Origin of the sequence: Paenibacillus eucommiae (assembly GCF_017874215.1) — a bacterium.
Taxonomy (GTDB): domain Bacteria; phylum Bacillota; class Bacilli; order Paenibacillales; family NBRC-103111; genus Paenibacillus_AI; species Paenibacillus_AI eucommiae.
On record NZ_JAGGLB010000042.1, the window covers coordinates 1 to 57671 of the forward strand.

General features: G+C 45.5%; 40 protein-coding genes (1 of these 40 running past the window's edge). 32 read left to right on the forward strand and 8 right to left on the reverse strand.

What is annotated here, in order from left to right; all coding sequences use genetic code 11:
- The coding region (locus J2Z66_RS36680; RefSeq protein WP_209978000.1) for a hypothetical protein at window positions 1–564 on the forward strand (564 nt) is incomplete at its 5' end.
- A 523-nt stretch (window positions 565–1087) separates the two neighbouring features.
- On the opposite strand, the gene J2Z66_RS36685 is transcribed toward J2Z66_RS36680, so the two are convergent.
- A complete protein-coding gene (locus J2Z66_RS36685) occupies window positions 1088–1318 on the reverse strand; it encodes a hypothetical protein (RefSeq protein ID WP_209978002.1) in 231 nt (76 codons plus the stop codon).
- Between the two features lie 216 nt (window positions 1319–1534).
- Here J2Z66_RS36685 and J2Z66_RS36690 point away from each other — a divergent pair, with 216 nt between their 5' ends.
- From J2Z66_RS36690 to desA, 10 genes are all read left to right on the forward strand, one after another.
- Window positions 1535–2581, forward strand: coding sequence for a LacI family DNA-binding transcriptional regulator (locus tag J2Z66_RS36690; RefSeq protein WP_209978005.1), 1047 nt, complete (start codon window positions 1535–1537; stop codon window positions 2579–2581).
- 54 nt (window positions 2582–2635) lie between these two features.
- Window positions 2636–3334 (forward strand): SDR family oxidoreductase, encoded by a 699-nt coding sequence (locus J2Z66_RS36695; protein WP_209978007.1) that lies wholly within the window; start codon window positions 2636–2638, stop codon window positions 3332–3334.
- A gap of 147 nt (window positions 3335–3481) precedes the next feature.
- Window positions 3482–4741: an ABC transporter substrate-binding protein gene (locus tag J2Z66_RS36700; protein WP_209978009.1), complete on the forward strand. Its 1260-nt coding sequence runs from the start codon at window positions 3482–3484 to the stop codon at window positions 4739–4741.
- Between the two features lie 69 nt (window positions 4742–4810).
- Window positions 4811–5701 (forward strand): carbohydrate ABC transporter permease, encoded by an 891-nt coding sequence (locus J2Z66_RS36705; protein ID WP_209978010.1) that lies wholly within the window; start codon window positions 4811–4813, stop codon window positions 5699–5701.
- Complete coding sequence (locus J2Z66_RS36710) at window positions 5698–6540, forward strand: carbohydrate ABC transporter permease (RefSeq protein WP_209978012.1); 843 nt, start codon at window positions 5698–5700, stop codon at window positions 6538–6540. The genes J2Z66_RS36705 and J2Z66_RS36710 overlap by 4 nt, the downstream gene beginning before the upstream one ends.
- Window positions 6541–6658: 118 nt before the next feature.
- Window positions 6659–7165, forward strand: a complete 507-nt coding sequence (locus J2Z66_RS36715) for a VOC family protein (protein WP_209978013.1) — start codon at window positions 6659–6661, stop codon at window positions 7163–7165.
- On the forward strand, window positions 7158–7568 hold the full coding sequence (locus tag J2Z66_RS36720; protein ID WP_209978014.1) for a VOC family protein: 411 nt from the start codon (window positions 7158–7160) through the stop codon (window positions 7566–7568). The genes J2Z66_RS36715 and J2Z66_RS36720 overlap by 8 nt, the downstream gene beginning before the upstream one ends.
- Before the next feature lie 35 nt (window positions 7569–7603).
- Window positions 7604–8686: a Gfo/Idh/MocA family protein gene (locus J2Z66_RS36725; protein WP_209978015.1), complete on the forward strand. Its 1083-nt coding sequence runs from the start codon at window positions 7604–7606 to the stop codon at window positions 8684–8686.
- 104 nt (window positions 8687–8790) lie between these two features.
- Window positions 8791–9918 carry a mandelate racemase/muconate lactonizing enzyme family protein gene (locus tag J2Z66_RS36730; RefSeq protein WP_209978016.1) on the forward strand — a complete coding sequence of 376 codons (1128 nt, stop codon included), beginning with the start codon at window positions 8791–8793 and terminating at the stop codon, window positions 9916–9918.
- A gap of 213 nt (window positions 9919–10131) precedes the next feature.
- Entirely contained in the window at window positions 10132–11151 is a 1020-nt protein-coding gene (gene desA / locus J2Z66_RS36735; protein WP_209978017.1) for a Delta(5) desaturase DesA, read from the forward strand.
- A 20-nt stretch (window positions 11152–11171) separates the two neighbouring features.
- Here the strand turns inward: desA and J2Z66_RS36740 are convergent, their stop codons facing one another.
- Both J2Z66_RS36740 and J2Z66_RS36745 read right to left on the reverse strand, forming a co-directional pair.
- Window positions 11172–11771, reverse strand: a complete 600-nt coding sequence (locus tag J2Z66_RS36740; RefSeq protein ID WP_209978018.1) for a response regulator transcription factor — start codon at window positions 11769–11771, stop codon at window positions 11172–11174.
- 2 nt (window positions 11772–11773) lie between these two features.
- Window positions 11774–12910, reverse strand: coding sequence for a sensor histidine kinase (locus J2Z66_RS36745; protein WP_209978019.1), 1137 nt, complete (start codon window positions 12908–12910; stop codon window positions 11774–11776).
- 325 nt (window positions 12911–13235) lie between these two features.
- On the opposite strand from J2Z66_RS36745, the gene J2Z66_RS36750 reads away from it, so the two are divergent.
- From J2Z66_RS36750 to J2Z66_RS36810, 13 genes are all read left to right on the forward strand, one after another.
- Window positions 13236–13988, forward strand: a complete 753-nt coding sequence (locus J2Z66_RS36750) for a hypothetical protein (protein ID WP_209978020.1) — start codon at window positions 13236–13238, stop codon at window positions 13986–13988.
- Window positions 13989–14629: 641 nt separating this feature from the next.
- Window positions 14630–16399 (forward strand): sensor histidine kinase, encoded by a 1770-nt coding sequence (locus J2Z66_RS36755; RefSeq protein WP_209978021.1) that lies wholly within the window; start codon window positions 14630–14632, stop codon window positions 16397–16399.
- The gene (locus J2Z66_RS36760; protein WP_209978023.1) at window positions 16380–17795 is read left to right on the forward strand and encodes a response regulator; all 1416 of its coding nucleotides are present in this window, start codon (window positions 16380–16382) and stop codon (window positions 17793–17795) included. The genes J2Z66_RS36755 and J2Z66_RS36760 overlap by 20 nt, the downstream gene beginning before the upstream one ends.
- Before the next feature lie 186 nt (window positions 17796–17981).
- Complete coding sequence (locus tag J2Z66_RS36765; RefSeq protein WP_245376121.1) at window positions 17982–19676, forward strand: extracellular solute-binding protein; 1695 nt, start codon at window positions 17982–17984, stop codon at window positions 19674–19676.
- A 92-nt stretch (window positions 19677–19768) separates the two neighbouring features.
- A complete protein-coding gene (locus tag J2Z66_RS36770; protein WP_209978027.1) occupies window positions 19769–20659 on the forward strand; it encodes an ABC transporter permease in 891 nt (296 codons plus the stop codon).
- A gap of 22 nt (window positions 20660–20681) precedes the next feature.
- Window positions 20682–21566: a carbohydrate ABC transporter permease gene (locus J2Z66_RS36775; protein ID WP_209978029.1), complete on the forward strand. Its 885-nt coding sequence runs from the start codon at window positions 20682–20684 to the stop codon at window positions 21564–21566.
- 113 nt (window positions 21567–21679) lie between these two features.
- Window positions 21680–26323, forward strand: coding sequence for a DUF4838 domain-containing protein (locus J2Z66_RS36780; protein ID WP_209978031.1), 4644 nt, complete (start codon window positions 21680–21682; stop codon window positions 26321–26323).
- A gap of 170 nt (window positions 26324–26493) precedes the next feature.
- Window positions 26494–29256 carry a cohesin domain-containing protein gene (locus tag J2Z66_RS36785; RefSeq protein WP_209978033.1) on the forward strand — a complete coding sequence of 921 codons (2763 nt, stop codon included), beginning with the start codon at window positions 26494–26496 and terminating at the stop codon, window positions 29254–29256.
- 965 nt (window positions 29257–30221) lie between these two features.
- A complete protein-coding gene (locus J2Z66_RS36790; RefSeq protein ID WP_209978035.1) occupies window positions 30222–31721 on the forward strand; it encodes an IMP dehydrogenase in 1500 nt (499 codons plus the stop codon).
- Window positions 31722–31842: 121 nt separating this feature from the next.
- A complete protein-coding gene (locus tag J2Z66_RS36795) occupies window positions 31843–32409 on the forward strand; it encodes a DUF6155 family protein (protein WP_209978037.1) in 567 nt (188 codons plus the stop codon).
- A gap of 121 nt (window positions 32410–32530) precedes the next feature.
- Window positions 32531–32707 (forward strand): Uma2 family endonuclease, encoded by a 177-nt coding sequence (locus J2Z66_RS36800; RefSeq protein WP_209978039.1) that lies wholly within the window; start codon window positions 32531–32533, stop codon window positions 32705–32707.
- 98 nt (window positions 32708–32805) lie between these two features.
- Window positions 32806–33057 carry a hypothetical protein gene (locus J2Z66_RS36805; RefSeq protein WP_209978041.1) on the forward strand — a complete coding sequence of 84 codons (252 nt, stop codon included), beginning with the start codon at window positions 32806–32808 and terminating at the stop codon, window positions 33055–33057.
- Window positions 33058–33212: 155 nt separating this feature from the next.
- Complete coding sequence (locus J2Z66_RS36810; RefSeq protein ID WP_209978043.1) at window positions 33213–34043, forward strand: aldo/keto reductase; 831 nt, start codon at window positions 33213–33215, stop codon at window positions 34041–34043.
- A 647-nt stretch (window positions 34044–34690) separates the two neighbouring features.
- Here J2Z66_RS36810 and J2Z66_RS36815 read toward each other — a convergent pair.
- Window positions 34691–35068 (reverse strand): response regulator, encoded by a 378-nt coding sequence (locus tag J2Z66_RS36815; protein ID WP_312894966.1) that lies wholly within the window; start codon window positions 35066–35068, stop codon window positions 34691–34693.
- A 516-nt stretch (window positions 35069–35584) separates the two neighbouring features.
- Here J2Z66_RS36815 and J2Z66_RS36820 point away from each other — a divergent pair.
- Window positions 35585–37333, forward strand: coding sequence for an ABC transporter ATP-binding protein (locus J2Z66_RS36820; protein WP_209978046.1), 1749 nt, complete (start codon window positions 35585–35587; stop codon window positions 37331–37333).
- Between the two features lie 118 nt (window positions 37334–37451).
- Window positions 37452–39473 carry an ABC transporter ATP-binding protein gene (locus tag J2Z66_RS36825; RefSeq protein WP_209978083.1) on the forward strand — a complete coding sequence of 674 codons (2022 nt, stop codon included), beginning with the start codon at window positions 37452–37454 and terminating at the stop codon, window positions 39471–39473.
- Window positions 39474–39644: 171 nt separating this feature from the next.
- On the opposite strand, the gene J2Z66_RS36830 is transcribed toward J2Z66_RS36825, so the two are convergent.
- Window positions 39645–40382, reverse strand: a complete 738-nt coding sequence (locus tag J2Z66_RS36830; protein WP_209978048.1) for an NAD(P)-dependent oxidoreductase — start codon at window positions 40380–40382, stop codon at window positions 39645–39647.
- Window positions 40383–41016: 634 nt separating this feature from the next.
- Here J2Z66_RS36830 and rluF point away from each other — a divergent pair.
- From rluF to J2Z66_RS36860, 6 genes are all read left to right on the forward strand, one after another.
- On the forward strand, window positions 41017–41724 hold the full coding sequence (rluF, locus tag J2Z66_RS36835; RefSeq protein WP_209978050.1) for a 23S rRNA pseudouridine(2604) synthase RluF: 708 nt from the start codon (window positions 41017–41019) through the stop codon (window positions 41722–41724).
- A 394-nt stretch (window positions 41725–42118) separates the two neighbouring features.
- Window positions 42119–42403, forward strand: coding sequence for a YjcN family protein (locus tag J2Z66_RS36840; RefSeq protein WP_209978051.1), 285 nt, complete (start codon window positions 42119–42121; stop codon window positions 42401–42403).
- Window positions 42404–42638: 235 nt separating this feature from the next.
- Window positions 42639–44234, forward strand: coding sequence for a copper amine oxidase N-terminal domain-containing protein (locus tag J2Z66_RS43935; protein WP_209978053.1), 1596 nt, complete (start codon window positions 42639–42641; stop codon window positions 44232–44234).
- A 262-nt stretch (window positions 44235–44496) separates the two neighbouring features.
- Window positions 44497–46866, forward strand: coding sequence for an S-layer homology domain-containing protein (locus J2Z66_RS36850; RefSeq protein ID WP_209978055.1), 2370 nt, complete (start codon window positions 44497–44499; stop codon window positions 46864–46866).
- 663 nt (window positions 46867–47529) lie between these two features.
- Complete coding sequence (ilvA, locus tag J2Z66_RS36855; RefSeq protein ID WP_209978057.1) at window positions 47530–48786, forward strand: threonine ammonia-lyase IlvA; 1257 nt, start codon at window positions 47530–47532, stop codon at window positions 48784–48786.
- Between the two features lie 463 nt (window positions 48787–49249).
- Window positions 49250–54859: a SpaA isopeptide-forming pilin-related protein gene (locus J2Z66_RS36860; RefSeq protein ID WP_209978059.1), complete on the forward strand. Its 5610-nt coding sequence runs from the start codon at window positions 49250–49252 to the stop codon at window positions 54857–54859.
- Window positions 54860–55223: 364 nt separating this feature from the next.
- On the opposite strand, the gene J2Z66_RS36865 is transcribed toward J2Z66_RS36860, so the two are convergent.
- The 3 genes from J2Z66_RS36865 to J2Z66_RS36875 form a co-directional block, all read right to left on the reverse strand.
- Entirely contained in the window at window positions 55224–55883 is a 660-nt protein-coding gene (locus tag J2Z66_RS36865; RefSeq protein WP_209978061.1) for a class D sortase, read from the reverse strand.
- Between the two features lie 10 nt (window positions 55884–55893).
- The gene (locus J2Z66_RS36870) at window positions 55894–56310 is read right to left on the reverse strand and encodes a response regulator (protein ID WP_209978063.1); all 417 of its coding nucleotides are present in this window, start codon (window positions 56308–56310) and stop codon (window positions 55894–55896) included.
- 594 nt (window positions 56311–56904) lie between these two features.
- Window positions 56905–57671, reverse strand: the 3' portion of a protein-coding gene (locus tag J2Z66_RS36875; protein ID WP_209978065.1) for a response regulator. It continues 376 nt past the right edge of the window; the window shows 767 of its 1143 coding nt (coding positions 377–1143); the start codon falls outside the window, past its right edge — the gene reads right to left on this strand; its stop codon occupies window positions 56905–56907.

A 57671-nucleotide genomic window follows, 5' to 3' on the forward strand; every position in this document is an offset into this window, starting at 1 on the left:
TGTGCAGTCTATAATCAGGGCATCCTGATCAGCGATAAATCTGGAGCCCAAGTGATTGCCGATTATTATCAGCCTTACTTTAACAGAGAATGGGACGGCTTTCATGGAACTTTCTACACACCACCAGATAAATATTCGGGACATCCGGCGGTATTGCGTTCAGGGGACATATTCCAAATTGGCTTTCAACTGTTCACCGGATATGGTGAATACGCGATGCCGGAGCATAAATACTTGCTGAAATACTGTATCGAACAATTGCTGGCAGATCCGGTTCTAACATTCGAGCGTATTCCTTCTACTGCACGCGTCTCTGTAACTGCCAAAGAGAACATGGAAATGATCCACATCAAAGTAACCTACCCAGAGCTGAGAGGCAAATACAATGTGATCGAGGAGCATTCCGTCCTGCACGGGGGTGTGGTAAGTATCAAGGGAGATAGTGCCAAGGCTGTTTACATAGCGCCTACGCAACAACCGCTTGCCTATGAGCTTATAGACGGATACATCCGCATCCCGCTGCCCGAAATAGAAGGCTACATGATGGTTGTTGTAGAGCATTAAATGGTAGTTTAATAGGACAGGTCCACGTTCCTTCAGGGAGTGTGGGCCTGGTTTATTTTATGAACTTATTAGAAAGTATAAGCTTTTTGGGTGATGCCTGGAGTGAAAAATTCCCGAATACACAGTGTAGCTTTACAGTGGGAAAGTGGACGGTGTGACTCTTCATCCTGCGAGGGAGTCAGAAAGGAAGCTCAGATTATCCTATCGCCACTATCCCTATCCCTCAGGAAAGTAACTTCTACTGAAAGTCCGTTATCCGTTTGATCGTAGCAGTAGCAGCCCAACCTCGCTGAAATGAGCGTGTACTCCACTTAACGATGTTTTTCATCGTTAAAGTAGCAAATCCTTCTCACCTGCGCGTTCTCTTCTTCCCCAGCGCCTGCGCCCGCTAGGAAATCTCTACTAACCAAAAGAAAAAGCCTTGCTGGCTGTCCGTTTGAGCTTGGTGTTCGTGTGATTCGTGCGATTGTAGCCATTCCCTCCGCAACGCACCCAAGTCACGAACATGCTCATCAAAGGACGCCTACATGAATTCCAGATTTTCATTGAAGTCACTATCCCTTTCGGTCAGGAAACAGAAGCGTTGCGGGCTCTTCATTCCCAGCACCTTGCCCGCTAGGAAATCTCCTCCAAGCAAGAGAAAAACCCTTGCTGCTGTCCGTTTGAGCTTGGCTTGTTTCGCACTCTGCAGCTGAGAGAGGAAAGGGATGTGGGTGGAAGAGCGATAGCGTCCGCCTTTAAAGATTTGTTCCAACCCCTTCATCCATTCCATTCAAGGGAACAAATCTTTAACAGCGGCTGGAGCCCACATCCCTTTCCTCCGTTACACCCCAAGTCGAACACGCATCTCAAAGCACACGCCACAAGGTGTCTTTCACATTCTAATTGACATCGCTTTCAACACCTGATATATTGAAATAAATAAACGCGTGTTTATAAGTTATTTTCGGCCGAAGCGAGGGACTGCAAGTTGAAACATATAGAAATCAATAGTGAAGAAATTGCAAAACTTGCTCACGTATCAAGAAGCACTGTCAGCAGAGTGATTAATAACTACCCGAATGTTCCTAAAAAAACGAGAGAAAAGGTAATGAAGGTAATCGAGGAATACAACTACGTGCCTAATCTTTCTGCGCAAATATTGGCTGGGAAGAAGACGAAGACCATCGGATTATTCTTTATTAATCGGGGACATGTTTCGGAAGAAACATCAGCAAATTCGCTGATCACAAGTGTTATTGAGAACGCTTCAGCGCTGGGGTACTACGTATTGACCAATATCATCGGCGATACGAATTATACGGAAAGCATCAAGGGTGTGAAGGAGGTATTCCTGCAGCGCCGGATTGATGGAGGGATATTTATCGGCTGCGCTAATCACGAGCCGATGGTAGAGGAATTGATTGCGGAAGGCTTTATTGTCGGAATCGTCGATCAAGTGCTGCCCGGCCGCAACGAGCCGAACAGAATTGTATACAACTTCAATAACGAGGAAGCTGCTGTTCAAGCGGTTGACTATTTTGTTGGCTTAAACCATAAGAAAATTGGCATCATTAATGGAGACATGAAGAAATCATCGGCGAATTTCAAATACAAGGGATTTCTGATTGGAATGGAGAAGCACGGCTTGCAAGTGAATGATAAATGGATCATGCCGGGCCATTATGAGAAAGGCGGCTATCAAGCCATTACGGATTTGCTGGCCAATTCGAGCGAGAGTGATTTGCCGACGGCCATATTCGCCTCCAATGACAATATAGCCTACGGTGCTCTCAGAGCATTGCAGGACAATAACATAAAAGTTCCGGATGAAATATCGATCATCGGTTTGAACGATCAGATGCTAAGCGCTCATTTAAGGCCGGCATTATCTACGTTCAGAGCCAATTTCGGACTAATGATGCAGCAGATAACCCAGAAGGTGATTGAAAAGATTGAAGAGGGCATCGGGACCGAGTTTATTAAAGTGAGTCTGGATCTCCATTTTATAGAGAGGGAATCATGCAGAAAAAGATAATCCAAATTTTTTTGTACTTTTGTGAACGCGCGTTTATTTCTAAGGAGGTTAAAAATGGACATACTGATTACTGGGGCAAACAGGGGATTAGGGTACTCGCTCACGCTTGAAGGATTGCGTCGTGGTCACATCATTCATGCTGCAGTTCGCAATGTTGATGAAGCAGGCCCGTTGAAGCAACTAGCGGAAACCTTCTCACATAATCTTTTGCTTACAGAAATGGATGTTTCGAAGGAGCAATCAGTCATCAAAGCGCTGCATCAGACTAAACAACGAACCGCATCATTGGATGGCATCATCAATAACGCGGCTGTCATGGAAGAGTCTACGAAATACTTGGAAGATTTGGATATGGACTTAGTTCGTTGGACCTTTGAAGTCAACACATTTGGACCGATGCAGGTAGTTAAGCACTTTTTGCCCTTAATTTATAAAGGAACCACCCCTTCGATAATCAACATTTCATCTGAGGCGGGTACGATTCTCAACGCGTTCAGCACCAATTATCCGTATAGCATGTCGAAAACTGCATTAAATATGTTCAGTGAACGGCTAAGAGCGTATGTCAAAGATAAGGATATTATCGTATACGCCGTTCACCCTGGATGGATGAAAACGGATATGGGCGGCGAAGAAGCCCCCTTAGACCCGAACGAGACGGCCAGTGGCATCTTCGATTTGCTTGAACGGAAAGTAACCGTTAACAGCAAGATCTCGTTTATTGATTTCCGGGGAAGACCGATGCCATTGTAGATCACACATAATTTCGCGTTAAGCAGCCGCTGTTCATCAAATAAATACATTGGAATGGAGGTTTCCCGTTAATACTCGTAACAGCAGGCTGAATAACATAAATTGCTTTCAATGCAAGGCTACAACTTAAGAAGAGGTGGTCAGGATATGAAAATTAAAAAACTAGGGATGCTGTTGGTGGTCACTCTGCTCGTGCTCTCCTTACTTGCAGGATGCGCTTCCAAAGACAATAAAGGGTCTGGTACCGGAACAGAAAACGTCGAATTAACCTATTGGGATGCTGCATGGAATGAGCCAGTTACGCCGGGAATTATTAAAGAATTCGAAGAGCAGAATCCTGGCATCAAAATCAAAACCGAGTTTTTCCCCGATAACGGCATGCAGGACAAATATCTGGTTACACTGAAAAATAATTCGGGACCCGATGTGATCAATATCGCTGCGGATTGGACGGCTCCTTTTGCCACTGCTGGCGGATTGCTTCCGTTGGATGATTTTATAGCTAAAGATAAGGTCGACCTTGAGGATTTTTGGCCAGGTGCATTGAAGACGATTCAGGTGAAGGGCAAGATATACGCTTTACCTTATCGCAGTGAGACGTTGGGTATCTTCTATAATAAATCACTTTTTGAAAAAGCTGGCATCGACACAACTAAAGCGCCTGAAACGTGGGAGCAAGTACTGGATGACGCCAAGAAACTGACAAAAGACGGAACGTTCGGATTTGGTCTGGTAGGTAAACAGCCTGGAAACTTATCGATGCAATTGATTACGATGATCCGGACTTTCGGAGGGGATGTCTTAAATGAAGACTATACGAAATCAAAGTTGAGCGAGCCTGAAGCCATCGCAGCAGCCCAGTTCTATGTTGATTTGTATAAGACTCATAAGGTAACACCGGACAGCACGATGGAAAATGACAACGCTGCCTCACGTAATCTGTTTTCCACCGAGAAAGTCGCTATGTTCATAAGTGGAAACTATGACATTGATCCAATTAACAAAGCGAACCCTAACATTAGGTTCGGCACGGGGATGGCTCCGTACAGCAAAGAGCGCAAAACAGTGCTTGGCGGCTGGAACGTTGCGATAACCGCATCAAGCAAAAAACAAGAAGCAGCTTGGAAATTCGTTAATTTTATTGCATCCCCTGAGATTTCTGTGAAATACAGCAATACGTTCTCTTCCCGCGTCTCGGCGGCGAGCAATGAGAAATACCAGGATCCACTTATCAAGCCCTTCCTGGAAGGATTGAAGTACGCGACACCAATGCCAGCAATACCACAAATGACACAGATCCGGAAAATCATCCATGATAACCTTCAAAAAGCGATGATTGAGAACGTATCGGTCGAAGAAATGATGAAAGCAACCTCGCAGGAGGTTGACAAGCTGCTTCAGAAATAGCTCTAGTCATGCTTAAAACGGCTTGCTTCCAATTGGAGGAAGCAAGCCGTTCATAAAGGAGTGTACCGTATGCTGCACAGATTCAAATTTGCTCGTAATCCGGGGTTAATATACGTAGCTCCTGCTGTAATCGTCATCGCTTTTGTCATGCTGTATCCATTGATTTACACATTCTATATGAGCTTTAACAAAAGTGATATTTTTTCGGATCAATTGAAATTCGTCGGGTTTTCTCAGTACGTGGAGCTATTTCAGGATAAGTTGTTTCTTAATTCGGTTAAGGCAACCTTGATTTGGACAGTAGGCAGTGTGTTTTTTCAATTTCTAATAGGATTTGTGGCAGCTGTTGTCATTAATCAGAGCTTTATTCGATTCAAAACAGGGCTCCGTATCCTTATCATGGTCCCTTGGGTGCTCCCTAGCATCATAGGTGTCAACATCTGGAAATGGTCGTATCATCCTGACTTTGGGATTATCAATTATATATTGAAGTCGCTCGGTATCATTTCAACCAACATCACTTGGGTGTCTGGAGCCGATACTGCACTTCTATCGGCTATTATCGTCAACGTCTGGAAGATGTATCCTTTCGTTATGCTAATGGTTGAGGCTTCTTTGCAGAGTGTTCCGCAGCAATTAAGGGATGCCGCCAAAGTGGATGGTGCGGGTCCGGTCAGAGCATTTCTTAATGTTACGATGCCTTATATTGCTTCTACCTGCTATACCGTCATTTTGCTGCTTACGATATGGACATTTAATGCCTTTACATTCATATATGCCTTGACAGAAGGCGGTCCGGCGCATAAATCGGAAATATTGTCGATGTATATTTATAAATTTGCTTTCCAGAACTTTGATTTCGGCATGGCTTCGACCGCAAGTGTTGTGTTGTTCGCGATAACAGCAGCTTTTGCAGTCGTGTATATCAAGTTTTTCTTGAAAGGGGATGAGAGAAAATGAAGAGAAGAAGGAGTAGTATTTTCGCTCAGTATAGCGGCAGCTATTTATTTCTACTTTTTTTGATTGTCTTTGCGTTCTTCCCCGCTGTATGGATGTTTGCCACTTCGATCAAGCCAATAACGGAAATATTCCAGGTTCCGCCCAGGTTTACGAGTGACCATCCTACACTCGAGAATTACCGGAGAGTTATTTTTGAGAGCAAAATACCACGCGCGTTCTTGAATAGCGTCATTATTACCTTCTGTACCACATTCATGACTCTTATCATTTCTATATTGGCGGGATATGGGTTTGCGCGATACAGATTTTCTGGCTCGCGTGCCTTATCGACAGGTTTGCTGTTCGGGCAAATGATGCCGGGCGTCATTATTATTATGCCACTTTACATGATTTTCAATAAAATTCATTTGATTGATACGTATGCCGCGGTCATTATCGCCAATATGGCCGTTACGATTCCGATGGGCGTTATTATGCTCCGCTCATTTTTCCAAACGGTTCCCAGAGAACTGGAGGAAGCAGCGAAAATCGACGGTGCGAGCAGCCTCGGAGCCTTGTTCCGAATCATCCTGCCCATTTCGATACCGGGGATAATAGCCGTTGGTGTGAATTCCTTTTTGAACTCATGGGAAGAGTTTTTGTTCGCATTGAATTTGACCCATTCCGAATCAGTCAAGACGCTCCCCATTGCGGTGAATGAGTTTAGTGGCGAATTCGTCGTGGATTGGGGCGGGATGATGAGCGCTTCTGTCGTCATCTCTGTACCTGTGCTGCTCATCTTCCTTTTATGTAACAAATATTTTGTGAAAGGTTTATCGGATGGTGCAGTTAAAGGTTAGGTAGGCCTTGGTAGGCCTTGGCAGCACTCGGACACCCCAATGCAATCTTACGGAATCTGATTATTCAGAAGACGTATTATTGAATAAATAAAATAGATAGAAAACTGGAGGGAAACACATGCAAGCCATATCAACAAACAAGATAGTGAAGGTTGGCATTATCGTAAACGATATCGAACAAGCCGTGAAAACTTATGCCGATTTGTTCGGCTTGAAGGAAGTTCCGGCGGTAAGGGTACCCAAAAGCGATCTGCCACCCTCAGATCCCAATGCACCTGCATATACGTTATATCGGGGTGAATACAGGAATACAGGATGTAAAACCGCGTTAATTCCGATGGAACCTATTTATATCGAATTGATTGAACCCCTGAAGCAGCCAAGCCCTTGGACTGAGTTTCAGGAGAAGCACGGTCAAGGGGTGCACTATTTGGCTTATAACATCGAAGGTTTTGACGAGCATATTGAGCTTTTGGAAAGCAAAGGAATGCCAGTGGTCCAAAGAACCGAAAAGGGGCATGAACGGTATGCTTACTTTGAAACGGAAAACGCTCTTGGCGTAACTATCGAATTTAAAGAAATCGGCGAAAAACAAACATCAGGAGGAGACAAAAACCATGATTAAAGGAATTGGACATACAGCGTACGTAGTGAAGGATATGGAGAAATCATTGCAATTTTACTGTGATATATTAGGATTTCGCAAATTATTTGAATTAAAGCACCCTTCCGACAATGCACCCTGGATTGTGTATGTAGAAGTACGCAAGGGGCAATTTATTGAGTTATTTTACGGCGGTACGCACAAAAATGATGTTGATAATCAGACGATAGGCTATGCACACTTATGCCTGGAGGTAAACGATATCCAAGAAATCGCCAATCATGTCAAAGGCAAAGGGCTAACGTTGGATGTGGAGCCCAAACAAGGCCTGGATAAAAATTATCAGTGCTGGGTTAAAGATCCGGACGGTAACCGGATTGAGTTTATGCAGATGAATCCGGAATCCCCGCAAATGAATTCGTAAAAAAGCGCGAAAGCTTCGCATGTGGAGGGCAAGGAATGTCCATTAACAAAATAAAAGTAGGTATCATTGGATGTGGCGGCATTGCAACGGGTAAGCATTTGCCTAGCTTAATCAAATTGCAGCATGTCGAGGTTGTTGGCTTCTACGATCATTCCCCCGAAAAATCCGGGAATGCGGCGAAGCAATTCGGGACGGGTGACGCTAAGGTATTTGCCAGCTATCAAGAACTGCTCGCCGATAAGACGATTGATGTTGTCCATGTATGCACGCCCAATCATACGCATGCAGAAATATCGATCGCCGCCTTGGAGGCGGATAAGCACGTTATGTGTGAGAAACCGATGGCCAGGACCTCAGCTGAGGCTCGAAGCATGCTGGAAACCGCCCGAAGAAAAGGGAAGAAGCTGACGATTGGTTATCAGAACCGATATCGGCCGGACAGCCAATATTTGAAGCAGGTGTGCGATCGGGGCGATTTAGGCGATATTTATTTTGCTAAGGCGCTAGCTGTCCGGAGACGGGCAGTGCCAACCTGGGGCGTATTTATGAATGAAGAGAAACAAGGCGGCGGTCCGCTTCTTGATATAGGTACACATGCGCTCGATCTGACATTATGGATGATGAACAATTATGAGCCGGAGCTAGTCGTGGGTTCGACTTATAAGAAAATGAGCAGCAGACCGCATTCTGCCAACGTATTTGGGCCTTGGGACCCCGCCAAGTTTACGGCGGAAGATTCTGCTTTCGGCTTCATTAAGATGAAAAATGGCGCGACGATTATGCTGGAGTCTAGCTGGGCGCTGAACTCGCTGCAGGTTGGTGAAGCACAAACGGTTCTATGCGGTACGGAAGGTGGAGCCGACATGCTGGACGGCTTGCGCATTCATGGCGATGACTTGAATCGGCTGTATATCCAACAAATCGACTTGTCTCCGGGCGGGGTCGCATTTTATAAAGGGCAATCTGAAACTGATGCCGATATGGAAATGAGGCTGTGGATCGAGAGCGTCGCCTACGACAAGGAATTGGTCGTTAAGCCAGAGGAAGCGCTCGTAGTGACGGAAATTCTTGAAGCAATCTATCAGTCGAGTGAAACCGGGCAACCTGTGTATTTATAATCCGGACGGAATTTTTATTCATTATAAACTGTATTGCACGTTGAGATTGTATTGTAGGTGCTGTCTCTAATTTGCCTCTATTTAATAAAGAAGGAGCTATTGTTATGAAAATAACTGCTATCGAGATGTTTCCGGTGGAGGTACCGGTTATTCCGGTTGCGGAGGGCGGGATCGCACCTTATTGGGGAAGTCAGGATAAAGTAGGGACTACGAGAGTGACCAGCTTGTTGTTCAAGGTGTCGACCGACGAAGGGATTACCGGATGGGGCGAGATGAATCCGATCATTTCGACGAAGGTGACCGCTGTGCTCCTCGACGATTATATCAAGCCGCTCGTGATAGGCAGAAATCCGTTTGATCTGAAGCCGATCATGAAGCAATTTAATCCGGGCTCCAATCCGCAAATCAATACGAAGAGCTTCCTAACTGGGGTTGAGATGGCTTGCTGGGATATTATGGGTAAATCGGTTAATAAACCAGTGTATGAGCTGCTTGGCGGCAAGTTCCGTGACAGCATCGAGATCGCTTATGCGCTTGGTATGCTCGATATCGCGGAAACAAAAGAGAAAATAGCCCAGATCAAAGCGGAAGGCTACCGTACGCTAAAAACAAAAGGCGGCAAGGACGTCCTAAGTGATATCAAGCGTGCGATAGCCATACGTGAAGCAGGTGGCGATGAGTTCCAGTTCCGCGTGGACATGAACATGGGCTATGACACGCCTACGGCGCTGCGGTATTTGCATGGCGTGGAAGATTGTTATCTTCAGTTTGTCGAGCAGCCGATCAAATACAATAAATTTGACGATTTGAAATCGCTGCGCGATCGATCCCTTACCCCGATTGGGATCAACGAAGATTGTTACATCCCGGGCAACCTGCTCGAAGCGGTCAAACGCGGCTGCATCGACGTGGCGATTGTCGACTTCGAGGCGCTTGGCGGGATCAGCGAATTAATACGTCTGGATGCAATCGCACACGAAGCGAATTTATCGCTTGCTCATCACTGCGGCTGGGACATGGGAGTCAAGCTGGCTGCTATTCTGCATGCGACATGTACGATGCCGGCCTTTACCTTTCCAATGGATAGCACATACATGGCACACGGTGACGATATATTGAAGGACAGGATCAAGATTTCAGATGGCAGCTATTTGGTACCTGAGGGACCTGGGCTTGGCGTAGAAATCGATGAAGAAAAACTTACATTTCTCTCAGTAAATGGGTGTAACTAAAAAAAAGAAAACTTCCTTCCCCGTTAGCGCTTGAGCTGGCGGGGTTATTCTGTTATTCTTTCTATATTCTTTCTTATTGCCAAAGTTCGTAAACATGACATTTGTCATACTTGCCACTTGACGTTTGTTACTACTAACATCTGCTCCTTTCCTTTATAATTAAATTACAGACTTCACAGTCAAAACTCAACGCTACAGGAATTGGGAGAACTGATGCTCAAAAAAGAACAGCTTAGCTTCAAAAAGGAAATTGCCCCTTATGAAAAGTCTAATTTAAAAGCGAGTATTTGGCAGCTTGTCAACACACTTATCCCCCTAGTTGCCCTCTGGTATTTGGCTTATCTTAGTTTATCCGTTTCTTATTTTCTTACTATTGCATTAGCAATTTGTGCTTCCGGCTTTGTAATTCGGACTTTTATAATTTTTCATGATTGTTGTCATGGATCGTTTTTTAAGAATCGGACAGCTAATGAAATTGTCGGAACGATAGCAGGCGTTTTAACTTTTGTTCCATACCTGCAATGGAAAGCTACTCATTCTATTCATCATGCCACAAGCAGCAATTTAGATAAAAGAGGGATTGGCGACGTATGGGTCATGACGATTGAGGAGTATATATCTGCTACTCCATGGCAGCGGCTTGTATACCGCGTATATCGGAATCCATTTGTTATGTTTGGTCTAGGTCCTATATTTATATTTCTTTTTTCCTACCGTTTAAACCGGAAAGAAGCCAAGCGCAGAGAGCGTATTAACACTTATATTACTAATACAGCAATAGTCGTTGCCTACGGTTTGATGTGCTGGGCAATAGGCTGGCAGGCATTCCTGATGATTCAAGGTACTATGTTTTATGTTTCAGGAGCACTTGGTATTTGGTTGTTTTATGTACAGCATCAATTTGAGGATTCTTATTTTGAGAATGAAGAGGATTGGGACTACGTCAAAGCGGCTATGGATGGAAGCTCTTACTATAAGCTACCGAAAATCCTGCAATGGTTGACTGGTAACATCGGCTTTCATCATGTGCATCATTTTAGCCCAAGAATACCAAATTATTATTTGGAAGAGCTGCATGATACGAAGGCTCCTTTACAGAATGTACAGACGATCACACTGGCTACAAGCTTGAAATCGCTTCGCTTCCGTCTTTGGGATGAACAAGGTAAGCGGTTTGTGAGCTTCAGGGATATAAGGCATTTGGTAATTAAACCAGCGATTGATTTAAAATAAAATAAAAGGAAAAAGGATGGTTATTTAAACCATCCTTTTTCTTTGAACCTGGTAATCGCTTCGATCCGGTTGCTTACCTGGAGTTTATCGAGGATTACCGAAATATAATTACGCACCGTTCCGGTCGTGATATAGAGCTGGCTGGCAATTTCCTTCGTATTTTTCCCGTTGGCGATCAGCTCCAACACCTCGCGCTCCCTTTCGGTGAGCGGATTTTCTTCTCCATATGCACCATCTACGAGCTCCGGCGCGTAAATACGCTTGCCTGCCATAACACTGCGAATAGAGCTTGCTAATTCCTCGCTTGAGCTATCTTTTAATAAATATCCGTTCACTCCAGCTTTCATAGCCCGCTCAAAATATCCAAAAATAGCAAATGTTGTTAAAATAATTACCTTGCAGTCCAAACACTTGAGCTCTTCAGCAGCGTCTAGTCCACTTTTTATCGGCATTTCAATATCCATAATACAAATATCAGGCTGCAGACTGCGCACAAGCGCCAGCGCTTCCTCACCATTGTTCGCTTTTCCAACGACCTCCATGTCGTCCTCCAAATCAAGTAGAGAACCCAGAGCTCCGAGCAGCATCCGCTGATCTTCCGCAATCACGATTCGAATCATGGCTATCTTCCCCTTCCCGTCTGCTTCACCAGATTAGGTACCTTAATCGTTACCGTTGTTCCTGCTTGTCCATCGGAATTGATGTCCAGGCTTCCATTAACAAACTCGACCCGTTCTTTAATACCAAGGAGCCCGTTTCCTTTGACCGTGTAGCCCTCTTTGGTAATGCCGACCCCGTTATCTTGAACGCTAATTTTGATATCGGTTTTGGACTGCTCGATGCTGATTTGACAGGAGGTAGCCTGACTGTGCTTGACGACATTCGTGATAACTTCCTTCATGCACATGCTGAGCACATTTTCTATAAATAAGGACACATTGGTCAGCCTAGCCAGGCCTACGAATTCAACCTCGATCTGGGCAGCTTTCAATATTTGCTTAATCCGGATAATTTCTTCCTCTACTCGGGTGCCGCGCATATGGGAGACCATTTCCCGGACTTCTTTTAAGGCCGTTCTGGCGGTCTGGTGAACATCTTTCATTTCACTTTGCGCTCTTTCCGGATTTTTATAAATCAGCTTCCCTGCCAGGTCACTTTTCAGACCGATAAGCGAAAGCTTTTGCCCAAGAGTATCATGAAGATCGCGGGCGATGCGCTGACGCTCTTCCTGCTTGATGAATTCGGAAATCCGTTTGTTGGCATCCTCCAGCTGCTCTTGCAGCTCGCCTCTTTTATTACGGTAATAAGCGTTGAAGGGGAGCAGAATAACTCCGATTAGACTTATCAGGATGAACGGAAACTGGGCAAGAAACCATTTGGTTTGCAGGGCAAGTCCGAAGTTAATGGTGATGAAGGTGCTAAGCAAATGAACCGAATATAAGGTGAAAAAGCCAATGCGATTCTGAATGTTGCCGATAAAAAAAGCGAGAAAAAAGGAGAAATAAACATAACCGAAGAGAGAGGTCATAATGATGGAAATGACAATCTGAATGCTGGTCCATACATACACAGGCCAGCCTTTGGCCGTGAACGACAGCCGATAGCAAATAAAAAATATAATGATTAATATAATTCCGAAAATAATTTCATTCGTAGAGGAGGAGCGGAAAATAAAGTAAAAAGGCAAAATGCAAAATACGACCCAGATATAAGGAGCAAGACCCGTGCTTTTAGGGAAAATGGAGTACAGCTTCTGCATCGTATAACCTCTTTTTCATAGCAATTTTAACCTTGATCCTATCATACCACAAAAGATAAGCGGAGTTTGAGCGCACTGATGAATCTTGTGTACATATGCATTAGAGTGCAGAAAATGGGATGAAATCATTCCATCTAGTCAGAAATTATTTATTCGAAAAGACACATTTCGACACACTATGACATGAAAATCAAGTATTATGTAGGTAGATTCAGGCATAAATTTTACGCGCCTTTCATACATATCGTACTTGTCATGCTTGCACACATAATTGAAATACCAATTCTAGATTGAAACATCAATTCGAGAAGGAGGTTTTTTTGAGATGGATTTGAATAAAAATAATGAAAAGCCGTGGGAAGACACAGCAGCCGGGGGGCAGTCCCCGGTGGATGTTCCTCCAGTAGCGGCGGGGGCGGCAGGAGCATCAGGAGCGCAGCGTTCTGTATTGGATGATCTGACCGCTTCGGTCAAGCAGGTGGACAGGAACGTAATATTACGCTTGCTAAAGAATCCGCTGGAAGGTATGAAACTTAGCTCCAGTACTGACTTTGGATATGGCGTAGTCGGTATTGCCGCGGCTGTTGTTGGGTTTCTTGTTTGGGTTTTATTTATGGGCAGTGCAATGAACAGCATGCTGTTCGGCATGTTTGGCTTTGGTGGCGGATTTGGCGGATTTGCCGATTTGATGGAAACCAAAAGGTCGGTGAGTGCTGCTATATTTGGCAGAATGTTTTTAATTTCTCTCATCTCCGCGGCTTCATTTCTTGCCGCTCTGTGGTTCATCGGCCTATGGAGAGGCGGGCGGCGTCTGTCAATCAAACAATTTATTACGCAAATTGGCGCGATGCAGTTTGTAGTTGGAGCAGGCTTTGTAGCCGCTGGCCTTATTGCGCTAATGAGCATTAAACTGTCTTTTCTTGTCGTAACAGTTACCCTGCTGTCGACACTTGTGCTATCTGTCATCGCAGCATCCGACATGTTTCAAATTGCCAAGGAGCGCCTGGCCTCGTTCGTCATTTTTTCTGTAGCAGCCTATCTGCTGCTTGTGTCTTTGCTTTCCAGTATCGTGATGTAGTTTGGTAGCTTACGTAGCTTGGCCTTGGCAGCTCGGTGAGTCTGCTGGCATTTCGTTTGAGCGTGCGCTTCACTTTAACGATGTTTTTCATCGTTAAAGTGAGTGTCTTCAGGCCAATCAGCACTTTAATGATGATTTTCATCGTTAAAAGAGGTCGGATGGCCTCTCAGAGGGTTGTTTAACAGGGATTAACGATGTTTTTCATCGTTAAAGTATGGTTGTGGAGAGAATCTGGTGCTTTTAACGATGAAAAACATCGTTAAAGTAGCAGATCCTCTCCATTTTTCATCCCCAGCGCCTGCGCCAGCTAGGACTTCTCCTCTAACCAAGAGAAAAACCCTTGCTGGCTGTCCGTTTGAGCATGGTGTTCGTGCGATTGTAGCTAAAGAGAGGTAAGGGGTGTGGGAGGAAGAGCGATAGCGTCTGCCTTTAAAGATTTGTTCCTCCCCCCTGATCCTTTCCGTTCAAGGGAACAAATCTTTAACAGCGGCTTGGAGCCCACAGCCATTCCCTCCGTCATGCTCCAACGTTATGAACACGCGCCTCACAGGACGCCGCAAGGCGTCTTTTCATCAGTAAGCGCTTTCGACTAAAATCTCTTTATGTTATGATGGTGGAAAAAAAACTGGGGACTGCCAAAGATGACTTTACCAGATCAATTTTCGGTCCAGGCTTACAAATGGTTTCACCTGCTGAAAATAAAGCTGATTGCCGTTCTGCTGCTCAGCTCGATGATTCCCCTGCTGCTGATCGGGTTTATTTCTTATTTCTCCTTTTATTCGCTGGTGGACAGTAAAATTCAGAATGGCATTTTGCACAATTTGAAGCAGGTGCGCTTTTCGCTGGAAAATATGTTCAGCAATTTAAATCATGTGTCGCAGCAGCTTGCTTTTGACGGGCGGGTGGGACGGACTATTTATGATTATTTAACGAATGATAATTTGTACGAGAAAAAGTCGAGAGCGCAGGAGATCGAGGATGAGCTTAATTTAATCGGATCGACCAATCCGAATATCGGGCTGTTGTTTTATTATTTTGCTGATACCAAGGAATTTATGTTTCAGAATTATCAGGTAAGACCTGGATTTGAGATGAGTAAGCTACCTGTTTTCTCCAATTTCTACGGCATTACTTATCACGGCCCCCACCAAACGATGAATAATCAGGATGATCATTATGTGCTGTCGATATCCCGGGAAATGAATGTGGCAGGCCTGGATCGTTTGTACATCTACATGGAGTCGAATAACAAATTTACCGGGGCGATATTTCATGACGCTCAGTATGGGATGAAGGCGGCGCATTTACTGATTGATAACAAGGGAAAAATCGCCTACAGTGAGATTCCGGACGATTTTCCCGTAGGCATGGATTATGTGAGCCAATTCGGGACAGGAGTTACAGCCAAATCGAAGGGATATTATCATTTCAATGATCAAGGGAATCAAGGCTGGAAAATCGCAGTTGTCATACCTGAAAACATTTACGACCGCGAAATGCGGAGCTTTTTTTTGAAATACATGCTTCTTGCATGCGGTGCACTTTTATTCAGCCTGCTGCTGTCCTGGATCATTTGGCGAACTGTATACAGGCCGCTTAAACGGATGAGGAAAGAGATTCAAATGATGGCCAACAGCCAGTTTCATTCTCCGTTAAAGCTGACGCGGGTGCTGGAATTTGATTTATTATTGAATCAGTTTCACGAAATGAGGCAGAAAACCTGGAATTTGATCACCAGCATCGAAGAGAAGGAGCAGGCCAAGGCCAGGCTGGAAGTGGAAAAAATGAGGATGCAGATCAACCCGCATTTTGTTCATAACACGCTTGATACCGTAAGGTGGCTGGCAAGAATGAACGGCCAGGATGAGATTGATCGGCTCATTTCTTCTTTAAATAAAGTGATCTATTACAATTTAGGTAAAGAGGAGATGGTGACGATCCGCGAGGAGCTGGAAGCTCTACAGGATTATGTCATGCTCCAGGGAATCCGCTATAATTTTCGATTCGATATTCATATTCGCGCAGCAGATCACGTTCTTGAGACTCGTATACCGCGGTTTATTTTGCAGCCATTGGTTGAAAATGCTTTGTACCATGGCATTGGCGACGATGGGATTATAGAGATTGAGGTTGTCCATGAAGAAAATGCCCGTGTGTCCATTCAAATATCTGATAACGGGGCAGGGATGACGGAAGCGGAAATCAGCAGGGTGTTTGATACCGAGAACCAGGAACGCAAAAGCATTGGCATGGGAATCGGTATTGCCTATGTGCTTCATATGCTGAAATACCGCTATGGCGACGATGCGCGGCTTCAGGTGATGAGCGAGGCTGGCAGCGGAACCAAGATCAACTTACAGCTGCCTATAGGGCATAAGGAGCTGAATAAGCATGAAAGTATTGATCGTTGAAGATGAGCATCTGGTGCGAAAAGGGTTAATATCGATGATGCCTTGGGCTGATTTTGGGCTGGAGGTAGCCGCGGAAGCAGCCAATGGAGTTGAGGCCATTCCGTTAATTAAAGAGCATGGCATTGAGCTGTTGATTACCGATTTGGCGATGCCCAAGATGTCGGGACTGGATTTGATGAGGCATGTGAGGGTGCATTTTCCTCATGTATGGATGGTTGTGCTGACCTTTCATCAGGATTTTGAACATATTCAAACGGCACTGCGTCTTGGGGCAATTGATTATATCGCCAAGGTTCAATTGGAAAAGGAACAGATGGATGAGGTGCTGCGCAGAATTACAGCGCGTATTCAACAGGTCAAAGCAGACAGCGCCTATAACTCAAGTGAACCTTCACCTCCGCAGACTGGACTGCAGCACGATAAAGCTTATGTATTCCTTGCTCTGACCAAGGGGCAGGGGAGTCCCGGAGAGTCCTGCCTGAAGGAGATGCAGGCTGCGTGGACGGAAGTGGAAACAAACCTGTGGTTTTGTCCTGTCGGGGATGAGTGCCAGGAGCGGAGCTTTCTGAACAAATGGGCTCAGGAAGCTGCCGATGGGCAAGGGGTTGTGCTGAACTTGTCCGGACTGCTGGGCTTGGAGAAGAGCTCTTTGCTTCCCTCGCTTCGTGAGTACGTTTCGCGCCGCTTTTTTTATGATTATGCAAAAGGCCAGTCGCTGTATGAGCTGTCTTATAGCGAGCTATCGAAGCTTATATCGACGAATCATGCGCTAAATTCGCTGCAGGGCGAAGTTGATATCACTTCCATACGGGAGCAATGGGCGTCCCTGTATTGGGTCAATGATGAGCAGCGATTTCATGAATATGTGGCTCAAATGGAACAATTGCTTCTGCCTGCGCCGAAGCTGGAAAGCCTGTTCTATACAGCGATGACCAGATGGGAGCGATTCACAGAAATACCTTCCGTGCTCAAAGAAGGAATGGATGGACTGCGCTTCTGGAGCGATTGGCTGGACTGGCTGCACGCTGTCCGTATGCATATTCGCACAAATACGATGAAAGCCCGTTATGCCAAGGACATCGTTGAGAGCATTATGAGAGCGACAGAGCGGATTCATGATGATCTCAGCTGTGACATCAAGCTGAAGGATGTTGCCAGAGCAGTAGGCATGAGCCCGAGCTATATGAGCGCCTGCTTTCATGATATTGTCGGCAAGCCTTTTCAGGACTATGTGCGTGATGCCAGAATTGTTTACGCCCAAACTTTGCTGCGGGAAACGAACAAACCGATATACTGGATAGCGGTCCAAACCGGGTATCCGAATGAAAAATATTTCAGCAAAATGTTTCGCGAGCAAACGGGAAAGCTGCCGAGTGAATACCGTCAAGGGCCATAGTATACATTTGAACGCAAAAAAGGGATCCATTGCATCCGCCCGGTTGAGGTTTGCGAAGCCTGACTAAATAATATAAGGCTGTTTGCAGCCTATTGTGAGGATCGATTAGCGACATGGAATCGATCCTTTTCCTTTATGATAAAAGACGTACGATATGGAGTTGACAGAAGGGAAGGGGAGCATCAATTGAAAACATTTACCCAATCATTCACGAAGGGACTTACTAAGAGATTTACTAAGAGGTCTACGATATTCAACAAGAATTTCACAAAAGGACTGGCATTAAGTCTCATCGCTTCACTTGTTTTTGTTACCGCTTGCAGTAAATCGGAGGACGGAGGAAACACCAAGGAGAGTGCCACTCCAGCTGTCGTCAAGCCGGCAGATCCGTTTGGCAGGTATGATGAGACGGTGACCTTGTCGCTTGCGAAAGCTATTCTGCCTGAAGACAAGAGCTTGCCCACCGGAGACACGTTGGAAAATAATCAATACACACGTTATGTGCTGGATAAAGCGAATATTAAATTTGATTATACGTTAACAGCAGCGACAGGTGATGCATTTAAGCAGAAGGTTGAAGTCGCGATTGCCAGCAATGACATTCCCGATGTGATGATCGTTACGGAAAAACAGCTGCGGCAAATGGTGGAAGCCGGGCAGCTGGAAGACTTGACAGAGGTTTATGAGAACTATGCTACGCCGCAGATGAAAGAGGTGTTCGCTACCTCGCAAGGAAAGTCGCTAGAGATGGCTACCTTTGACGGTAAGCTGATGGCCATTCCGAACCAGGCTCCGGAAGCGGATTTCGTACCGCTCTTGTGGATACGCCAGGATTGGCTGGATAAGGTGGGGTTGGAGCAGCCCAAAACTGTAGATGACCTGATCAAGGTGGCCAAAGCATTTATTGAGCAGGATCCGGACGATAATGGAAAAGCCGATACGATCGGCCTGCCAGGTCCTAACACGGCGCTGAATAGTACAGACAAAGGCTTCGGCTCCATATTCACCTCCTTTGGTGCTTATCCAAAAACATGGCTGAGGGATAGCAGCGGGAATGTGATCTATGGATCGATTATGCCGGAAATGAAGGATGCGCTTCTTAAATTGAGGGAGATGTATGCCGCCGGCCTAATCGATAAGGAGTTTGCGCTGCGTAAGGATGCAGCCGAGCTTATCGCCGGAGGCAAGGCCGGGATGTTCTTCAGTCCTTGGTGGGCTCCATTTGGCGGGGCGCTGCTGGATGCAGTGAAAAATAATCCGAAAGCAGATTGGCAGCCCGTTACCGGACCCGTTGATGCGAATGGCCAATTCAACTCCGTGATGGGACCCGTCAGCAATCAATTTCTTGTAGTGAAAAAAGGAATCAAGCATCCTGAGGCTGCCCTCATCGCCTTAAACACTTTCTCGCTTCCTGATGCCGATAAGCTCGATAAAAATGTGCTGCCAGAGTACGTGCCGGTTCGTCTTGTGGCAACGCGGACAGATATTATTGCCGACATGTATCAATCGATTTCAAAAACATTAGCTGGAGAAATAAAGGAAGAGGAGCTTCCGGACAATTACAAGAGTGTGCTTGAATTAGTTAAGACGGAGCAAGCCAGTCCTAAGGCCGATTTGGGACTTTGGGGAAGCGTCCATTCATATATGGTCGGAGGCGGAGCGCTCGCCAAGCCTTACAATAAAGTGTACAGCCTGATCTACTCGGAGACCAAAACCATGGAGACGAAATGGGCAACACTCAACAAGCTGGAAGACGAAACCCTCCTGAAAATTATTATGGGCAGGGAGCCTATCGAAGCTTTTGATACTTTTGTTGAGAAATGGAAATCATTAGGCGGTTCGGACATTCTGAAAGAAATTGACGCTGCCAGCAATAACTGAAGCTTGCCGCAGCAGGCTGTCAAACAAACTGACAGCCTGCTGGCAGCAATCTGACAACAAGCTATTAGTGCAAGTAAAGGTCGGTGGAATTGATGAATAAACGGGCGAACTCCGTTCACTATTATTTGATGCTTTTTCCGGGTTTGGCGTGTTTGATTCTTTTCAGCCTTGTGCCTATGTTCGGAATTGTGATGGCGTTTCAGAATTTCAAGCCGGGCTTGGGCATTTGGCGTTCACCGTGGGTTGGGCTCGACCATTTCCAATTTTTGTTCCAGCTGCCGGACAGCCGCGTTATTTTGCGCAACACGATTTACATTGCTGTCATGAAGATTATAGGGAATCTTGTCGTACCGCTGACGTTTGCCTTGCTGCTGCATGAGGTTCGCAACCAATTGTTCAAACGCTGGGCGCAAACGATCGTCTACTTACCGCATTTCCTATCCTGGGTTATTCTCGCCGGAGTTATTGTTGAAATCTTTTCATTCGAAGGTGTGGTTAATCAGATATTCGGCTTGTTCGGCGTAGAACCGATCCTTTTCATGGCAAGCAACAGCTGGTTCCCGTTTATTGTCGTTGGGAGTGATATCTGGAAGGAATTTGGCTTCGGAACGATTATCTACTTGGCGGCGCTGACGGGGATTAATCCTGCCTTATACGAAGCAGCCGTTATGGATGGGGCCTCCCGGCTCCAGCAGCTGCGCCATATTTCTCTTCCTGGCATCCAAACGACCGTCATATTGCTCGCTACGCTCAGTCTGGGCAATGTATTGAATGCAGGCTTCGAACAAATTTTCAATTTGTACAATCCACTTGTTTACGAGTCGGGAGACATTATTGATACCTATGTGTATCGGGCCGGCTTGGTGAACGTTCAGTTCAGCTTTGCCACGGCGGTTGGTTTATTAAAATCGGTCATCAGCTTCGTGCTCATTATTATCTCGTATGCCATGGCTTCGAGATTCGCCAATTACCGAATATTCTAAACAGACAAGTTGGTGTGAAAGTATGGTCATTAATAAAACATGGCAGTCACGTGCGGCGGATTGGATGATTATCCTGATCATCTCTATGCTCTCCCTGTTGTGTATTGCGCCGCTCTGGCTTACTGTGGCCGTATCCTTCAGCGACAAAGCGGCAGTCGCAGCAGGTATGGTCACGTGGCGGCCTGTTGGCTTCAATCTGCTTGCTTACCAAAAGCTGCTGGAAGACAGTCATTTTTTTCGGGCGTTCGGCATCTCCCTTCAGCGGATTGCATTAGGATGCACGATCAATTTTGTGCTGACTGCTTTGATGGCTTATCCGTTGTCCAGAAGTGTCAAACAGTTCAAGCACCGCAATGTGATTATGTGGTTTATCGTATTTACGATGATGTTTAGTGGCGGGTTCATTCCCTGGTTTATGACGATTAAGTCCTATCATTTGCTGGATACGATCTGGGCTTTAGTGCTGCCAGGGGCAGTGCCGGTATTTAGTGTTATTTTATTGATGAATTTTTTCCGCAGCATACCGAAGGAGTTGGAGGAAGCTGGCGAGATGGATGGGGCGGGACCTTGGTATATGCTGTTAAGAATTTATTTGCCGCTTTCCGTTCCTGCTTTGGCCACGATTACGCTGTTCAGTATTGTAGGACATTGGAATTCATTCTTTGACGGACTTATTCTAATGAATAAACCGGCCAATTACCCTCTGCAAACCTATATTCAGCAGCTGGTTGTGCAGATCAACATGGATGAAGTATCGCCGGAAAACCTGCGGCTGCTTGCCAAGCTGTCCAATAAAACGTTAAATGCCGCGAAAATTATTATTTCGATGATTCCTATTTTGCTCGTGTATCCATTTCTTCAGCGTTATTTTATCCATGGTATTATGCTGGGCTCTGTGAAGGAGTGAGTAAGCTTAAAGGTACGGAAAATATGAATATATTTGGAGCGCTTGAATTTTGAGATAGAAGAGATGAATGAGATAGAAGAAATGAATGAAATGAAAGATGATGGAGGGAAGGTGTGAATTTATTTATGCGCAAAATAGTATCGCTATTGTTGATCATTTGTCTTGGGCTTTCTTCATTCATGACGGCTGCGCCTAGTGCAGCCGCAGAAATCGGAGACAAGGGCACGGTTCGGGAAGCTGTGGGGGCCAACCCTTCTGCAGATCCCTCAGATATAAAGGGGCATTGGGCGGAAGCTGTACTGCTGGAATGGCTGCAAGAACAGTTAATCTTCGGCTATTCGGATGGGACATTCAAGCCTGATGGTGCAATTACAAGAGGCGAGTTTATGGCCCTTGTCAACCGTGCTTTCAACTACAATGAGGAGGCACTTATCAACTTTTCCGACATATCTCCTACTCATTGGGGATATAAAGAAGCTGCCAAGGCAGTTAAAGCAGGTTATATTGTAGGTCAATCTAACGGGAAACTCGGTTTCAACGATCCGATCCGTAGACAAGAGGCTGCACTAATCGTAAATCGAATACTGGATTTAAAAGTATCATCTGATTCACTAGGCTCATTTATTGACAAGGAACGTATTGCTGAATGGAGCGTTAATGCAGTAAAAGCCGTAGTTGCCAACAAAATCATGGAAGGATTTGTTGATCACAGCTTTCGACCGGATGCTATGATGACACGTGCAGAAGCTGTTGTAACATTGAATCGTGCTAGAGATAGCCAAGGAACTGTGGTATATACTGAGGCTGGTGTTTATGGTCCGGCAACGGGTGTTAGCAGGGTTACCGACGTAACGATTTCAGCTCCCGGCATTACGCTAAGAAATACGGAAATAAGCGGGAATCTGGTTCTCGATGAGGGGATCGGTGAAGGCGATGTGACACTAGAGAACGTGACGATTAAAGGAACAACGACAGTGAAGGGGGGAGGCATCAACAGCATTCATATAGTCAATAGTGTTCTGGGTACTGTTATTGTGGCTAAGAAGAACGGCACTGTTCGGATTGTAGCGGTAGGAACTACCACTGTTGGATCCGTTGAAGTGAATTCATCCGTTATTATTGAAGAATCAGATTTAACAGGAAGCGGGTTTGAAGATATTCAGCTAACCCATGCACTCCCTGCCAATTCAATAGTAAAGCTAATTGGTAATTATAATATCGTTGATATAGATTCCCGGAATGCAGCGCTTGAAGTTTTAAAGGGGATCGTCAGCAAGCTGATCGTTAACGACAAATCAGAGAATATGAAGTTAACTGTCCAAGGCGATGCTGGTGTTCTGGTATTGATTCTGAATGCCGTGGCTGAGATACATGGGGAAGGCACAATTGAAGTAGCGACGATCAGTGTCAAGGCAAGGGCTTCAACCTTTCAAAAGTCTCCCGGCAAGCTGGATGGGCCTGGCGCACCTCAAACGCCGGCACAAATACCGGCTCAGGTGCCAACGCCGACGCAGACACCTACACAGACGCCAACTCCAACGTCTACGCCAACTCCATCTCCAACTCCAACGCCAACAGAGGAAGATGAGTTAGTCATCGTAGACAATGAGGGCATACATGCCGTGGTGCTGGTTTCACCAAATGCAGATGAACAAATCAGTAATGCAGCGGCTTCCCTTATTGATTATTTATATAAAGCCACCGGGAAAACAGTAGAGGTCCTGACTACGGATGACCCTGCTATACCTGATGAGCTTGTCCGTATTTACGTCGGTACTACCGATACCGCTAATCAGGCTATAGTGGACGGATTCCTGCAGGGATTAGATGGTGATGGCTTTATTATTCAGCCTCATGGAAACAACATTACCATTATAGGGCCAACCGATTATGGAACCGAATTTGGTGTATATGATTTTCTTGAGCGTTACGTTGGTGTGCGGTGGTTGTTGCCGGGACCCGATGGCGAGGATGTGCCTGAACAGGATACAATCAAGGTTTCTTCTGCATTAATTCGTGATGAACCTGCTGCAATATCTCGTCATTTTTTTGGTAATGAGGCGGATTCCAGTTTGCCTCCGATTCAAAGTGTGTGGGCGAGATATAATCGAATGCATGACAAAATTAAGTTCCATCATAATATGTCTACACTTTTCGATCCCAAAAAATTTTCCAATCATCCAGAGTATTACCCAGGGGGAGTCGTACCAACGCATGCGTATGATTGGCAGCCCTGCTTCTCAAATCCGGATACAATTACGGCAGCCATTGATACCATTAAAGAATACTTCAAGAACAATCCCGATGAGATATCTTATTCACTTGGAGTCAATGATGGATCGAACTACTGCGAAATGGTGCCTGGACACCCTAATCCTCCAACAGAAAATAATTCTCAAGGTGTACCAAATATGTCTTATGTCTATTATCCTTGGGTGAATGCTGTCGTTGAAGGTGTGCTTGAGGAGTATAAAGATAAATATTTTGGTTTGTTAGCGTATTCCTTAGTCAAGGAGCCTATGGCGGATACTGTACTTCATCCTCGTGTTATTCCATACATTACAGATGATCGGATGTCTTGGTCAGATCCTGTAGTACGTGAAAAGGGTGAGAAAATTACAGAGAAATGGTCGAGTTTGGGAGTTAATCTTGGTTTTTACGAATATTTATACGGTTCCCCTTACACCTTGCCCCGTGTGTTCTCTCAGAGGATGGCGGATAACTATAAGTATGCAGATGATAATGGTATCATTGCGCATGTTGCCGAGTTATTTCCTAACTTTGGTGAGGGGCCTAAGCCATGGATTTCAGCCAAGCTGCAATGGAATCCTCAATTGAACGTTGATGATTTGCTTGAGGAGTGGTACACGAGCGCAGTGGGAGAAACGGCAGCGCCGTATTTGAAAGCATATTATGACCATTGGGAAGAGTTCTGGTCTGAGCGCGTGTTCAAGACCAGTTGGTATGAAGCTTGGCTAACTAGCAATCCTCAAAACAATTTTATGAATTTTTTTGATGCAGGTTACCTTCAAGCGGTGACAGCAGAGGAGATTGCCGAAAGCCGCAGGCTGCTGGAAAAAACGGTTGAGCTGGCCACAACGCCTAAGCAAAAGGCGCGTGCTAATTTATTGCTCAAGGCATTTGCTTACTACGAAGCATCAGCCAACAGTTATCCGAAATCAAAAGAGGTAGAAGAGCTGAAGTCTACAGAGGAGGCTCTAGCATTAATTGATGGAGTTATTCAATCTGTGAAAGAGTCTGATTATCGTATGAAGTTATATGCGGAGTACTTGTCTGACCCCGTACTCAAGCATCAATGGTATCCACCTACATGGTCGGGTGTTAATGATAATGCGTTAAGAGCGTTAGCTGACTGGGCGCTAAAGGAGGAAGAAGACGGAGCAGTAAGGGCGAGAATAAAGGAGCTTGCAACTAAGCATGAATTAGCAGTTGTTCGTGACAGTGCAAGGTTATTGCTAGCAGTCGTAAGAGAAGAAACAAATCTGATTATAAATCCTTCATTTGAAATAGGCTTAAGTGATCCAGTTGAAGCGGAGAACTGGGAATACTGGGCAGGACCAGTTAATCATGCCACTTTAATAGAGCGGAGTAATAAGAAATCGCGTACAGGCGAATATAGCGTTAGAACCAGTGGACTTTCTCCAGGTGGACCTATTAGTAAATTAGGGGGACAGGGAAAAGTAGAGGCAGGAAAGTATGGCGCGCTCATGCATTACTTTGTACCCGAAGATTCTAAAACGAATGGTATGATTCAATTTTATGTTAATGGCTTCAGAGGCGGGGCAATAGCGACTACAATTATGGGTCCGCTAAAACCGGTAGATGGCCAGAATGGCAAGTGGGTAAGTGCTTGGTATACATTCCAGGTAGAAGAAATGGATTCTTGGGATATGGGGCTAATTCATTTTAATTTTAAGGAAGGCGAAGAGCTGTATATTGACGATGTTTCCCTGTTTAAGCTCGATGAACTGCCACTAGAAGAACCAGAACCAGAGATCGGATTGCAGACGACAGAGGAGGCATTGGCGCTGCTTACAACCGTCGTTAGTGAAATGCAGCTAAACAATCCAAACGTAGACCACAATGCTATGCGTTTATTAGCCGATTGGTTGCATACTGAGGGAGAAGAAGGCGCGGTTATGGCACAGGTTGAGGAGTTAACGGCCAATCATGAATCAGCATTCGTCCGTGACTATATGCGCTTGTTGCTGGCAGACGGCCGGGAAGAGACAAACCTGGTAGTAAACCCTTCTTTTGAAGTTGTCGATAGTGCGAATGGACAGATGCCAGATCATTGGAGTTACTGGGCAGGGCCTGTGTATCATGCAATAACGGCTAATCGCACAAAAAGCAGAGCTCGTACAGGGGAATACAGCTTTGTAACGAGTGGATTAGATCCTGGCGGACCTTTCAGTTATATAGAAGGAGAATCCTTAAAGGCATCAGGCAAATATGGGGCGTTGTTTCATTATTTTGTACCTGAAGCATCGGCTGCAGAAGGTGAGCTTCAATTTAATTTCAATGCTTACACCAGCAGTCTTTTACAAGATGTAGTAGAGAGTGTTCGACTGCCTGTTGCAGATAAGAAGGGGAAATGGGCTAGTTTCTGGTACGTGTTTGAAATTGGTTCATGGGTAAATGATCCGGTCAAACTCCAGATGGTGCTGCGTCAATGGGGATTTAAAGAGGGTGAACAGCTGTTTATTGATGATGTCTCTCTTTATAAGCTGGATTAGTCAAAAGTAATAATAAATATGTTGGATCAGTTAGGTTTGTCGTAAATTAGATATGCTCTTAGCAAGCTATGTGTCCATTGGGACAGTAGCTTGCTCTGTTATATTCATTGAATCCAGTTGCTACTTGTGAATTGTATTGATCCTATACTTGTCAAACAGGAGGGTATCTCATGAAGTCCACAAAGAAATGGATCTTGGTTGGTGTTTTTACACTGGCGTGGCTCACAGCAGTTCCGTTTGTGCAGGCTGACCCTGCGCCGAATCCTGCTTTTCCCATCGGTATTTTTTATAATCCGGGGCCGGAGGATACAACAGATGCACGATATGCCGAGATTGCTAATATGAATGCAAATTTTATTGTTGGCACCAATTATGTGGACACCTATGCGGAAAATGACCTGGCTTTAACTTATGCCCAGGCTCATGGTTTGAAAATGCTGGTAGATGACGGACGGTTGAAATGGAATAGCTACCAGGAGCTGACGCAAACCGTCCAAAACCAGAACCTTCAGGTCAGCTCTACCAGTCCGCTGGGCCAAACGTTTAAAACCCCGATTTCAACGACTATGCTCGGTATCAGCACGGTTCAGCTGCATCTGGGTGTTCCTGATCTGCCGGCTGGAGTAACGGTTACGCTGACTGTATACAACGATCCTGGCAAGACCTACGCTTTCTTTTCAAAATCGTTAACAGGCCCTATTTCGGGAGATACACTTACTTTTGACTTTTATCAAGCCGTTGGTGTTGGCGGGGGCAGCTATTATATGGAACTTACAAGCAGCAGCCCGACTGCACTGCCGATAGCTGCTTCCACAACCAATGCCTATGCCGATGGGCAGGCTTATGTGAATGGCATCGCCCAAGCTGCCGATCTGACGTTTAACGCTGACATCTCCAAGCTGGCTTATGATGATGGGCAGCAGCCGGCAGTGGCGGCGCTTGACGAAATTGCGCAGCATTATGCAAATAACGACGCTGTATTGGGATACAACGTGTTTGATGAGCCTTTTGCCAATATGTTCGCAAGAGTCAAAGAAACGGTCGATCAACTAAAGGTTCATCACCCCGGGAACAAATCGATGGTCAACTTATTGCCGATCGAGTCTTTCAATCCTTTCAAGGACTTGAATTTGTCGGAGCCGGTTAATATATCTGGCGAATTTGTAACCGCTTCCAAACCACTAGGCCAGACGTTCAAAACGGGCAGCAATCAAACAAAGATTGCCAACATCATTCTGCACCATGATTATTCGACATGGAGGAGTGAGGAAGTGCTGACGTTGAAGCTCTGGGATTCCCCGCAAAAGAACACGCTCATTGCCGAGCGCTCCCGTTCAGGTGCGGAAGACTTATGGGTTTCTTTTGAAATGGACGCTGATGTGGCTGCGGATACGTCTTACTATTGGGAGCTGACCCACAATGGCGGCGGGGACAACTCTGTCGGATGGGTGGTGCGTTCTAATGGCGATCTGAACTGGGAACCTAACGGAAAAGCGTATGTGAACGGTGTTCCCATTGAATCTGACTTTACGTTTGTACTTACCAGTGAAAGACTGCGGACAGCTGAGGAGCTATATGAGGATTATGTGAGCGAATGGGTCAGCCTGCAGCCTGATGTTCTGGTTTACGATAATTATCCATTCAAAACAATACATGAGCTGTTAAGCGGCTATTATGCAAATTTGGAGGTTATTCGCCGGCAGTCACTGCTTGGTGACATTGATTTCTGGTCTTACATTTTATCCGTAGGAGCTGCAAACGATCATCTGCGGGCTCCGACAGAGAATGAAATCAGGTATCACATCTATACCAATCTGGCTTATGGGGCCAAAGGAATCATTTATTTCACTTATTGGACGCCAGCAGCCAATTGGGGCTTTCATGATGGGCTTATTTTACAGGACGGAACAAGAAACAGCTCATATACATGGGCTAAAAACATCAATTCAGAGCTGCTGCAGCTCGGTCCAACACTAACTTCCCTGACCTCCCAAGCCGTGTATCACACAGGTACGCTGCCGGAATCTACAACTGCGCTGCCTGCAAACTTCTTCCTGCAGCCGGATGATTTGGCGAAGCCTTGGATAATCAGTGACTTCACAGATAGCAGCGGACAGAGATTTGTGATGATCGTTAACCGGGATTTGACCGATGCTTCGACGGGAACTTTCACCATGAACCCGGAGCTGGGAGAAATCAAAGAAGTTTCGAAGCAAAACGGGGAACAGGTGGAAGCCGGCTATGATCCTCTAACAGGTGAGCTGACTGCCAGCTTTGCCCCTGGTGAAGGCAGACTGTATGCTCTGAATGCACCGATTCCGGCGGCAAATGTAACTTCCTTAACTACAGATGCTAGCTCCGTCTCTGCTGGTTCAACATTTAAAGTGAAATACGGCTTGAACAGCGTGACTCAAGATATGTATGCACAGGATATTAAGCTGCAATATGATCCTGCAGTCGTCGAGCTTGTTTCGGCAAAATCCATCAAACAGGGGATTAGCCTTCTTGAGACTGTGAAAGATCAGGCCGGAAGCCCTCAATTGATTTTGGCTAGTGAAGGTCAGGGAAACGAAATCACAGGTCAAGCGGAAATCGTTGAGCTAACTTTCAACGCGAAATTGGTTTCACAGGCTGCAACCAGTGAAATTAAGCTTACAAGCGCAACTGTGGCAGACAGTAACGGCGAAGAATATGCAGCCGCGTTGTCTTCGGTGAACGTTCAAGTGACACCTGGTATGTCCGGTGACTTCAACCAGGATAATAAAGTTACAGTTGGCGATTTGTCGATCCTGGCTGCCCATTACGGCAAAGACGTGAACAGTCCGGATTGGGAACAGGTGAAGCGGGTAGATCTAAATAGAGATGGTAAAATCGACATCCAGGATCTGGTCGCGTTTGCCAAGAAAATCTTGGGTAACGGTAACGGGATGTAGGGGTGTGTGGAGAGGAGATTCGGAGAAAGCAGAGGGATATGTCTCGCACATTATAAGGTTGTTATCCGTATTAGGGCAGCTTTAGAGCTTATGGAATTCTGGGACAGAAGGCTAGAGAAATATCTCTGGTCTTCTTTTTTATGATGTTACTGGAAAGTGTATGTTTAGAAAGGAACCTGGAGTTGGAGTGAATATTAATCATGGATATAGTACAGTTTTATTGAGGTGAAGTAGGGATACAGGGATACCTGGAGCTAATAAAATAAATTCGTGCAGCGCAGCTTTACAGTGGTGAAGTGGTCGGTATTACCGTTCATTCTCCAAAGGAGTCAGAAAGGGAGCACATTTTTTCCATATCGCCACTATCCCCTTCTCTCAGGAGAGCAACCTCTGCTTATCTGTCCGTTTGAATGTGGCAGGAAGAACGAAAGTAATCAGCAGTAATCGGCCCGCCTCCTCCGCCTCCTCCGAAGAATCGAGCGTGTGCTTCACTTAACGATGTTTTTCATCGTTAAAGTAAGTGTTCCAGGTCAAACCGTCACGTTAATGATGATTTTCATCGTTAAATCAGCAGATCCTTCTCAGCTACGCGCAATCTTCATCCCCAGCGCCTTTGTCCGCTAGGAAATCTCCTCCAATCAAGAGGAAAACCATTGCTGGCTGTCTGTTTGAGCTTGCTGTTCGTGCGATCGTAGCTAAAGAGAGGGAATGGCTGTGGGCGGAAGAGCGTTAGCGCCCGCCTTTAAAGATTTGTTCCTACTCCTCATCTGGATCATTCAAGGGAACAAATCTTTAACAGCGGCTGGAGCCCACAGCCATTCCCTCCCTCCATGCACCAACGTCACGAATACGCTCCTCAAAGGACGCCGCAAGGCGTTTTTCTGAAAGAAATCATTGCTTATAAGTAGACTAGATGCTATAATCGTTAAAATTTATATTTCGAGAATAGGAAGGTGTGGGGAAAAGTGGCTCATTATTACAAGGAACCATCGCGTACGTTTAGTGAATTTCTACTGCTGCCCAACTTGACAACTAAGGATTGTATACCTGCGAATGTGGATCTCAAAACACCGATCGTGAAATTTCAAAAGGACGAGAAACCAGCGATCGAGCTCAATGTTCCTTTTGCTTCTGCGGTGATGCAGGCTGTATCTGATCAGCATATGGCGATTGCTTTGGCGCAATGTGGCGGGATTTCGTTTATCTACGGTTCGCAGACGGTTGCAGATCAAGTGGAGATGGTGCGCAAGGTAAAGGAGTACAAGGCCGGGTTTGTTGTTAGCCGTTCCAATTTGACCCCTAATCATACCCTGCGGGACGTACTTGCCCTGAATGAAAGAAATGGCCACTCCACGGTAGCGGTCACAGATGACGGAACACCAAAGGGAAAGCTGCTCGGTATCGTCACAAGTAGGGATTACAGAACAAGCAGAGATTCACTGGATAAGCCCGTGAGTGAATTTATGACGCCTTATTCTTCACTTATATATGGAACACTAGGAACTACTTTGTCGGAAGCCAATGATCTGATTTGGGAGCATAAGCTGAATTGCGTTCCAATTGTGGATGGGGATCAGAACCTGGTATATCTGGTTTTTAGAAAGGATTACGACAGGCATAAAGAAAACCCTCTGGAGCTGCTCGACAACAACAAAAGCTACATTGTAGGAGCTGGAATCAATACGAAGGATTATAAGGAGAGAGTGCCGGCTTTGGTTGAAGCGGGGGTAGATATTCTGGTCATTGACTCCTCCGACGGATTCAGCGAATGGCAGCGGGAAACGGTACAGTATGTAAAGGCTAATTTCAATGTGAAAATAGGTGCGGGCAACGTAGCGGATAAAGAAGGCTTTATGTATCTCGTGGAATCAGGCGCTGATTTCGTGAAAGTAGGCATTGGTGGAGGTTCGATCTGCATAACGCGCGAGCAAAAAGGGATCGGCCGTGGACAAGCCTCTGCGCTTATTGAAATTGCTGAAGCAAGAGATGCATATTTTGAAGAGACTGGTACGTATGTGCCTATCTGTTCCGATGGCGGTATCGTGCATGATTACCATATTACAATGGCGCTGGCGATGGGAGCTAATTTTGTCATGATGGGCAGATACTTTGCCCGCTTTGATGAGAGTCCAACGAAGAAGCTGAAGATCGGAAACAATTATGTGAAAGAATATTGGGCCGAAGGCTCTAACCGGGCTCGCAATTGGGAGCGGTACGACTTGGGCGGGAAGCAAGGACTCCTGTTTGAGGAAGGCGTGGATTCTTATGTCCCGTATGCCGGGGGATTAAGAGAAAACCTAGATAAGACAACGAGTAAAATTAAATCAACCATGTGCAATTGTGGCGCCAAAACGATAAGAGGACTGCAAAGCGAGGCGAGAATTACTCTGGTTTCCTCTACCAGCCTTGTTGAAGGCGGAGCCCATGATGTTATCCTGAAAGATGGCAGCATGTCGGCTGAGTAGAAATAAATACCAGGCTTCGTAGACCGTTGGGGGAATTTCTTAACCCTTTGGATCTAGGGGGCTTTTTCTTTTGTTTTATTTGATAAAAGGATCATAGAAGTCAATAGGAGGAAGAGCGGCAGTGGAACAGAAGTCAAAAATAACAGCATCTCAGGTTAAGAAAACATTAAAAGGCTATGACTCAGACGTTTTAATTTCAATCATCATGGATTGTTATAAGATGAACGACGGGGTAAAGAAGTATTTAAATGTCATGATTGACCCTGAAGGAACCATTAATGAATTGTACGAGGGAGCTAAGGATCAAGTTTTACAAGAATTTTTCCCGAAGAGAGGAGAGCCGAAGCTTCGATTAGCCAAAGCGAAGAAAGCCATCGCAGAATTCAGCAAGCTGAGCCATGACGAGGTAAGGACCATTGACCTGATGATTTATTATGTGGAGCTTGGCGTAAAGTTTATCGATTCATATGGCTGGGATGATGAACATTTTTACAATAGCATGGCTTCTGTGTATGCAAATATAATCAAAAATGTTCATGTGAATTCAAACCCCGGATTAGCAATGATGTTTAAGGAACGGATGCTAAAAATAGTGACAGCCTCAATCGATATGGACTGGGAACTCTACGACGATTTGATAAATTTATATTCGAATTCTGATTTTTATGAAGAGGAAGATTTTGAGTAAGATTGACCTGCGTGGCTATATTGCACCGTTTGATGTTCGGATCCCAAAAACGAATGAACCGGAAAAAGAGATCGACACGGTTGTACAGCCGGATCTTTCGATCATATGAGATCAGGGCAAGTTGGATGAACGGGGATGCAAGGGAGCTCCCGATCTGATCGTCGAGGTCATTTCTCCTGGTTCCCTTAAGCTGGATATTACCTTGAAGAAGCGTTTATATGAATGCTCTGGTGTAAAGGAATATTGGATTGTTTACCCGCAGGAACGGATTGTTATGGTAAGATGGACCTATCCGTAGTGTTCGAGGGCTGAGCCGCCGTTTATTTCATTGTATAAAAAAAGGATGTTCTTACCATGCTAAGCAGGTATGTATTTTAGCATTCAGGAGGAACAACGATGACCAGGCACGATTCCAGCTTACAAACTCAAAATGTGATTTCTACTGCCCAAAATGCTGTAGAGGATGTCCAAAATGCGACCGCACAGGCTCAATCCCATCCTTCCGAGGAAACCCGGGAAAACGCGCAAAATGCTGTAGTTCAAGCGGAAAGAGCGATTGCTCAAGCTCAGGATGCTGAGAACCAAGCGGCTGTTGATCAGGCGGAAGAAGCGTTGAATCAGGAGAAGTCTGTGCTTCAGGATTTGTAGTTTAACTGACAAGCTTAATCGACAAGTGATACTAACGCCCTTAGGCAGGCTTTTGTCTCCAAGGGTATTTGTCGTGTATAATTAACATATCATAGTTACACTTTTTGAAATTATCAGGGTATATAAAATGGTCTGCACAAGGAGGAAATGGGAAAATGATTAACCATATCTCAGACAAAACCGTTCTGAACAATGGCGTTGAGATGCCTTGGTTAGGACTTGGCGTTTGGAAGGCCGAAGATGGAAGCGAAGTTATAAGCTCGGTGAAGGATGCGGTTGCGGCCGGTTACAGAAGCATTGATACGGCTGCCGTTTACGCTAATGAGTCCGGGGTCGGACAAGGGATTCGAGAGTGCGGAGTGCCGCGCGAAGAGCTTTTTATTACGACTAAGCTGTGGAATGAAAAGCAAGGCTATGAAAGCACGTTAAAGGCTTTTGATGAGAGCATGGAGAAGCTTGGATTAGACTATCTTGATTTGTATCTCATTCACTGGCCTGGAAAAGATAAATATAAAGAGACATGGAGAGCGTTCACGAAGCTTTATGAGGAAGGCAGAGTGAGGGCTATCGGTGTAAGCAACTTCCAAATTCATCATCTGGAGGATCTTATGGCGGATAGCAGTATCGTTCCTGCTGTGAATCAAGTGGAGTACCACCCGAAGCTTACACAAAGACCATTGATCGATTTTTGTAAAAAGCATGGCATTCAGGTTGAAGCCTGGAGCCCGCTTATGCAGGGTAAGCTGCTTGATCATCCGGAGCTGAAGGAGCTTGCTGCCAAACACGGCAAATCGGTCACTCAGATTATTCTCCGTTGGGATTTGCAAAATGGTGTCGTGACGATCCCGAAATCGGTGAAGAAGCACCGCATAGTGGAGAATGCGAATATTTTTGACTTTTCATTAGCAGCGGAAGATATGGCGGTGATCGATGCGCTGAATGAAGATTCACGTGTTGGCTCCGATCCGGACAGTGTTATTTTTTAACACAGCATAGCGGATTCGTAAATCTCGTAAAGAATTCGTGAATATTCAAGCTTCAAGCGGCCTCAAGCCCCTAACCCATATATCGATATGGATTAGGGGTTTTTCATTGAATTACAGGAGAGCACAAGCTCAGTTTTTCCATATCGCCACTATCCCTTTCTCTCATGAGAGCAACCTCTGCTGGCAGTCCGTATGAGCGTGGGATGTTCGCAACTTGAAGTTGAGAGGAACGGGAGGTGGGAGTAAAAGTGATAGCAGCAGCCGGATCTCCCCCGAATGGAGCGTGTGCTTCACTTAACGATGTTTTTCATCGTTAAAGTGGCAGGTCCGCTTGGTTGTGCGCGCTGGCAGGGCTGTTCTTCAGTCCCCGCGGCTTGGCCCGCGGGGAAATTTCCTTCAATCCAGAGGGAAAACCCTTTCTGGCAGTCCGTTTGAGCTTGGTGCTCGTGCGATTGTAGCTGAGAGAGGTAAGAGGTGTGGGCGGAAGAGTGTTAGCGTCCGCCTTTAAAGATTTGTTCCTACCTCCTCATCCATTTCATTCAAGGGAACAAATCTTTAACAGCGGCTGGAGCCCACACCTCTTACCTCCGCAACGCTCCCACGTCACGAACACGCACATCTAATGACGCCGCAAGGCGTTTTTCTTATTATGAGCTGGCCTTCTCATGCTGCAGAACCCTGCCCAGGGCTTCAAGCACACGATAATCATGAAAGGGCTTTACAATGAAATCAGCAGCTCCGGCTTGAATGGCTTCGATGACGGTATCCTTTTGTCCGATTGCAGAGCACATCACTACAATGGCATAGGGATCTCTTCTCCTGATCTCCTTCAGAGCTTGAATCCCGCCCATTTCCGGCATAACGATATCCATTATCACAAGCTCGGGACGAAAAGCAAGATATTTCTCAATGGCTTGTTCCCCATTAGCTGCCTCGCATATGACAACATGACCGGCTTTCTCTAAAGCGTGTTTAAGGATATTTCTGGTAAATGCGGCATCATCAACGATCATAACAGCGGCCACGTAAAGCACCCCGTTCTTATATTTTTAGTATGTACATATGACTATACAGGAAGACGCTAAACAAATACTGAAACAGGATTTTGACCTATTTGCTGCAGGGCTTAATTATAGTCAAAAAATCCGTTGACACTCCCTTGAAGACAATGATAAAATCACCACTGAAGCTTCATTTTTTGCAATTAATGGAACGTTTATGGGAACTTATAGGGAAATCTATTTGGAATACGGAATTAGAATGGAAAGGGAGGATATTTCATGATTGTCGCGGCTAATAATTTTAACTTTGATTTAACAATTGAACGGACAACTGAATATCCGGTAACCCCCAGTATATATTCCGGTGTTGATATATAAGTCAGCAGTTATAGACTAAATACTAACTATACGTAGAAGGTGTGGGTTATGGAGTGATCGTAACTTGCACTTTTTTATTTTCCATAAAACAAGGGCATATCGCATGAAGCGACGTGCTTTTTTTATTTTAAAAAAAGAGGTCTAGGAAAGGAGTGAAGCCCTATGTTTAGCGTGCTGCACAAATTAAGCTGGTTTTTTCGGATGTACTGGAAAAGGTATTCGATAGCAATTGTACTGCTTATCATCGTTGGTATTCTAGAAGTAATTCCTCCCAAGCTGATCGGATATTCTATTGACAGCATTCAAATGGGGACTTTGACGATGGAGCGGCTCACACAGCTGCTGATTTTTTATGGCGTTATTATTATTGCGGGTTATGCGCTCACCTATGTTTGGCTGTATCAATTGTTTGGCGGGTCTTTCGTGCTCGAGCGCATTCTCCGTTCCAGACTGATGAAGCAGTTTATCAAAATGACGCCAACCTTCTATGAGCGCAACCGTACAGGAGATCTTATGGCGAGAGCGACAAATGATCTGCACGCCGTATCAACTACAGCTGGCTTCGGTATTCTTACGCTGGTGGATTCTACTTTTTTTATGCTGACCATATTGACTGTAATGACATTTTTTGTGAGCTGGAAGCTGACATTGGCCGCGGTGCTGCCTTTGCCGCTGATTGCCTTGATGGTACAAATCTATGGGCGGAAAATTCACAACCGCTTTATGACGGCGCAGGATGCTTTCGGGGGCATGAACGATGAGGTGCTGGAAAATATTGCGGGCGTGCGGGTCATCCGTGCATTCGTCCAGGAATCGGCCAGTGAAGCCAAGTTCAAGGCCTTGACCGATGATGTGTACAACAAGAACATTGCGGTAGCCCGTATTGACTCGCTTTTCGATCCGACGATTAAGATATTGGTAGGTATCAGCTATCTGATTGGGCTCAGCTACGGCGGTTACCTGGTTTTCAATAATGAGCTAACACTGGGGGAACTGGTCTCCTTCAACGTATTCCTGGGTATGCTGATCTGGCCTATGTTTGCTATTGGCGAGCTTGTGAATATTATGCAGCGGGGTAATGCGTCGCTTGATAGGGTAATGGAAACTTTGGGTTATAAACCGGATGTGCAGGATAAGGCTGTAGACCTCAAGGAAGTATCGCAGCCTGATACTATTTGCTTTGATAAGGTGACCTTCCGTTATCCTTCTTCAGCAAGCGACAATCTGAGCGATGTTTCCTTTAAACTGAACCGCGGCCAGACACTGGGGATCGTGGGACGTACCGGAAGCGGCAAGACTACGCTGCTGAAGCAGCTTTTGAGGGAGTACCCGCTAGGGGCCGGAACGATATCGATTTCAGGCGTTCCTATTGAGCAGCAGCCGTTAGACCGTATCCAAAGCTGGATCGGCTATGTGCCGCAGCAGCCTATTCTTTTCTCTAGGACGGTAAGCGAAAATATCCGTTTCGGACGTAAGGATGCAACCGCTGAGGAAGTGCAAAGAGCTCTTGAGCTGGCGGCATTCAGCAAAGATGTGCAGTACCTGCCTGAAGGAATTGAAACGATGGTTGGAGAAAAAGGCGTCTCCCTATCCGGTGGTCAAAAACAGCGTGTTTCTATGGCCCGGGCGCTTATTGTGGATCCGGAAATCCTGATCCTTGACGATGCGCTGTCAGCAGTGGATGCAAAGACGGAAGCGGAGATCATCCGCAGCATCCGCAGCGAGCGTGCCGATAAAACAACCTTGATCACAACCCACCGCCTATCTGCTGTGCAGCACGCTGACTGGATTCTGGTGCTTGAGTCAGGTGCAGTAATTGAAGAAGGCACGCATGAACAGCTGCTTGAGCTGGGAGGCTGGTATAAGGAGCAGTATGACAGGCAGCAGTTGGAGAGCTTAATTGAAGGATAAAATAGGATGAGAGATCAATTGAAGATCAAATGAAGATAAATTGACAGATCTATCGAGGGAAGAAAGAAGGTGAGGCCTCTTGAAAAAACGTACAGGAAAGCGTTTGTTCGAATATGCAATGTTGTTTAAAAAACCAATCCTATTTGCTTTGCTGCTGCTTAGTGCGGCAGTATCCGTTGAATTGGCAGGCCCTTTTGTCGCGAAGCAAATGATCGACCGCCATATTCTGGGCATAGAATCCCCCTGGTATGAGGCGGACGAAGGCGCTAGAGCGGTTTCCTACAATGGAGACTGGTACAAAAGAGGGGATCGTCTGGACGAAGGAGAGGCGACCGGTCAGGAAGTCCGCATCCTTCAGGTTGGACGTAAATTTGTTTTTGTTGACCAGCCGATAAGCTTTGATGGAAGCCGTAAGCTTGAAGGCAGCCAATTAACAATAACCAATGGTAGTAATGAGGCGGTTTATCCGGCACAAGTGCTTGCTGTTAAGCAGCTCTATGCCTTTTACGAGCCGGAATTCAAAAGTTTGGTGAAGCTGGCTTTTATATATTTTGGCTTGATCGTTATCGGTGCATTTTTTTCATATGGAAAAGGTTTATTACTGCAAACTGGTGCGAACCGCATCGTTCAGAAAATGCGCACAGATGTATTTGCCCAAATCCAGCGGCTGCCAGTTAATTATTTCGATAACCAGCCTGCCGGCAAAATTGTCTCCAGAATTACGAACGATACGGAAGCGGTGCGTGAGCTTTATGTTCAGGTGCTGGCGAACTTTTTTACAGGCATTATTTATATACTTGGTATTCTTGCAGCTTTGTTCGCGCTCGATTACAGGCTGGCCTTATTCACTCTTCCAATTATTCCTCTGCTGTATATATGGATTAAGGTTTATCGCAAGTATGCTTCAGCCTTTAATCGTGAAATCCGGGAGCGGTTGGGCAGTATCAATGGGATGATTAATGAGGCTATTCAAGGGATGCCGATTATTCAGGCTTTTCGCCGGCAAAAGGAGACGATTCGCGAGTTTGACGAGCTGAACCAGGAGCACTTTTCTTATCAAAGCAAAATGCTTACGCTGAACTCGGTCACCTCACACAATCTGGTTCAAGTGTTCCGTAACCTGTTTTTCTTCGGCTTGATCCTGATGGTGGGCGGCGGCTCCCTCGGTATGGGGATTGTTGTTTCAGTAGGTGTGCTGTACGCCTTCGTGGACTACTTAAACCGGCTGTTCCAGCCCATTGTTGGTATCGTGAATCAGCTGGCTAATCTGGAGCAAGCGCTTGTGGCCTCTGACCGCGTATTTGAACTGCTGGATGAAGAGGGAGTAGAGGTATCCACCGAAAGCATGGAGCGCTATAAAGGCAATGTGAAATTCGAGAATGTTACATTTGCTTACAAAGATGAGGAGTATGTGCTTAAACAGCTTAATTTCGAAGCCAAACAGGGTGAAACTGTGGCTTTAGTTGGTCATACCGGATCGGGCAAAAGTTCTGTGCTTAACTTGCTTTTCCGCTTTTATGATGTTCGTGAGGGCACTATAAGCATTGATGGCAAGGATGTCAGGGACATCCCGAAGCAAATGCTGCGTCAGCATATGGGCATCGTGCTGCAGGACCCGTTCCTGTTCACGGGAACGATTGCTTCGAATGTGAGCCTGAACGATCCGTCGGTCTCGCGGGAGCGGGTTCAGCAGGCGCTGCGTGATGTGGGCGCTGAGGAGATGTTCAAGGGGCTGCGTCATGGCATCGATGAGCCGGTTATCGAGAAGGGCAGCACCCTGTCCGCCGGACAGCGGCAGTTGATCAGCTTCGCCCGGGCGCTGGCCTTCAACCCGGCGATTCTGATCCTCGATGAGGCGACTGCCAGCATCGATACGGAAACCGAGGCCGTGATCCAGGCCGCGCTTGAGGTGCTGAAGAAGGGGCGTACCACCTTCATCATTGCCCACAGGCTGTCGACGATCAAGAGCGCCGACCAGATTCTGGTGCTCGACCACGGTGAGATCGTCGAACGCGGCAACCACGAAGACCTTATGCGGCAGCAAGGTCGGTACTATCAGATGTACCAGCTGCAGCAGGGACAGAGTGGTTCGGCTTCCGCGGATCAGGCGGAGGCGGAGGTTCTGCCGGCGAGATTGTAGCGAGTGGGGTCAAGCGTTTAACGAGTGTCTAACGAGTGTCTAACGAGCATTTAGCGAGCGTCGAGCAAGCATCCGAGGAGCAGTCTAGCAAGCTAGCAAGCATCTGAGGAGAGCCGAACGAGGTTCTAACAAGCATCTAATGAGCGTCTAGCAATGGATAGACTAGAAGGTTCAATAAGCTAGACCAACGCGGCAGCCAATGAAATCCTTTTGCTGCAGCTGGGCATAGGTGAAATCGGCTGTATCCGCAGTAGAAATTGAGGTACCTCCATCGGGGAGGTAATCTTTTTCGAAGCGGTAGCTGCCGAGCCGTTCACCATCTGGTAAATAGGTTGGGCATACTAACGTCCAATCCAGTCCGGAGCAGGCCAGAAGCTCCCAGGCTTTACGGTGCTCCTCAGCTGCACGTGTTGAGGAGCGTCTGGAGTCCGGCGACTCGTACCGCAGCAAATGGGGGTACTCCCTGCTCTGCAGGATACCGGCCGTGCCGACGGTAATGATACGACGGATGCCCTGTTCCTTCATGACAGCTATAAGCAGCGGTATGCTCGTTGTCAGAACCGTCCCCCCGTCCGTTCCCAGGCAGCTAATAACCGCATCAACACCATCAACTGCTAAGCGGAGATCGGCAAGCAGGCAGGCGTCCCCTTGAAGCAAGGTTAAGCCGCCTGCTTGTATTTTGACCTTTTCAGCGTTTTCAACGTTCTCAAGGTTTTCGACATTCTCAAGATTTCCGATGTTCCCAATGCTCTCAATGCTCCCAAGATTCCCATTGCTCCCGAGAGTTCTAAGATTTCCGAGATTCCCCAAATTCCTCGCTAATACGCTTACTCTGTGTCCGTCTGCCAACGCCTGCTCAACAATTTTACTGCCAACACGCCCTGTGCCTCCCAAAATTAACAAATGCATCTCTATAATCCCCTGCTTCCTTCTTCAATTCTTGGCACTCTTTTGCACACTAATGATGAAAAACACGAAAAACATCGCTAAAGAGCCAAATTTTCAGTAATGCCTTTCGTAGCGATGGAAATGATAGCAGCAGCCTAGCAGCCCGTCTCTCCTGAAAGGAACGTGTGCCCACTTAACGATGTTTTTGATCGTTAAATGAAGTGTTTCAAGTCAAACCGTCACGTTAACGATGTTTTTTCATCGTTAAAAGCGTGCGGATGGCCTGTTTGGGTGGTAAAAAGGGACGTTAACGATGTTTTTCATCGTTAAAGTAAGGTTGTGGCGACGCCCCCGGTATTTAACGATGAAAAACATCGTTAAAGTTAAAGTAGAAGCCCGCCCCCAGCCGCTTTATCCGTCTTTCTCATTTTACATGAACCTTCGGACATTTAGAAATGCTATCCCTGCTATCCCTAAACAACGGCAGCTGCTTTTTATAAACGATCCTTTACATCTTCTTTTATCATATCCGATTAAACGCAACTTTTTACAGTCTGTCATCAGGTTCTCATACTTGATCCTTGTCGTCTAATGAAGCATAATGATCATGTATGAGTGAGCGGCACATTTTTTGGGATAAGGGGTACTTTTATCGATGAGAATTAATAAATATATAAGTGAGACGGGCATTTGTTCAAGGCGGGAAGCGGACAAGTGGGTTGAAGCGAAGCGTGTTACGATCAACGGGCAGATGGCGGAGCTTGGCAGTACGGTGGAGGACGGGGACGAGATTTGTATTGACGGGCGCCCCATCGGCTCCAAGAAACAGCATGTATATATTGCTCTGAACAAACCGGTGGGCATTACATGTACGACAGAGGGGCATATTCAAGGCAACATTGTCGATTTCATTGGGCATCCGGAGCGCATTTTTCCTATTGGACGTCTGGATAAGGATTCCTCGGGGCTGATTTTGCTTACCAATAATGGTGATATTGTCAATCAGATCCTGCGTGCTGAGAACAATCACGATAAAGAATATATTGTAACAGTGAACCGGCCGATAACACCGATGTTTCTGAAAGGAATGGCCAGCGGGGTTAAAATTCTTGGAACCATGACCAAGCCATGCACGCTGCATCAAATCGATGACCGTGTGTTTAGAATCATTTTGACTCAAGGCCTCAACCGCCAAATCAGGAGAATGAGCGAAGCGTTCGGTTACCGGGTCGTTAATTTGCAGCGTGTGCGGATTATGAATATTCATTTGGATGGTCTGAGGAATGGCAAGTGGAGGAACCTTACGACAGAGGAACTGCAAGCACTTATGGCAACCTTGAAAAGCGACGAGACGAAGATCTGACTTTAAACGGTGTAAAGGGTATGACCAATAAGGGATCTCTTCACAGTAATGTATGTGGAAGGGATCTCGTTCTTGTTGAATATGCCGAAAAATATGGGATTTTGGGGTTTTGTCGTTTTACCGCGATAAAGGATTACAGGGTTAAAATGTTTTAATTATATTCACTATCCTTTTTCTCAGGAACCAAATGTTAGGGGAGTGTCCACTTGAGAGTGGCTTGAACTATACTACGTTCTGTAACTTAAAATTACATATATTTAAAAAATATATAATAAATGGTATAATAAAAGCTTCAAGGAATCTTCATATCAACCAGAAGAAATGATACCCCGAGCAAGTCCCTCTGTATGTATTGTTTATTGTATCAATTATCGAAAGTTTTGGGGATGATATTTTGATCATTAAGAAAAAGAGATTAATAGGCAAGATGGCATTGCTGTTATTAGCCGTATATTTCTTGTTTTTTCCTTCTCCAACACCTGAATTAGCAGTACGTAAGTATATTTTCTTTTCTCTTCACCCAGTAGTAGCTTTCAGTTCAGATGTTCAAGAAGGAAGTATAAAGAATGACCCGAGGTATGGGAAGTTATTCTATGTGGATGGCTTATCAAGTTCATATATTTATGTGAAAAAAAATGGATTAGGTTGGCGCGTGACTTCGAGTGGAACAGGTCCATAAGGTTGCCGGGGCCGCAGGTCTTTGGGTTATTTTTACTCATGTAGGTCAAGTAACGATGCGGTTCATAGCACTATGAAAAGGTTTATGCCAGGTATGTATGCATAGATCTTTTTGTTATGGTTTTCGTAACAATTTTTTTATTGTTTCAACACGATATCGCAAGGGTAATGAAAGGAAGCAATACATAACGCAACATCACGAACTTATATCTTATTGAAAAAAGGAGAGAAAGCCTGTGAAAAAAGTTGTTACCAAAATAGTTCTCTTTGCACTGTGCTTGACGCTGCTTATCCCTGCATTAGCAAGCGCGGCAGTGCCATCCACGGAAGGAAGCAAAGCAAATTTGCGTTCCAAGTTGGGGAATATACTTGGAGAACATGCGCTGTTAGCTGTTATCGCTATGCAAAAAGGTTATGATAAGGCTGGTGATTTCGATCAAGCTGCAGCAGCTTTGCTGGAGAACTCGGATTCCCTTACCGCTGCAATCGCATCTGTGTATGGAGAAGAAGCGGGGGAGGCTTTCAAGCCGATCTGGAATTCACACATTGGTTATTTAGTTGATTATGTGAAGGCCACTGTAGCTGGGGATGAGCCGGGACGCACCAAAGCTTTTGGCGCCTTGGATTCCTACAGCGTGGAACAGGCAAGATTTTTCGCTAAAGCTAATCCTAATTTAGTGGAAGCTGATGTTACAAATGATTTAAGAATGCACATACGTCACTTGCTGGCTGCTTTCAGTGCTTATGTGAATAAAGATTACACTGAAGTTTACAATGCCGCACGCACTGCTTATGCTCATATGTATATGACTGCAGATGGGCTTACTGCAGCCATTGTTAAGCAAAACCCAGATAAATATCCGCAAGGCGACGCAACAGAGACTGCATCTACACTTCGCTCCGTACTAGAGCGTACGCTGGGTGAACACGGTATTCTTGCAGCCTTGGCAATGCAAAAAGGATTTTCCGGAGCTGCTGATTTCGATCAAGCTGCAGCTGCTTTGCTGAAAAACTCGGATGAATTGACTGCTGGAATTTCAACCATTTATGGTGAAGCCGCAGGTGATGCTTTCAAGCCAATCTGGAATTCACACATTGGTTACCTCGTAGATTATGTGAAGGCTACGGCTGCTAAGGACGAGACTAAACGTCAAAAGGCTGTATCCGATCTTGAAGAATACCGGACCAAGCAAGCCAAATTCTTTGCAGATGCAAACCCGAATTTCAAAGAGAACCAAATTGCAGAAGGTTTGAAAATGCATATTGGGCACTTGCTTGAATCCTTCAACGCTTATGCAAGCAATAATACGTATAGCACTGCTTATGCGAAGCTTCGCACCACGTATGCCCATATGGCTATGACTGGAAATGAATTAGCTGGTGGTGTGGTGGCCCAGTTCCCTGAACTGTTCAGCTCTAATGAGCAGCCTTCAACAGAGCCCCCAACTTCCCAAAAGGATGTTATCGTATTTACCGAGGGCAGCCGCTATTTTACAAATGATGGTGAAAGTGTTGCTATGGACATAACTCCAGAAGTTGTGAATGGTAAGGTGTTCCTGCCACTTCGTTATCTTGCTGAAGCATTAGGCGCTACAGTATCTTGGGATCCAACGGATCGTTCAGCAACAACAATTACAATTGATGATACGACAGCCGTTTTCTGGATCGACAATAATATTATGCAGTTGAATGGAACGTCTAAGGATGTTGGCAGTATCGTTCATTTGTACGGTGAGCGTACTGTGGTTCCGGCTCAGTTCTTGGCAGACCTGTTCGGATGGGATCTGACTTGGAACTCTGCAAAAGGAACGATTACCTTGACTGAGAAGTAAGTGAAATAAGTGAAGTAAGTGAAGTGAAACAATCTAGGCATCCCTAAGTATCGCCAGGTGTTTCTTGGTAATACCAAGTAATGCTTTACTAAAAAGGACAAATAAACCGCTCATGGCTGCATATCAGATGCATCCCGGGCGGTTTCTTTGCTGTATATCAGATTTATCTTTATATTGGGTGAGGAATCCGCAACATTTTTTTACCAGCTGCCGTCTGAAGGGTGATGGATTAAATCGTGAGATATTTAGGAGGCAGATTCAATTGAAAATAATAAAAAAAGCAGGAACTGCAGTTATTGCATCAGCCATGTTATTTTCCGTGGCCCCCCAAGCTTGGGCAGATGAGGCTATACCCTCTTACAGCAGTCAGAGTTCTACATCTGTAGGGAAAGCCGTTCCTCCGCAAGAAGACCTGAAGCTGGAAGCGAAGATATCTAAAGAAAAAGCATTGGAGCTGGCCAAGACCTACATAACGATCCCTGAAGGCTACGTACTGGAATCCGTCCATATGAATTCCTATCGGGCATACTTAGGGAAAGAAACCCCAACATGGAATATGAATTTCACCAAAAAGGTGAAAGACAGGAATTACGGTAATATCAGCATTACTATTGATGGCACGAGCGGCAAGCTGTTGGGGTACTCTTCTTACGATAATGATCCTGACCGTAAGCCCAGCTATCCGCCAAAAGTTGACTATCAAGGAGCCAAGGCCGCTGCAGCTGAATGGATCGCCAAAATTAATCCTACAGAACAGAATCAAGTGCAATATAATGACCGCGATGAGAAATCCTTCCGTCCCCCATTAAGCGGCAGCTATCAATATAATATCCGCTATGATCGCGTTGTTAACGGAGTAGCTTTTCCGGAGAATGGAATCTCAATCAGTGTGGATGGTGATGGAAAAATAACCGGCTACAATTACAATTGGGATGATACTTTGAAATTTGAAAAGCAGGACGTAATTTCCAAAGAAAAAGCTGCACAAGCTTTCCGTGATACATCGAACATTTCCTTATCATATCAAATTCCATACGAAGCCAGAGGAGAGCGCAAGCCGCTTACCGTGTACAGCATGAGCAATAATTTAATTGACGCTGTTACAGGCGAGCCGTGGAACCGGGGGTATTCTGTATCCGAGGAAGAGGCTGCAAAGCCTTTGACAGATAAGCCGATTGGGCAGAAGCCGACTGGTAATTTGAATTTGACTAAAGAGCAGGCAATTGCCAAAGTAAATGAATCGGTTAAACTACCCGCTGGTATCAAGCTGGAGGATGCTTCCTTCTACGAAAATACGAATCCGGAAACCGGAGAGGTTACATCCAGCTGGAATTTGCGCTGGAATCAGCCGCCTGCCGAGAACGATAAGACAGGGAAAATGGGAGCATTCATCTCCGCAACTGTCAACAGCCGGACTGGTGAGCTGAGTGGCTATAACCGCTATTTGAATAATAACAATTATGACAAAGACGTGGATGCCAAGGTGAGTTTAGAGGATGCCAAGACAAAAGCAATTGAATTTGTGAAGAAGAATCTTCCTGCTTACACGGATCAATTGGTGCTAGGGTCTGTACCAAACAAGTCGATACCTCTGGATCAACTTAAAAAGATGCAGAATTGGGATATGAACTTTCAAAGAGTCATTGATGGCGTCAATGCCGGTAATGAAAGTGTCAATATAAGTATTGACCGGACTACTGGCGAGGTTGTCAATTACTATGCCTATCTTTCAGAAACTGCGTATCCGCAGCAAAAGCCAGAGGTTCTTCCATTAGAGGAAGCCAAGGATCTGCTGATGTCTCAGTACGACATTCAACTTTCCTACATTACCGTGAACGAGAACGCTTATGCTAATTCGGGTGGTATTTCTGCTGAAAAATATAATCTGATGGTAGCAGCTGGAGAGATCATGCCGCCTGTTAGCGGAGACGGTGCGGCTGTAACAACCAAGCTTGTCTACGCGCTTGTGCCGAAGAACACACAGGATAATTTTTTCCTGGATGCAGTAACCGGCGAATGGAAAGAAGCGTCTACCGGAGATGTTATCTCTATTGAGAAGCTGACGGTAACGGATATTGACAACCATTGGGCGCGTAATGAGCTTCAATTGATGGTCGATTACCGGGCTATCGATGTGGTTGATGGCAAAGTAAGTCCGAATAAGATTATTACTCGCGGCGAAATGATCAAAATGCTTGTCATTGCTATGAATGGTGGACGTTATGGGATTTATTATGCTGCTGACCGTGAAGCTTCCTTCAAGGATGTGAGCAATAGTTCCCCATACTTTGCTTATGTAGAAAATGCGGTGGATCGTGGCTTAATAGACCCAGGTACGGATTTCAATCCTACTGCAACCATGAATCGTGAAGAGATGGCTCAGCTTGTCGTAAGAGCTCTAGGCTACAAAGACTTGGCTAAATACGAGGACATCTTTAACGATAAATTTGCAGATGCTGCTAAGCTCAAAAGTCGCGGTGAAGCGGCAATCGTGGTCGGTCTGGGAATTATGACTTTGACAAACGGCAGCTTTAATCCTGCTGAGAACGTCACCCGTGCTCAAGCCTCCGCTGCATTCTTCCGTTACTTACAGAAGCGTACGGACCTGCAGGGTTCAGGACGCTACTTTTAAGGAATTCAAGAGGTATAGAAATTACTCATTATTCGTATTCGGGCACGCCTATTAATGGCGTGCTTTTTCGTTGATTAGCCAACTGGAAAGTATAAGTTTCGTGCTTCGTGTGCTTCACTTTACGATGTTTTTCATCGTTAAAGTAGTGACGTGGAGGGGAGCCGGTGCTTTTAACGTTGAAAAACATCGTTAAAGTTCGTTAAAGTAGCAGATACTCTCGGTTGTGCGCGTTGGCGGGGCCGTTCTTCAGTCCCAACGCCTGTGCCCGCGGGAAAATCTCCCCTAACCAAGAGAGAACTCCTTGCTGGCAGTCCGTTTGAGCTTGTTGTTCGTGCCATTCGTACGATTGTAGCTGAGAAGAGGGAAGGGCTGTGGGTGGAAGAGCGGTAGCGATCGCCTTTAAAGAATTGTTCCTACCTCCTCATCCATTCCATTCAAGGGAACAAATCTTTAACAGCGGCTGGAGCCCACACTCTTTACCTCCGCAACGCTCCCACGTCACGAACACGCTCATCAAAGGACGCCACAAGACGTTTTTCAAAGTAATAGTTTGATCCCTTTTTCCTTGTGTTCATAGTTTTTCTAGTAATGGCTGTGGTACAATAGGCAGTAAAAATAAAATTGTTAATAGACATGGGATAAGGATAAGGAGAGGGATAAGACGTGACAAATTCTGAAGTAGTTAGACTTGAGGACATCATTAAAGCGAGTCACGTGCTTAGTAAAGTAATAGAGCCGTCTCCGCTGCAAAGAAATGAGCAGCTCTCAAGCAAGTACGGCTGTAATGTTTACTTGAAAAGAGAAGATTTGCAGATCGTGCGTTCTTTTAAAATAAGAGGCGCTTATAACTTCATCCAAAGCTTATCGCAAGCAGAGCGGGAGCGTGGTGTTGTGTGCGCTAGTGCAGGTAATCACGCACAAGGTGTGGCCTATTCTTGCAAGCAGCTAGCCATTCAAGGAACTATATTTATGCCTACTACTACTCCGCGGCAAAAGATTGCTCAGGTGAATCTGTTTGGAGGAGACTTCGTAGAAGTGATTTTGACTGGGGATACTTTCGATGACTCCTCTAATCAAGCGAAGGCTTACTGTGAGCAGGAGAACAAGGTGTTCGTCCATCCCTTTGATGATGCCCGCACGATTGCAGGTCAAGGCACAGTTGGGCTCGAGATCATGAACCAGATTCCGGAATCGCCTGATTATATTTTTGCAACCATTGGAGGTGGCGGTCTCGTCTCCGGTGTTTCTACCTATATGAGGAGTGTATCGCCCCAGACGCATATCATTGGTGCCGAGCCCGAGGGAGCTGCCAGCATGAGCAAAGCCCTTAAAGAAGGGAATGTATTCAAGCTATCAGAGGTTGATAAGTTTGTGGATGGCGCGGCGGTGAAGCAGGTTGGACAGCTGAATTTTGAAATTTGCCAAAGGCTGCTTGAGGACATTGTGCTTATACCCGCAGGCAAGGAATGTACGACGATTCTGGAGCTGTATAATAACAATGCCATTGTTATTGAACCGGCGGGTGCTCTGTCCGTAGCCGCGCTAGATGCGTATAGCGAACAGATTCGCGGCAAAAATGTCGTGTGCATTATTAGCGGCGGCAATAACGATATTGACCGGATGCAGGAAATCAAGGAACGCTCTTTAATATATGAGGGTCTCAAGCATTATTTTGTGTTGAATTTCCCGCAACGTGCTGGTGCGCTCCGCGAATTCCTGGAAGAGGTATTGGGGCCGACGGACGATATTACGCGTTTCGAGTACACTAAGAAGAACAACCGTGATGATGCTCCGGCGCTGGTCGGCATTGAGCTTAAGAACAAGGACGATTACGAGGGTCTGATTGAGCGTCTGTCGGACAAGGACTACGGATATATCGAAATCAATAAGGATCCGAAGCTGTTTAATTTGTTGATATGATCGTTTGGAAAGCTTTAAAGGCATAGACCTCCTTTCTGGATGAGCCTGCTTCTATAGGATTGTTCTGCACGAAAAAATTTCGTTCATACCATTTTAGGGAGCCGATAGGCTTCTTTTTTTGTTTATAGAGAACTAAAACGCTTACTTTATTCACTCGCAGAATATTTGTTCAGATTTTGTTCAGATGAGAGAGGTACATTCTGATATGGGTGTTTTAGGCAAACAAAGGTAGAAGACAGATGAAAAAAGGCGAATTTTGTCTACCCAGATGTCTATATGTGTTCACAAAATGGAATGTCGAGTTGAATTTCTTAATATAGACTCAAGGCTATTAAACCCTAATTACTTGAAAAGGATGGATAGAATGAAAACTTCACGAACAGGAAACCGATCAGAGTCTGGGATTATGCGTTACCTTCGCATTCTCGGAATGCGATCGAACAGGAAAGGAGGAGCTACGAGCTTGTCCAGAAAAGCAACAGCTCTTTTAGTCACATTTTTACTCATATTCCAGTTTTTTCAATCTGCGGGCGTTGTGCAGCCAGCAAATGCGGCGGCGATAGCGGATACCATATTCACCAAGGCCGAGTTGAGCTATAAGAATCCCTCTCCCACGGTCATTGCGTCCGTATACGAGGAGTCAGCAAATCATTTTGTAGGTGAAAGCACCGATATTCAGGTAAATGTGGCTGACGTTCTCTACCTGGATTATACATACTTGCTGCCGGATGGTCACACGTATGCTGACGGTGACACCTTTGAGTTTGACCTGCCGGACATCTTTGATTACACTCTCCCGGCTGGCCCTCATAATTTAGTAGGAGGTATTGGGTCTTATCTTATTAATGGGCGTACAGTAACCGTTAAATTTAATGATGAAATTAACGATGGTGCTGAAGCGAGGGGGACGCTGCAATTTTGGGGCACTCTGGCTGAGGCCAAAGTTATAGATCCATCCAATGTCCCCATTGACTTTGGTGTGACGGGTGCAGGAACTGTCCGTCTTCATGTAAAGCCTAAAACAGGCAGCTCCATCGAGAAGAACGGTGCGGCCGATAAAGGACAAAATCCGACCAAGATCGACTGGACGATTGATATTAATACTGATCTCAAGAAATTAACAGGCGCCGTAGTCAAGGACAACATTTTGACTGGCCTGTCGCTAGACATCAATGATATCGTGATTAAGCAACTAAATGTCGGCCTGAATGGTGTTACCGGTGAAGGTGCAGTGGTCCCTACATCTGATTACAGTGCAGCGTTGGATCCGGCTACTCATAATCTGACGATTTCATTCCTCAATCCGATTGACAGTGCCTATCGCATTACGTTCCCTACGAAAATTGAGGATTCAACGATCGAACAGTTCGATAACATCGCTTCGCTGGAGTCAACGGGCAACCCGAGCGTTTCGGATAATGCACTTGTGCTGACGCCAAGAGGCAAGGTGCTTGACAAGAGTGGTGTCTTCAATGCGACAACAGAAGAGATTGAGTGGACAGTAAAGCTGAATTATGGGGAACTGCTTTTTGGCCCTGGCGAGCTGGAACTGCTGGATCTGTTCTCTAATAAGCATGAATTTGTAGCGGGATCATTGAATATCGTCAAAGTCAATGATGTGAATAATGATTCGAACACATCTCCGTACACCGGAAGCTATAGCTTGTTTGCGGATGCAGCAACGGCTCCAGCTAAGATTAGTGATTTTATTACTAATTCGTATACGCAAACTCCCAAGCCGGATGCTACAAATAAAAATGGTTTTGTCTTGAAGTTTAACGATCAAACAAGCGACGCCTTCAAGATTACCTACAAAACAAAACCATCAAGCAATGTGTACGATGATCAGGACATCTTAAATAATGTATACACCAGGGAAGTTCCTTGGGAAGTCAAAACGGCCATCAAGCAAAACTTCTTTCATAAGAGCCGTGACGGGGTAGACTACCTGAATAAAAAAATTGACTGGACAGTGAACATTAACAAAATCGGTTATCCTGTAGAAGACATTATATATGTGGATACATTCGATTCCAGCTATCAAAAGCTGGACAGCAGCTCTCTTAAAATCAGTAAGGATAATGGTGCTACTTATACGCCTGTCTCCGTGCCAGGAGCCACACCAGACTATACGGTCACGTTGGTTACTTACGGAAACAAAGAAGGATTCCAGATTAAATTTCCAGCTGCGTCTAGCACAACTTCCTATATAGTCAAATACAAGACGGATTATGACTATAAAACAACAGAGTACTATAATCAGTCAGACAAAGACGTGAAATTTGCCAATAATGGTGAATTGCAATGGAAAGAAAATAGCACAAGCGGTGTGAAAAAAGCGACCACAAGCAAAGATTTCGATCCATCTGATAAAATTAAAAACAATGGTTTTAAAGTTGGCCAGTATAATGCATCAACCAAAAGAATTACCTGGGGCATTGGCGTCAACTATAACCAAAAGGATCTGAAGAATGTAACAGTTGAAGACATTATTCAGGAAGCCGGAAAGCATCATACGCTTGTTTCCAGTTCGATCAAGATCTACCCGATGACGATTAACGCAGATGGCACTCATGTCGTTGATCGCAGCAGTCCGGTTACGAAAACAGTTCAAAGCGATGCTAGTAAGTTCACAGTCATCCTGGGTAACATTACAACTCCTTACTACATCGAGTACGAAACAGACGTAGCGAACATGCAGTTTCCTGCAAATCAGCAAGACTTGACCATCAAGAACGAAGCTGTAATTACAGCGACTGGCGTTCAGGAGAAAAAGGTAGATGCCAAAATCACCATTCCAAGAGCGGGCGAGTATGTTTCTAAAGGAGGACAGCAAAGCTCTAATCAATACATTATTGACTGGACCCTTCACATTAACCGTGGCCAATCGACTGTACAAAACGCTGAAATTACGGATACACCGAGCAAGAAACAAATTTTGGATCGTAACTCTTTCAAGCTGTACGAAACTACGGTGCCGGATCAAGGTGGCAATGTAAATAAGGGCGCTTTAGTTCCAAACGATGAAACGGTCTACAAAATTGATTATCTGACTCCTACTGCTGACAGTGACGAGCCATTCAAGCTGGTATTCCTGCAGACCATCACCAAGCCCTATATACTGGAATACAGCTCTTACGTAGATGGTGAGAATGGTGAAGAAGTAGGCAATAAAGTAGACTTTAATGGAAAAGGCGCAGGCAATATATCGAAGGATAACGAGAAGAAATTTAACCTTAAGCTGGCAGGTACTAGCGGAACAGGCTCTGTGCCTACTAAAGATTTGACTGTCATCAAGGTGGATGCGGATTCCGGAGATAAACTGGCAGGCGCAGAGTTCAAGTTGACGCGGGTAACAGGAAATCAAGTCATAGGTACTAAGACTTCCGGCAGTAACGGCCAAATTTCCTTTACTGGCTTGAAATACGGTAAATATATACTCGAAGAAATCAAGGCTCCTACAAGTTATGTGATTGATAACACTAATGATGCCCATAAGCATAATATCGTGATTAACAGTTCAACCGTTAACGATATCAATGGTGTTATGCAATACACCGTAAAGAATAAAAAAGGGATCGGCAGCATTAAGGTGATCAAGGAGGATTCTGCAGACGCGAATAAAAAGCTCGCAGGTGCAGTATTTGAATTGAAGAATAGCGCTGGCAACAGCTTTACTCCTAAAAAAATAGACATTACTGATTCAAATGGTATCGCTGAATTCAGCGGGCTGGAGTATGGGCAGTATTACTTGGTAGAAACGAATGCTCCATCGTATTACAAGATATTGACTGTAACGACTCCGGTAACCCTGCAGGAAGCATCTAAAGAAGTTACTGTGAAAAATGAAAGACTTAAAGGCAAGCTTGAGATAAAGAAAGTAGACGCCTCGAACCAGCCGCTCGCCGGTGCTGAATTCAAGCTCTACAGGGTTGGTATTCCCGCAACAGTTGTAGGAGTCAAGACGACCGATACAACTGGCATCATCACATTCGATAATCTGGATTACGGTGAATACGTCATCGAGGAGACAAAAGCACCGAAGTACTACCAGATCAAAACTGCCACTAAGAATATCACTTTTGAACAGCCTGTTCTGACTGAAGTATTTCAGAATGACAGGGGTAAAGGCGCGATAAAGATCGTCAAGATTGATGAGGAAAAGGATCAGCTTGGAAACGATGTGCCGCTTGAGGGCGCGAAGTTTGAACTGTACAAGAATGGAGTCAAGATCAAGGACGGAATTACGGATGCAAATGGTGAACTCCTATTCGCTGATTTAGAACAAGCTGAATATACAATTCTTGAGACAAAAGCACCGAATTTTTACGTGCTAAGCGTTCCCAATAATGCTATTACGATTGATTTGGATCAAGCCAGTGTGGTTAAAACCGTAGAGAACAAACGTGGCAAAGGCTCCCTTTCAATAACAAAAGTGGATAGTGCTAATAGTGCGACAACACTAGCCGGAGCTAAATTTGAACTTCGTACGGTGAAGGATAATACGCTGGTAGACACACAAACTACTGGCAACGACGGCAAAGCAACTTTCAATAATCTGAAGTATGATGATTACAAGCTGATTGAAATCGAAGCTCCTGCCAACTATGAGCCGCTGTCTGCTCCTATTCTCGTGACATTAGGGGAGGCTGCTCAAATCTTGCCGCCAATTGCCAACAAGAAAAAAGAAGGCAATCTTGTCATCACGAAGGTGGATCAGGCTAATAACACCGTGAAGCTTGAAGGCGCGAAGTTTGAACTGAAAAGTACAGACGGTACCCAATCATATGGTGTAAAAACGACAGACAGCAATGGTCAACTGAAATTTGATAATCTGGCTTATGGCGATTACGTGCTGCATGAAATTGAAGCTCCTGTATATTACTTACCGCTTCAAGCACCACAACCGATTACCATCAATCAGGCTGCTAACAGCTATACCGTTCAAAACGTAAGAGGAACGGGAGAATTAACCGTCATTAAAGTAGATGCTGATTCCCAAGCTCTACTGCAAGGCGCCGAGTTTGAACTCTTAAGCCTGGATAAATCGATCAGTTACGGTACTAAAACGGTCGACAACACAGGGAAGCTCACATTCACTAATCTGCTTTATAATCAATATGTGCTGAAGGAAACTAAGGTACCGGGCGGTTACCAAATTGTCGGCAGCGGCGAAACCATCGTGACTCTTGACTCCGTGACCAAAACCGAAAAGGTAGGCAATAAGAAAATACCTGTAATTATAAATACGCCTACAGGATCGATTAAAGTCACCAAGGTTGACGCTGATGATCAAAAGCCGCTCGCAGGCGCACAATTTGAATTGTTCAACAGCAACAAGACGACTTCCTATGGAACGGCGACAACAGATGCGAATGGTGTAGCCACTTTCAGCAATCTGCTGTACGGCAATTATGTACTGGTTGAGAAGCAAGCTCCAGCCGGCTACGCACTGACGCAAGCTGACACGGGTATCGTCATCGACCAATATGGTCAATCTATAACTATCACCAATAAGAAGGATACAGGAGGTCCAGGCCCGAGCCCGAGCCCAAGTCCAAGCCCAAGCCCAAGCCCTGGCCCGAGCCCAAGTCCGGACCCTAGTCCAAGTCCAAGTCCGGATCCTGGCCCAAGCCCAAGTCCGAATCCGGGAGCAAGTCCGAGCCCAGACCCAGGCAAACCAACAACACCAGTAACTACACCGGAAGATACGACTACTGAGGGTGAAGTTGAGATTCCAAAAGGTGGCGTTCCAACTATAGGTCAAAAACCTGAACATGGTACAGTGACCATAGATAAGAATGGCAAGTGGAAATATACACCTAAACCGGGCTTTGTCGGTAAGGATAAATTCTCTATTATAGTCAAGGATGAAGACGGCAATGAAGAGGAGCTCTTCTTTGAAATTGATGTAGAGATACCTTTGGGAGGAGCTGAAGGCAGCTCATCCAACACTCCTGCTGTGCAAGTGCTTCCGAAAACGGGGGAAGACAGCTATCTGCTTCTGCAGCTTATAGGCCTTGGCCTGCTGCTTCTAGGTGCAGTAATAAGGAAAAAACGTTCTCGTTCCTAAAATGGAAAAAATAAAAAAAGGCCGGGCAGCGAAAGCTGTCCCGGCTTTTATCGTTCTTATGAGTATCCATGTCCAGTGAATAATAATAGTCTCAGTCTCAGTCTCAGTCTCAGTCCCAGTCCTAATCTCTATACACCAAGTTTATATAAGTTTTTTCCTGAAGGCTTAGGGATATTGATGACATATTACAAAAGCTGTACCCGCCTGCTTGATAAACCAGAGGGTACAGCTTTTTATGTTTAAAAATGGAATTATTGGTGTATTATGTAAAGTAATTCCTATTTAAATGTACGCGATCAAGGCGGTTAGCTTTGACTGCTGTGAATGAATCCGCTTATCAAGGTTGTCACAATTCAATTGCTTGCTAGCGTTTAGCTTGCACGATAAGTCTATGGGTTGCGCTTTCGATAGGGTCGCAGGTAATAAGGGTCAGCACCCTATCGGTATCATTGCTGCTGAGCACGGAAATGTCCGTTGGCTCCACGATAGATACATTAAATACGGTATAAACAATGTCTTGGCCCTTCATTTGCACAATAATCTCATCGCCAACCACTACTTCATTCAGCCTATTGAAAAGTCTTCCTTTGGTTTGCGCTCGATGGGCAGCAATCGCGGCGTTGCCTATTTGATCGAGTGGTGTTGTTTCGCTCATATGGGCTGCTGCAAATTTCATATTTTGCAACGTAGCACCTTCCAGAACCGGAATCTTCAGATCGATTTTATCGATCTTAATGACGGCTATAGCTTGAGCGTTAGCCTTCTGGTAGGAATCCTCTTCCGGTAGGTGGGCTGTTTGACTAAGCTTTGCTGCCTCGGAGACATCCGCTTCATTAAACAGTTGGGATAACCGCTTGTATCCATCATCCAACAACTTGTTGTTACTCTCAGCTGCGGAAGAATAGGCTTCCATCTGCTCAAGCAGCTGTTCTTGCTGCCGATCATAGTACCATTCCCTTGCTTTAGGCAGCAAAATGATCAGAACTCCGGCAATAATCAGTGTATAGGATATTATTTTTCTCATAAAATGCTACCTATACGCCTTCAGTTACATGTATGTTCTTTTCCGTTTCATTCTTAAAATGATCGACGAATACACGCTGAATCGCTTCAATGAGACGATCCCTGTGTACCGGCTTCACTACAAAATCACTGGCGCCGCTGCGAACAGCTTCCAGAACCATTTCACGCTGCCCCATGGCAGAGCACATAATGATCTTGGCGGAGGGATCAATCGACTTGATTTTTTTAACTGCACTGATTCCGTCCAATTCCGGCATAGTGATGTCCATAGTTACTAATTCTGGCCGTATCCGCTGATACATGCTGATGGCTTCGATCCCATTGCGGGCTTCACCGACAACCTGATGGCCGAGTTCCTCCAGAATGGCACGCATCAGCATCCGCATAAAAGCTGTATCATCAACAACCAGTACTTTGATTCCGCTCATTTTCTCATCTCCCTTTCATTATAGAATGTACGTCTCTCATCTGAACAAAAACTGAACAAGCGGCAAGCTAGTATGAAATAAACACCTTGTGGCGTCCTTTGAGGAGCGTGTTCGTGACGTTAATGCATGGAGGGAGGGAATGGCTGTGGGCTCCAGCCGCTGTTAAAGATTTGTTCCCTTGAATGGTATATGATGAGGAGGTAGGAACAAATCTTTAAAGGCGGACGCTACCGCTCTTCCGCCCACAGCCATTCCCTCTCTTTAGCTACAATCGCACGAATCACACGAACACCAAGCTCAAACGGACAGCCAGCAAGAGATTTTCTCCTGGTTAGTGGAGAAGTCCTAGCTGGCGCAGGCGCTGGAGATAAGGAGCCCGCGCAGTTGAGGAGGACCTGATGCTTTAACGATAAAAAACATCGTTAAGTGAAGCGCACGCTCAATTCGGGGAAGATGGTCGCTACGAGGTAGTTACGATGTCGCTACAAGGCCGCTATAGAAGGAAACGACAACCAACAGGCGTCCGTTTCCTGGACGAAAGGGATAGAAAAAAAGCAGTCAAGCTATTTAGCTTGAACTGCTGCAAGTGATCTATTAATTCCGCTGGTTTTGTAGCTTCCACTGCTCGAACCAGCCTTCAATGCTATCCGGCAGTCCAATGCCAAGCTCCTGCTCCAGCAGGTTTTGAATGATCTGGAACTGCTCCTCTACCGCTGCGCGCTCTCCAATGCTGTCATAAACCTTCATCAATCCCAAGTGGCCCTCTTCAAAATAAGGTTGAAGCTGAACAATCCGTTGGTACACGGTTACGGCTTCGGCAATTTTGCCGTTATCCGTATAGAACTCTGCCACCTGCATCGCATGATGCAGCCAGATGGTGCGCAGACGCTGTCGTTCGCTTTCTGCCCACATATAATCATAGTCGGCGAAGTAATCACCGGAATAGAGCTCAATCAATCTCTGATATTCAGCGCAGTTGCCCGAATGAATGGGCCCCAGGTCGCGGATGCCGATTTCCCATTGGGTGGTGTCAATCTGTACCTTTTGAAGATTCAGGGTGTAGCCTTCGCCACCACTGACGTTGCTAATATCTATGGCGATGTCGGCTTGCTTCAAGCATTGGCGCACCTGATAAATCGTCGTATAAAGATGCGTGGAAGCCTTTTTAAGGTCGAAATCGGTCCATAGCATGTCGATCAGGGTGTCTTTACTAACGAACCGGTTGCGATGGTGAAGCAGATAAGCGAATACTTCCTGAGCTTTGGTGGTTCTCCACCGAAGTGACTGCAAAGGCTCGCCTCCCCGCTCGAAGCGGAGCGACTGAAAGCAGCGGACGACTACCTCTGCCACTTGCGGCGGTT

What these genes read in the sequence shown, in the direction of transcription:
- J2Z66_RS36695 (WP_209978007.1), top strand. Translation starts at nt 2,636, where the DNA reads ATGGACATACTGATTACTGGGGCAAACAGGGGATTAGGGTACTCGCTC.
- J2Z66_RS36700 (WP_209978009.1), top strand. Translation starts at nt 3,482, where the DNA reads ATGAAAATTAAAAAACTAGGGATGCTGTTGGTGGTCACTCTGCTCGTG.
- J2Z66_RS36705 (WP_209978010.1), top strand. Translation starts at nt 4,811, where the DNA reads ATGCTGCACAGATTCAAATTTGCTCGTAATCCGGGGTTAATATACGTA.
- J2Z66_RS36710 (WP_209978012.1), top strand. Translation starts at nt 5,698, where the DNA reads ATGAAGAGAAGAAGGAGTAGTATTTTCGCTCAGTATAGCGGCAGCTAT.
- J2Z66_RS36715 (WP_209978013.1), top strand. Translation starts at nt 6,659, where the DNA reads ATGCAAGCCATATCAACAAACAAGATAGTGAAGGTTGGCATTATCGTA.
- J2Z66_RS36720 (WP_209978014.1), top strand. Translation starts at nt 7,158, where the DNA reads ATGATTAAAGGAATTGGACATACAGCGTACGTAGTGAAGGATATGGAG.
- J2Z66_RS36725 (WP_209978015.1), top strand. Translation starts at nt 7,604, where the DNA reads ATGTCCATTAACAAAATAAAAGTAGGTATCATTGGATGTGGCGGCATT.
- J2Z66_RS36730 (WP_209978016.1), top strand. Translation starts at nt 8,791, where the DNA reads ATGAAAATAACTGCTATCGAGATGTTTCCGGTGGAGGTACCGGTTATT.
- desA (WP_209978017.1), top strand. Translation starts at nt 10,132, where the DNA reads ATGCTCAAAAAAGAACAGCTTAGCTTCAAAAAGGAAATTGCCCCTTAT.
- J2Z66_RS36740 (WP_209978018.1), bottom strand. Translation starts at nt 11,771, where the DNA reads ATGATTCGAATCGTGATTGCGGAAGATCAGCGGATGCTGCTCGGAGCT.
- J2Z66_RS36745 (WP_209978019.1), bottom strand. Translation starts at nt 12,910, where the DNA reads ATGCAGAAGCTGTACTCCATTTTCCCTAAAAGCACGGGTCTTGCTCCT.
- J2Z66_RS36750 (WP_209978020.1), top strand. Translation starts at nt 13,236, where the DNA reads ATGGATTTGAATAAAAATAATGAAAAGCCGTGGGAAGACACAGCAGCC.
- J2Z66_RS36755 (WP_209978021.1), top strand. Translation starts at nt 14,630, where the DNA reads ATGACTTTACCAGATCAATTTTCGGTCCAGGCTTACAAATGGTTTCAC.
- J2Z66_RS36760 (WP_209978023.1), top strand. Translation starts at nt 16,380, where the DNA reads ATGAAAGTATTGATCGTTGAAGATGAGCATCTGGTGCGAAAAGGGTTA.
- J2Z66_RS36770 (WP_209978027.1), top strand. Translation starts at nt 19,769, where the DNA reads ATGAATAAACGGGCGAACTCCGTTCACTATTATTTGATGCTTTTTCCG.
- J2Z66_RS36775 (WP_209978029.1), top strand. Translation starts at nt 20,682, where the DNA reads ATGGTCATTAATAAAACATGGCAGTCACGTGCGGCGGATTGGATGATT.
- J2Z66_RS36785 (WP_209978033.1), top strand. Translation starts at nt 26,494, where the DNA reads ATGAAGTCCACAAAGAAATGGATCTTGGTTGGTGTTTTTACACTGGCG.
- J2Z66_RS36805 (WP_209978041.1), top strand. Translation starts at nt 32,806, where the DNA reads ATGACCAGGCACGATTCCAGCTTACAAACTCAAAATGTGATTTCTACT.
- J2Z66_RS36810 (WP_209978043.1), top strand. Translation starts at nt 33,213, where the DNA reads ATGATTAACCATATCTCAGACAAAACCGTTCTGAACAATGGCGTTGAG.
- J2Z66_RS36820 (WP_209978046.1), top strand. Translation starts at nt 35,585, where the DNA reads ATGTTTAGCGTGCTGCACAAATTAAGCTGGTTTTTTCGGATGTACTGG.
- J2Z66_RS36825 (WP_209978083.1), top strand. Translation starts at nt 37,452, where the DNA reads ATGTTGTTTAAAAAACCAATCCTATTTGCTTTGCTGCTGCTTAGTGCG.
- J2Z66_RS36830 (WP_209978048.1), bottom strand. Translation starts at nt 40,382, where the DNA reads ATGCATTTGTTAATTTTGGGAGGCACAGGGCGTGTTGGCAGTAAAATT.
- rluF (WP_209978050.1), top strand. Translation starts at nt 41,017, where the DNA reads ATGAGAATTAATAAATATATAAGTGAGACGGGCATTTGTTCAAGGCGG.
- J2Z66_RS36865 (WP_209978061.1), bottom strand. Translation starts at nt 55,883, where the DNA reads ATGAGAAAAATAATATCCTATACACTGATTATTGCCGGAGTTCTGATC.
- J2Z66_RS36870 (WP_209978063.1), bottom strand. Translation starts at nt 56,310, where the DNA reads ATGAGCGGAATCAAAGTACTGGTTGTTGATGATACAGCTTTTATGCGG.